Origin of the sequence: Streptococcus oralis (assembly GCF_023109315.1) — a bacterium.
GTDB classification, from domain to species: Bacteria; Bacillota; Bacilli; order Lactobacillales; family Streptococcaceae; genus Streptococcus; species Streptococcus oralis_BS.
In genome coordinates, this window is the sequence record NZ_JALDUF010000001.1 from 229531 (window position 1) to 287201 (window position 57671).

The following is a 57671-nucleotide window of genomic DNA, read 5'->3' on the forward strand; positions in this document are numbered from 1 at the left end:
ATCTCCTTTGTGTTAGATTTTATAACATGATTCTACACCAAAAGATTTGTCTTGTCAAATAATATCAGAAAAAAGTTAGTAAAATTTTTGTACAAAGCAATCTGAATAGAGAAAATGCCTAAATCATGTTATAATGAAACGATAGAATTCTTAGAAAGAGTGGATGTTTTTTTGATAACTCCTACTTATGAATGGCAGTTTGCCCCGCAGGTAGAAGATGCGGATTTTACAAAGATAGCCAAGAAGGCTGGGCTGGGTCCTGAAGTGGCTCGGTTATTATTTGAAAGAGGGATTCAGGATGAAGAAAGTCTAAAGAAGTTTTTAGAACCTTCTTTAGAGGACTTGCATGACCCCTATCTGCTCCATGATATGGATAAGGCAGTGGAACGGATTCGTCAGGCCATTGAAGAAGGGGAAAACATTCTCATCTATGGAGACTACGATGCGGATGGTATGACTTCAGCTTCGATTGTGAAGGAAAGTTTGGAACAGCTTGGCGCGGAGTGCCGAGTTTATCTGCCAAATCGTTTTACCGATGGCTATGGTCCCAATGCCAGTGTCTATAAATACTTTATCGAGCAAGAGGGTATTTCCTTGATTGTGACAGTGGATAATGGGGTTGCAGGTCACGAAGCCATTGAATTGGCCCAGTCTATGGGAGTAGATGTCATTGTGACCGATCACCATTCCATGCCTGAAACCCTTCCTGATGCCTATGCGATTGTTCACCCTGAGCATCCAGATGCGGACTATCCTTTCAAACAGTTGGCCGGATGCGGAGTGGCTTTCAAGCTAGCTTGTGCTCTTTTAGAAGAAGTGCAAGTGGAATTGCTTGATTTGGTCGCTATCGGTACCATTGCGGATATGGTAAGTTTGACGGATGAAAACCGTATTTTGGTTCAATATGGTCTGGAAATGCTGGGGCATACTCAGCGCATCGGCCTGCAAGAAATGCTAGACATGGCTGGGATTGCTGCGAATGAAGTGACAGAAGAAACGGTTGGCTTTCAGATTGCCCCTCGTTTAAATGCCTTGGGGCGCTTGGATGATCCCAACCCTGCCATTGATTTGCTGACTGGGTTTGACGATGAGGAAGCACATGAGATTGCCCTCATGATTCATCAGAAAAACGAAGAGCGCAAGGAAATCGTTCAGTCAATCTATGAAGAAGCTAAGACCATGGTGGATCCTGAGAAGAAGGTTCAGGTTTTGGCCAAGGAAGGCTGGAATCCTGGCGTTCTGGGTATCGTTGCTGGTCGTTTGCTGGAAGAACTAGGGCAGACAGTCATCGTTCTTAATATAGAGGAGGGTCGTGCTAAGGGTAGCGCTCGTAGTGTGGAAGCAGTCGATATTTTTGAAGCCCTAGACCCCCATCGCGACCTCTTCATAGCCTTTGGTGGCCATGCTGGTGCGGCGGGTATGACGCTGGAAGTTGAGAAACTTTCAGATTTATCTCAGGTTTTGGAAGACTATGTCCGTGAAAAAGGCGCAGATGCTAGTGGCAAGAACAAGTTAAATCTAGATGAAGAGTTAGATTTGGAGACTCTTAGCTTGGAAACGGTTAAAAGCTTTGAACGCTTGGCACCTTTTGGAATGGACAATCAGAAACCTGTCTTTTATATCAAGGATTTTCATGTCGAAAGTGCCCGTACTATGGGGGCAGGCAATGCCCACCTCAAACTAAAAATTTCCAAGGGTGAGGCGAGCTTTGAAGTGGTGGCCTTTGGACAAGGTAGATGGGCAACAGAGTTTGCTCAAACAAAAAACCTAGAATTGGCAGTCACCCTGTCTGTCAATCAATGGAATGGCCAAACTGCTCTCCAGTTGATGATGGTGGATGCGCGTGTGGAAGGTGTTCAACTCTTTAACATTCGTGGGAAGAATGCAGTCTTGCCAGAGGGAATTCCAGTCTTGGATTTCTCTGGAGAGGTGCCAGATCTAGCGACCAGTGATGCTGTGGTTGTAAAAACCATTCCTGAGGATATTACCTTGCTGAAGACCATTTTTCAGGAACAGCATTTCTCTGCTGTCTATTTCAAAAATGACATCGATAAGGCCTACTATCTGACAGGTTACGGGACTAGGGAACAGTTTGCCAAATTGTACAAGACTATTTACCAGTTCCCAGAGTTTGATATTCGCTACAAGCTCAAAGATTTGGCGACTTATCTCAATATCCAACAAATCTTGCTGGTCAAGATGATCCAAGTATTTGAGGAGCTGGGCTTTGTGACGATCAAAGATGGTGTCATGACAGTCAATAAAGAAGCGCCGAAAAAGGAAATTGCTGAAAGTCAGATTTACCAAAATCTCAAACAGACCGTTAAAGACCAAGAAATGATGGCGCTGGGTACCGTGCAAGAAATATATGACTTTTTAATGGAGAAATAGTAGAAGTTAGGAAAGAGTTGGGTAACCAGCTCTTTTTTGAAAACAAATCTTCGTTTTGAAAATCATCAAAAAAATGGTATAATGGTAGGAAAAGATTCGGCTGAAAGTTTTAGAACTTTTAGAATAAGAGGGTAAACCTACCCTATAATCAAGATAATTAAGTTTCGGAGGAAAAATGAGTAATATTAGTTTAACAACACTAGGTGGTGTACGAGAAAATGGGAAAAATATGTACATCGCTGAGATTGACAATTCAATTTTTGTTTTGGATGCAGGGCTTAAATACCCTGAAAATGAGCAACTAGGGGTTGATGTCGTCATTCCAAATATGGACTACCTTTTTGAAAATAGCGATCGTATCGCAGGGGTCTTTTTGACCCACGGACATGCGGATGCCATTGGTGCCCTGCCTTATCTCTTAGCAGAGGCTAAGGTTCCTGTGTTTGGCTCTGAGTTGACCATCGAGTTGGCCAAACTCTTTGTCAAAGGAAATGATACGGTTAAGAAATTCAATGACTTCCATGTGATTGATGAAGATACGGAGATTGACTTTGGAGGGACTGTGGTTTCCTTCTTCCGTACAACTCACTCTATCCCAGAAAGTCTGGGAGTTGTGTTAAAAACACCAAAAGGGAACATTGTTTACACAGGCGACTTCAAATTTGACCAGACGGCTAGTGAATCCTATGCGACGGATTTTGCGCGTTTAGCCGAAATCGGTCGTGACGGTGTCTTAGCACTTCTCAGTGATTCTGCAAATGCAGACAGCAATATTCAGGTGGCGAGCGAGAGTGAAGTTGGGGATGAAATTACCCAAACCATCGCTGACTGGGACGGTCGTATCATCGTTGCAGCAGTTGCCAGCAACCTTTCTCGTATCCAGCAGGTTTTTGATGCAGCTGCGGAGACTGGCCGCCGAGTCGTTTTGACTGGATTTGATGTTGAAAATATCGTCCGTACAGCGATTCGTCTCAAAAAATTATCTCTAGCTAATGAAAGTCTCTTGATCAAACCAAAAGAAATGTCTCGTTTCGAAGACCATGAGTTGATTATCTTAGAGACTGGTCGTATGGGTGAACCCATCAATGGACTTCGCAAGATGTCCGTTGGGCGCCACCGTTATGTAGAAATCAAGGATGGAGACTTGGTTTATATTGTAACAACTCCATCCACCGCTAAAGAAGCAGTTGTGGCTCGCGTTGAAAATATGATTTACCAAGCTGGTGGTGTGGTAAAACTCATTACCCAGAGTTTGCGAGTATCAGGACACGGAAATGCGCGTGATTTGCAGTTGATGATCAATCTTTTGCAACCGAAATATCTTTTCCCTGTCCAAGGGGAGTACCGTGAGTTGGATGCGCATGCCAAGGCTGCCATGGCAGTTGGAATGTTGCCAGAGCGCATTTTCATCCCTAAAAAGGGAACGATCATGTCCTATGAACATGGAGACTTCGTCCCAGCTGGAGCAGTTTCTGCAGGCGATGTCATGATTGATGGGAATGCCATTGGTGATGTTGGGAATGTCGTTCTTCGCGACCGTAAGGTCTTGTCAGAGGATGGAATCTTTATCGTGGCTATCACTGTTAACCGTCGTGAGAAGAAGATTGTGGCTAAGGCTCGTGTTCATACGCGTGGATTTATCTACCTTAAGAAAAGTCGCGACATTCTCCGTGAAAGTTCAGAATTGATTAACCAAACGGTAGAAGAGTATCTTCAAGGGGATGACTTTGACTGGGCAGATCTCAAAGGCAAAGTTCGTGACAATTTGACCAAGTACCTCTTTGATCAAACCAAGCGTCGCCCAGCAATTTTGCCAGTCGTGATGGAAGCTAAATAATAAGCAGAATACCTACGGAAAAAGTCGATATTCGGCTTTTTCTTATAGAATAGTAAAAGGAGAAAATCATGGCAGTTATGAATATTGAGTATTACTCGGAAGTTTTGGATATGGAGTGGGGTGTTACCGTACTCTATCCGGATGCTAGTCGGGTGACTGAACCGGATTGCGCAGATATTCCCGTTCTTTACCTTTTGCACGGAATGTCAGGAAATCAAAATAGCTGGCTCAAACGTACCAATGTCGAGCGCTTGTTGCGTGGAACCAATCTCATTGTTATCATGCCCAATACAAATAATGGCTGGTACACAGATACTCAGTATGGCTATAACTACTATACTGCTCTAGCAGAAGAACTCCCCCAAGTCATGAAACGTTTCTTCCCCAATATGACCAGCAAGCGAGAAAAGACTTTTATAGCAGGCCTCTCCATGGGAGGTTATGGTTCCTTCAAACTCGCTCTATCGACGAATCGTTTTTCTCATGCGGCTAGTTTTTCTGGTGCGCTCAGTTTTCAGGATTTTTCTCCTGAAAGTCAGGATCTGGGATCTCTTGCCTACTGGCGAGGAGTTTTTGGAGAGATTAAAGACTGGACAGCTAGCCCTCATTCGCTTGAAAGTATGGCTGCAAAATCCGATAAAAAGACCAAACTATGGGCTTGGTGTGGGGAACAAGACTATCTTTACTCTGCCAATAATCTCGCAGTGAAAAACCTCAAAAATCTTGGTTTTGAGGTGAACTATAGTCATAGTTCAGGTAAGCACGAGTGGTACTACTGGGAAAAACAATTGGAACGTTTTTTGGCTACTCTACCAATTGACTTTGTCTTGGAAGAACGCTTATCTTAGTTTTAGGTTTCTTTCAGCTTTCTTCAGTAAAATAGAGAATCTATCTTGATCAAGGAAAATGTGATTTCAAGATAGATTCTTATTTTTATGAAAGGTGGAGTGTCATGTTCTGGATTATTCGATTATTCTTCCGATTTCTGTTGGGAATTTGGCGTTTCTTCTGGCGTCTGGTTTGGACCGTGGTCATTCTACTGCTCATTGCCTTTGGAGTGGTTTGGTATCTGACTGGTGATTTTCGTTCTGCAGTCAATCAGGTTGAAAAAATGAGCAAGATTGGTCAAGGTGGCTGGAATCAATGGAAGGAGACGGGAACGCTGGAAGTCTTGTCTCAGACAGACAGTCACCAACATGCAGAAGGCAAGTGGGATCAGGCCTCAGCTCGCATCTATATTGAGCCTCAAATGGATGAGACCTTCCAAGGTGCCTATGCAGAAGCCATAAAAAACTGGAATCAAACGGGAGCCTTTACCTTTGAGGTGGTTGCGGATCCTAGCCAGGCAGATATTGTGGCAAGTGAGATGAATGATGGATCGACTGCTGTAGCTGGTCAAGCCGAGAGTCAAACCAATTTGTTAACCAAACAATTTATATCTGTAACGGTTCGCCTGAATCACTATTATCTATCCAATCCAAACTATGGTTACTCTTATGAACGAATCGTGCACACGGCGGAGCACGAGCTGGGACATGCCATCGGATTGGATCATACCAACGAAACTTCTGTCATGCAGCCGGCAGGTTCCTACTATGGGATTCAGCCTCGGGATGTGACGGCTGTTCAAGAACTCTATACCAGTAGCGACTAGATGAAGTCGGTGCAATCCGAAAAGAAATTAAAGCTCCTCCATTAAGCGGTTGGTGGGGCTTTTTGTTCGTCCTGTTACGGCCTTTTTGCTATAATGGAACTATGAACAACTTGATCAAATCAAAACTAGAGCTCTTACCAACCAGCCCTGGTTGTTACATTCACAAGGATAAAAATGGCACTATTATCTATGTAGGAAAGGCTAAAAATCTGCGCAACCGCGTGCGGTCCTATTTCCGTGGCAGTCATGATACCAAGACGGAGGCTCTGGTGTCTGAAATTGTGGATTTTGAATTTATCGTCACTGAGTCCAATATTGAGGCACTTCTCCTAGAAATCAACCTGATCAAGGAAAACAAGCCCAAGTACAATATCATGCTCAAGGATGATAAGTCCTATCCCTTCATCAAAATCACCAATGAGCGTTATCCTCGTTTGATTATCACCCGTCAGGTCAAGAAGGACGGAGGACTCTACTTTGGCCCTTATCCAGATGTAGGGGCAGCCAATGAAATCAAGCGACTGCTGGATCGGATTTTTCCTTTTCGCAAGTGTACCAACCCGCCGTCTAAAGTTTGTTTTTATTACCATATCGGCCAATGTATGGCCCACACCATCTGTAAGAAAGATGAGGCCTATTTCCAGTCCATGGCTCAGGAGGTTTCTGATTTCCTAAAAGGACAGGATGACAAAATTATCGATGACCTCAAGGGGAAGATGGCAAAGGCAGCCCAGACTATGGAGTTTGAACGTGCGGCTGAATACCGTGACCTGATTCAGGCCATTGGAACACTTCGGACCAAGCAACGGGTTATGGCAAAGGATCTCCAAAATCGGGATGTATTTGGCTACTATGTGGACAAGGGTTGGATGTGTGTCCAGGTTTTCTTTGTTCGTCAGGGAAAACTCATCGAGCGGGACGTCAATCTCTTCCCCTACTACAATGATCCGGATGAGGACTTCTTGACCTATGTGGGGCAATTTTATCAAGAAAAATCCCACCTGGTTCCCAATGAAGTGCTGATTCCGCAGGATATTGATGAAGAAGCCGTTAAGGCCTTGGTGGATACCAAGATTCTCAAACCTCAGCGTGGAGAGAAAAAACAACTGGTCAATTTGGCTATAAAGAATGCCCGTGTTAGTCTGGAGCAGAAGTTCAATCTGCTAGAAAAATCTGTCGAAAAGACCCAAGGGGCTATTGAAAATCTAGGACGCTTGCTCCAAATCCCGACTCCGGTTCGCATCGAGTCCTTCGATAACTCTAATATCATGGGAACCAGTCCTGTTTCAGCTATGGTGGTCTTTGTCAATGGCAAACCGAGTAAAAAAGACTACCGTAAGTACAAGATAAAAACGGTTGTTGGTCCAGACGATTATGCCAGTATGCGTGAAGTCATTCGCAGACGTTATGGTCGAGTACAACGAGAAGGTTTAACCCCGCCAGATTTGATTGTCATTGATGGGGGACAAGGTCAAGTCAATATCGCAAAGCAAGTCATCCAAGAAGAGCTAGGTTTGGATATCCCAATTGCAGGTCTGCAAAAGAATGACAAGCACCAAACCCATGAGCTACTCTTTGGAGATCCGCTTGAGGTGGTGGAGTTATCACGAAATTCTCAGGAATTTTTCCTCCTCCAACGCATCCAAGATGAGGTGCACCGCTTTGCTATCACTTTCCACCGGCAACTGCGCTCAAAAAATTCCTTTTCATCTCAATTGGATGGGATTGACGGTCTAGGACCCAAACGCAAGCAGAATCTTATGAAGCATTTTAAATCTCTCACTAAAATCAAGGAAGCCAGTGTGGATGAGATTGTCGAAGTTGGTGTTCCAAGGGCAGTCGCAGAAGCTGTTCAGAGAAAGTTGAACCCGCAGGAAGAAGTGGAGTTGGCTCAAGTAGCGGAACCATTAAAAGAATTAGAATAAGTATCTAGATAGAAAGTAGAAGAAATGAATAGGATTGAGATTGACAGAGATATACTCCTTTTTTTACGATTTGCTTACTTTGGGAATACAAAAGATTTATTTTTGGCTGCAACTACTCGAGCCTATCTGGATTTTAATCGAACCTTGCGATTTCATGTTATGCCAGATGAACAGCGCTTGGAGATGAGAAATCGGGCCTCTAAGTGTATCAAAGAAGCGATTTTAAATCTCTTGAATCGGGACAAGCTGTGTCAAACTGATTTTGATAGTTGGCATCATAGGACTTGTGATGTTCTGATAGATTGCTATCGTTCAAATGGGATTCGATTTACTTATGGTCATGCTCAAAAGTGGATTAATATGACTTTCAAGTATCTGTATATGCTTGAAGCTGTAACCCTAGACTCCGTTTTTCCTTTTTTACACGTACCGATAGATAACATCGTGTTAGAGAGGGCGAACAAACAGTTGTGTATCCCAAAACCTTCTCAAGTGTGGAGTAGTTGGGGAGATTACGCTTTCTATCTTCAATATCAAGGTTATTTGAGACAAAGAATAGGCAAGGAAAATCCTCTTCGTTGGGAGTTTCACAATTGGCTAGATGAAATAGAAAAAGGAAAATCATTATGAACCATAAAATCGCAATTTTATCAGATATTCATGGCAATGTGACTGCACTAGAAGCAGTGATTGCAGATGCTAAAACTCAAGGAGTCAGTGAATATTGGCTTCTGGGAGATATTTTTCTACCTGGTCCAGGTGCAAATGGTCTGGTTGCTCTGCTAAAGGATCTGCCTATCACAGCGACTGTCCGCGGAAACTGGGATGATTGTGTCCTTGAGGCTTTAGATGGGCAATATGGCTTAGAAGACCCACAGGAAATCCAGCTCATGCGATTGACCCAGTTTTTGATGGAGCGAATGGATCCTGAAACGATTGTCTGGCTACGAAGCTTACCTATGCTAGAAAAGAAAGAAGTTGATGGACTGCGCTTTTCTCTTTCTCATAATTTACCTGAAAAAAACTATGGTGGGGACCTGTCTGTTGGGAATAACACAGATAAATTTGACCAACTCCTAGACGAGGAAACGGATGTGGCAGTCTATGGTCATGTCCACAAGCAGTTGCTTCGTTATGGAAGTCAAGGGCAACAAATCATCAATCCAGGTACGATTGGTATGCCTTATTTTGATTGGGAGGCGTTAAAAAATCACCGTGCCCAGTATGCCGTGATAGAAGTAGAAGATGGGGAATTGGTAAATATTCTATTCCGAAAAGTTTCTTATGATTATGAAGCGGAGTTAGAATTGGCCAAGTCCAAGGGGCTTCCCTTTATCGAAATGTATGAAGAACTACGCCGAGATGACAACTATCGGGGGCACAATCTGGAACTCTTAGCTAGTTTAATTGAAAAGCATGGGTATGTGGAGGATGTGAAGGATTATTTTGATTTCCTGCAAAGTTAGAAACAAAATGGACGCTCTTATTTGGAAGTGAGGCTTGTAGTCGAATTATTTAGAAAAAATGGTTTAGCTAAAGTTTGACATTGAAATTATTTTGTTATAAAATGGACTCAATTCTTAATAAAAAGGAGAACGTTATGAAGAAAATTATTACAGCCAGTATGGCTCTTTTATCTGTTGTTGTTTTAGCAGCATGTTCAGGGAAAACAACGTCTGATTCTTCGACTAAAAATTCAAGTTCTGTAGAGCAAACTTCTTCTTCAGAGACCTCATCAACAACGTCTAGTTCAAAGACAGAAAATAATGAGGTTGTTTTAATCACCGATGAAGAAATTGATAATGCTAAAACTGTTGGAGATGTGAAGAAAGTTTTTGGTAAACTAGTTGACAATTATAAAAAGCATGCAGTTGAAATTGGAGAAAAAATTCCAGAGAGTGGAAAAGAAGCATATAACGCCCAAGTTGAACCAGCGCTTAAGTCTATGGAGACTGTAAGAGAGTCATTTAACGAAAGCCTTTCAAGTATTGGTTCTGATGATACAGTAGTGCCAGAACAAACGCGTACTCTATTTGTTCAACAGTTGAAAACTGGACGTGACACAATGAAGAAAGCGCTGGAGTCAGCGTATAAAGCAGTTGCTCCATACACATCTGGTCAATAATATGAGAAAGTAGGTGTTTGATCACCTGCTTTTTGCTTGCTCAAATCTAAAGCGATACCTACTTAAATAGCTCCAAATTAATAGCAGAGAGTTTGAAAGAAGTACTAACTCTATGAAAAATCTCTGCAAGCTCTTTCAAAATATGGTAGAATGGAAGCAGTAGAATTAGAAAAGGAAATCGATTATGAAATTTCTTGAATTAAATAAAAAACGTCATGCAACCAAGCATTTCACTGATAAGCCGGTGGATCCCAAAGATGTACGTACGGCTATTGAAATCGCAACCTTAGCCCCAAGTGCCCATAACAGCCAGCCATGGAAGTTTGTAGTCGTTCGTGAGAAAAATGCTGAATTGGCAAAATTGGCATACGGTTCGAACTTTGAGCAGGTGTCATCAGCACCTGTAACCATTGCCTTGTTTACAGATACAGACCTTGCTAAACGTGCCCGCAAGATTGCCCGTGTTGGTGGCGCAAAGAATTTCTCAGAAGAGCAACTTCAATATTTTATGAAGAATTTGCCTGCCGAGTTTGCGCGTTACAGTGAACAACAAGTCAGCGACTACCTAGCCCTCAATGCAGGTTTGGTTGCCATGAACTTGGTTCTTGCTTTGACTGACCAAGGAATCGGCTCTAACATTATCCTTGGTTTTGATAAATCAAAAGCCAACGAAGTCTTGGAAATTGAAGAACGCTTCCGTCCTGAGCTTTTGATCACAGTGGGTTATACAGACGAAAAATTGGAACCAAGCTACCGCTTGCCAGTAGATGAAATCATCGAGAAAAGATAGAAGGAAGAAAAAATGACAGCAATTGATTTTACAGCAGAAGTAGAAAAACGCAAAGAAGACCTCTTGGCTGACTTGTTTAGCCTTTTGGAAATCAACTCAGAACGTGATGATAGCAAAGCCGATGCTGAGCATCCATTTGGACCTGGGCCGGTAAAAGCCTTGGAAAAATTCCTTGAAATTGCAGACCGTGACGGCTATCCAACTAAGAATGTCGATAACTACGCAGGACATTTTGAGTTTGGTGAAGGAGAAGAAGTTCTCGGAATCTTTGCTCACATGGACGTGGTGCCAGCTGGTAGTGGTTGGGACACAGATCCTTACACACCAACTATCAAAGACGGTCGTCTTTATGCGCGTGGGGCTTCAGACGATAAGGGGCCTACAACAGCTTGTTACTATGGTTTGAAAATCATCAAAGAATTGGGCCTTCCAACTTCTAAGAAAGTTCGTTTTATTGTCGGAACAGACGAAGAATCAGGCTGGGCAGACATGGACTACTACTTTGAACATGTAGGAGTAGCGAAACCAGACTTTGGCTTCTCTCCAGACGCTGAATTCCCTATCATTAATGGTGAAAAAGGAAATATCACAGAATACCTTCGCTTTGCAGGTGAAAATACAGGTGTTGCCCATCTTCACAGCTTCACAGGTGGTTTACGTGAAAACATGGTACCTGAATCAGCGACAGCAGTCGTTTCAGGTGACTTGGCTGACTTGCAAGCTAAACTAGATGCCTTTGTTGCAGAGCACAAACTTAGAGGAGAACTCCAAGAAGAAAACGGTCAGTACAAGGTGACCATCATTGGTAAATCAGCCCATGGTGCTATGCCGGCTTCAGGTGTCAATGGTGCGACTTACCTTGCCCTCTTCCTTAGCCAATTTGCTTTTGAAGGACCTGCAAAAGACTACCTCGACATCGCTGGTAAGATTCTCTTGAATGACCATGAGGGTACAAATCTCAAGGTTGCTCATGTGGATGAAAAGATGGGTGCCCTTTCTATGAATGCGGGTGTCTTCCGCTTTGACGAAACAAGTGCTGACAATACCATTGCCCTCAACTTCCGTTATCCAAAAGGAACAAGTCCAGAGCAAATCAAATCAGTTCTTGAAAACTTGCCAGTTGCTTCTGTTAGTCTTTCTGAACACGGTCACACCCCTCACTATGTGCCAATGGAAGATCCACTCGTTCAAACCTTGTTGAATGTCTATGAAAAACAAACTGGTCTTAAAGGTCACGAGCAAGTCATTGGTGGTGGAACCTTCGGCCGTTTGCTAGAACGTGGTGTTGCCTACGGTGCTATGTTCCCAGATTCTATTGATACCATGCACCAAGCCAATGAATTCATCGCCTTAGACGATCTCTTCCGAGCAGCAGCAATCTATGCAGAAGCTATCTATGAATTAATCAAATAAAACGATAGAAGTCTGAGATTTTATGCTTAGACTTCTTTTTGGAGGAAAACAGATGTCTCAAATCGAAAGAATCAAGCAAGCCATTATGGCGGATCCACAGAATACCAGCTATACAGAACGCGGAATCGAACCTCTCTTTGCAGCGCCAACAACTGCTCGTATCAATATTGTCGGTCAAGCTCCGGGCTTTAAAACGCAAGAAGCTGGAATTTATTGGAAGGATAAGAGTGGTGATCGTCTGCGTGAGTGGCTAGGTGTTGATGAAGATACCTTTTACAATTCGGGTTTGTTTGCAGTTATTCCCATGGACTTTTATTTCCCAGGACATGGAAAATCAGGCGATCTTCCACCCCGTAAAGGCTTCGCAGAAAAATGGCACCCACAACTCCTCAAGGAATGTCCAAATATTGAATTGACACTTTTGATTGGGCAATATGCCCAAGCCTATTATTTACATGAGAAAATTAGTGGCAAGGTAACAGAAAGGGTAAAACATTACCAGAACTACTTGCCGACCTATTTTCCACTAGTTCATCCCTCACCACGAAATCAAATCTGGATGGCTAAAAATCCTTGGTTTGAGTCAGAAGTGGTGCCAGATTTGAAAAAAAGAATAAAAACGATTTTATAGTCAATGAAAATCAAAGAGCAAACCAGGAAGCTAGCCGCAGGCTGCTCAAAGTACAGCTTTGAGGTTGCAGATAAAACTGATGAAGTCAGCTCAAAACACTGTTTTGAGGTTGTGGATAGAACTGACGAAGTCAGTAACCATACCTACGGTAAGGCGACGCTGACGTGGTTTGAAGAGATTTTCGAAGAGTATTAGGAGAAAAAGAATGAAAGAAATAGCCTTCGATGAATTTTACCAGCTCTATCAGAAAGAGTCCCTTTCAGTCTTAGACGTGAGAGAAGTAGAAGAGTTCGAGACGCTTCATTTAGAAAGTGCCCACAACTTACCGCTTAGTCAATTGGCTGATACTTATGATCAGTTGGACAAGGACCTCTTGCATTATGTCATTTGTAAATCTGGGATGAGGTCAGCGCGTGCTTGTCAATTTCTAGCTGAAAAGGGTTATGACGTTATCAATGTCCAAGGTGGAATGACTGCCTTTGAAAATCTTTAAACCTATATGGCGATAGATCCTAGTTTTCCCTTGCTCGGCTCCAACTGAGTAAGGGATTTTGTTTTTAGATAATTCTTATTTTTAAAAATATTGAAAACATTCAATATTTATTTCGTGATGCTTTTTTCATACTCTTATTCGTGATATACTAGGTCAGTATTTTAGAAATATGAAGGAGATTCTTTATGGCTAAAAAAGGTGCCCTAACAGGTTTGCTCCTGTTTGGAATATTTTTTGGTGCGGGGAACTTGATTTTTCCGCCTTCTCTAGGTGCCCTATCTGGAGAACATTTTCTTCCTGCCATTGCAGGTTTTGTCTTTTCAGGCGTCGGTATCGCCGTTTTGACTCTCATTATTGGAACACTAAACCCGAAAGGATACATTCACGAGATTTCTAAGAAAATCTCACCTTGGTTTGCGACGCTTTATCTTGCAGTCCTCTATCTATCAATTGGTCCCTTCTTTGCCATTCCACGTACAGCCACAACAGCTTACGAAGTTGGGATTAGCCCCCTTTTATCAGATGCGAATAAAGGACTTGGATTGATTGTCTTTACTATACTGTATTTTGCAGCAGCCTATCTGATTTCGCTTAATCCATCAAAAATCTTGGATCGAATCGGACGTGTTTTAACGCCAGTCTTTGCTTTGTTGATCGTTATCTTGGTTGTACTAGGTGCCTTCAAGTATGGTGGAACAAGTCCTCAAGCGGCCTCAGAAGCCTATCAATCCTCTGCTTTTGGGACAGGTTTCCTAGAAGGGTATAATACCTTGGATGCTCTTGCCTCAGTGGCTTTCAGTGTCATTGCTGTTCAAACCTTGAAACAACTTGGATTCTCAAGTAAGAAAGAGTACATTTCAACTATTTGGGTGGTTGGTATCGTTGTAGCTCTTGCCTTTAGCGCTCTTTACATCGGTTTAGGATTCCTTGGAAATCACTTCCCGGTACCAGCAGAAGCAATGAAGGGTGGAACACCAGGTGTTTATATCTTGTCGCAAGCTACTCAGGAAATCTTTGGTTCAACGGCTCAACTCTTCCTTGCTGTTATGGTAACTGTAACCTGTTTCACAACGACGGTTGGCTTGATTGTGTCGACAGCAGAGTTCTTTAATGGACGTTTCCCACAAATCAGCTACAAGGTCTATGCAACTGCCTTTACCTTGATTGGATTTGCCATTGCAAACCTTGGTCTTGATGCCATTATTAAGTATTCAGTTCCAGTACTGGTAATCTTGTACCCAATCACCATCGCCATTGTGATGATTGTGATTGTTAATAAGTTTGTCGCCCTATCAAAACCAGGTATGCAGTTAACTATTGGGCTTGTTACAGCGATTGCTCTTACAAGCGTCCTTGGAAGTTCCTTTAAGATTGAGTTTCTTGAAAATCTGATTAATGCCCTTCCGTTTGCGTCAGCCTCTCTTCCATGGCTAGTGCCAGCTATTATCGGAATCTTGCTTTCATTGGTTCTACCAAACAAACAAGAGAGTGACGTTTTTGAGATGGAATAAAAAATAGAAGTCACTTTTGTAAGTCAACTTTACAGGAGTGATTTTTCTTTTTTCCTCTCTACTGAAATATGCTATAATAGGTAGCAAAAGAGGTGAAGAAATGAATCAGACTATCAACTATATCAAAGAACTAACCGCTATTGCATCGCCAACGGGTTTCACTCGTGAGATTTCAGACTACTTGGTCCATACTTTAGAAGAGCTTGGCTACCAGCCAGTCCGTACAGCCAAGGGTGGTGTTAATGTTACTATTAAAGGTCAAAATGATGAGCAACACCGCTATGTGACTGCCCATGTGGATACGCTGGGTGCTATTGTTCGTGCTGTCAAACCTGACGGCCGTCTCAAATTGGACCGTATCGGTGGTTTCCCTTGGAACATGATTGAAGGTGAGAATTGTACGGTTCATGTGGCTAGCACAGGTCAAACGGTATCAGGAACTATCCTCATCCACCAAACTTCTTGCCATGTCTACAAAGATGCAGGAACTGCTGAACGTACGCAGGACAATATGGAAGTGCGTTTGGATGCAAAAGTAACCAATGAAAAAGAAACCCGCGCCTTGGGCATCGAGGTCGGCGATTTTATCAGTTTTGACCCGCGAACTGTCGTGACAGAGACTGGTTTTATCAAGTCACGTCACTTGGATGACAAAGTCAGCGCAGCGATTTTGCTCAATCTTCTTCGTGTTTATAAGGAAGAGGGGCTTGAATTACCAGTAACAACTCATTTTGCTTTTTCAGTCTTTGAAGAGGTGGGCCACGGCGCCAACTCCAATATTCCAGCTCAGGTAGTAGAATATCTGGCTGTCGATATGGGTGCAATGGGAGATGACCAACAGACAGACGAATATACAGTGTCTATCTGTGTCAAGGACGCTTCAGGTCCTTATCACTACGACTTCCGTCAACATTTAGTGACTTTGGCAAAGGAGCAAGATATTCCATTTAAGCTCGACATTTATCCATTTTACGGTTCGGATGCTTCGGCAGCTATGTCAGCAGGAGCCGAGGTCAAACATGCACTCCTTGGAGCTGGTATTGAATCCAGTCACTCTTACGAACGAACACACATTGATTCGGTCATGGCGACTGAGCGTATGGTAGACGCCTATCTCAAGAGTGCATTGGTAGACTAATATGTGCTTGATTTGTCAAAGAATTGAATGGATCAAGGCAGGGAAGAATCCCTACTTTGTAAAAGAACTAGAAACAGGCTATGTTGTTATTGGAGACCATCAATACTTTAAGGGCTATACCTTATTTCTAGCAAAGGAGCATGTCACAGAACTCCACCATATGGAGACTTCTGTAAAACTTCGTTTTCTAGAGGAAATGAGTTTGGTCCAAGAAGCCGTTGCCAAAGCGTTTAAAGCTGAAAAGATGAACATCGAACTGTTAGGAAATGGAGATGCCCACGCCCACTGGCACCTCTTTCCAAGGCGATCAGGTGATATGAGGGGTCATGGACTTAATGGCCGTGGTCCAGTCTGGTGGGTGCCCTGGGAAGAAATGGCGGCAGAAGATTGCCAAGTGAAATCCCATGAGTTGGAACAAATGATTAAAGCCTTATCCGATGAATTAGAGAAGCACGTGGCCTAAGAGAGGAAGCAAAAAATGAAAAAAAGATACATCGTTTTATCCGGTTTGCTAGCAGTAACCCTAGCAGCATGTTCTCAAGAAACACCTAAAAATGAAGAAAATACTCAAAAAACGGAACAAACTAGTCAACCTGAGGGTACTGTAGGGAGCAAATCTCAAGCTTCTAGTCAGAAGAAGGCAGAAGTTGTCAATAAGGGAGATCACTATAGTATACAAGGAAAATACGATGAAATCGTCGTGGCTAATAAGCACTATCCTTTGTCAAAAGACTACAATCCAGGAGAAAATCCAACAGCCAAGGCAGAGTTGGTCAAACTCATCAAAGCTATGCAAGAGGCAGGATTCCCAATCAGCGATCATTACAGTGGTTTTAGAAGTTATGAAACTCAAACCAAACTTTATCAAGACTATGTAAATCAAGATGGTAAGGAAGAGGCAGATCGCTACTCAGCCCGCCCTGGATACAGTGAACACCAAACAGGTCTTGCTTTTGATTTGATTGGGACTAATGGAGAATTGGTGACAGAGGGGAAGGCAGCCCAGTGGCTCCTAGATCATGCAGCTGACTATGGATTTGTTGTTCGCTATCTCAAAGGCAAGGAAAAAGAGACTGGCTACATGGCGGAAGAATGGCATCTTCGCTACGTTGGAAAAGAAGCCAAAGAAATTGCTGCAAGTGGCCTTAGTTTGGAAGAATACTATGGCTTTGAAGGCGGAGATTACGTCGATTAAAAAAGAAATTTTTCTCTTGCATTTTTAGATAAATAGTGTATAATAGATGGGTATGTGTAAAGCATACTTGTGGGAGGTAAAAATCTTTAATTACCGCCAAAACCACAAAGGAGGATTTAAAAATGGCTAAAAAAGTCGAAAAACTTGTAAAATTGCAAATCCCTGCTGGTAAAGCTACACCAGCTCCACCGGTTGGACCTGCTCTTGGTCAAGCTGGTATCAACATCATGGGATTCACAAAAGAGTTCAACGCTCGTACAGCTGACCAAGCTGGTATGATCATTCCAGTTGTTATCTCAGTATACGAAGACAAATCATTTACTTTCGTTACAAAAACACCACCAGCTGCTGTTCTTTTGAAAAAAGCTGCAGGTGTTGAAAAAGGATCAGGTACACCTAACAAAACTAAAGTTGCTACAGTTACTCGTGCACAAGTACAAGAAATTGCAGAAACTAAGATGCCAGATTTGAACGCAGCAAACATTGAGTCTGCAATGCGTATGATCGAAGGTACTGCTCGTTCTATGGGATTCACTGTTGTTGACTAATCAATAACACAGTAGAAAATCTCACAGCAGTCTATTAGTTGCTTTTCATACTAGGCCAGTGGCTGATGCTTGTACTTAGGTACAGTAAAGGAACTGAACGAAGTAGGAAAAGGAAATAATAGGCTGAAAACCCGCAAGACTTCATCATTTCGAGAAGTGACGTGGGAGATGAAAATCGATTGAACCACTTACAAGGAGAATAGAAAATGGCTAAAAAAAGCAAACAACTTCGTGCTGCTCTTGAGAAAATTGACAGCACAAAAGCATACAGTGTAGAAGAAGCTGTAGCACTTGCAAAAGAAACTAACTTTGCAAAATTTGACGCAACTGTAGAAGTTGCTTACAACTTGAACATCGACGTTAAAAAAGCTGACCAACAAATCCGTGGAGCAATGGTATTGCCAAACGGAACTGGTAAAACTTCACGCGTTCTTGTTTTCGCACGTGGTGCAAAAGCTGAAGAAGCAAAAGCTGCAGGTGCAGACTTCGTTGGTGAAGACGATCTTGTTGCGAAAATCAACGACGGTTGGTTGGACTTCGATGTAGTTATCGCTACACCTGACATGATGGCTCTTGTTGGACGTCTTGGACGTGTCCTTGGACCACGTAACTTGATGCCAAACCCTAAAACTGGTACTGTAACAATGGATGTTGCTAAAGCAGTTGAAGAGTCTAAAGGTGGTAAAATCACTTACCGTGCTGACCGTGCAGGTAACGTTCAAGCAATCATCGGTAAAGTATCATTTGAAGCTGAAAAATTGGTTGAAAACTTCAAAGCTTTCAACGAAACAATCCAAAAATCAAAACCAGCTACAGCTAAAGGAACTTACGTAACAAACTTGACAATCACAACTACTCAAGGTGTTGGTATCAAAGTTGACGTAAACTCACTTTAATCAGTAGTTTATAAAAGAGAAGACGAGTACGAAAGTGCTCGTTTTTTTTGATGAGTATTACCTTTTAGAAAAATCAGTTCATTGATCAGCTTTGTAGCAATAGTGCGTTTCCTCTTCTTCTTTCACAGAAAATATGGTATAATAGAGAGTAAAAAACTTTGAAAGAAAGAAAAAGATGAATTTAAAAGATTATATCGCAACGATTGAAAATTATCCTAAGGAAGGCATTACCTTCCGTGATATCAGCCCTTTGATGGCAGATGGAAATGCTTATAGCTACGCTGTTCGTGAAATTGTTCAGTATGCAACAGACAAAAAAATTGACATGATTGTGGGCCCAGAGGCTCGTGGATTTATTGTCGGATGCCCAGTTGCTTTCGAGTTGGGAATTGGCTTTGCACCTGTTCGTAAGCCAGGAAAATTGCCACGTGAAGTGATTTCTGCTGACTATGAGAAAGAGTACGGTATTGATACCTTGACTATGCATGCTGATGCGATCAAGCCAGGCCAACGTGTTCTCATCGTAGATGATCTTTTGGCAACAGGTGGAACTGTCAAGGCAACGATTGAGATGATTGAAAGACTTGGTGGTGTTGTAGCCGGTTGTGCTTTCTTGATTGAGTTGGATGAGCTTAAAGGCCGTGAAAAAATCGGAGATTACGATTACAAGGTACTTATGCATTATTAATGAAAAACAGTCCTTGGGGCTGTTTTCTCTTCATCTGCTATATAAACAAACTATAGCTAGTTAGAGAAAAACTATAATTGAAAACTATATCTTCTTGCAGTATAATAAAAGGACTAAGTGTTTGAGATTTGACTTCAAACACATTCAATTATTTCTAAAAGAGTACAGTTAGGAGAAGGTTATGCCGATTAGAATTGATAAAAAATTGCCAGCAGTTGAGATTTTACGGACAGAGAATATCTTTGTCATGGATGATCAACGTGCGGCCCACCAAGATATCCGTCCCTTGAAAATTTTGATTTTAAACCTAATGCCCCAAAAGATGGTAACAGAAACGCAACTTTTGCGGCATTTGGCTAATACACCGTTGCAATTAGATATTGATTTCTTATATATGGAAACGCATCATTCAAAGACAACCCGTGCCGAACATATGGAAACTTTCTATAAGACCTTTCCAGAGGTCAAGGATGACTTCTTTGATGGAATGATTATCACGGGAGCGCCAGTGGAGCATTTGCCTTTTGAGGAGGTGGATTACTGGGAAGAATTCAAGCAGGTCATCGAATGGTCCAAGACGCATGTTTTTTCAACTCTGCATATCTGTTGGGGAGCACAAGCAGGTCTTTATGTTCGCTATGGTGTTGAAAAGCACCAGATGGATCGGAAGCTATCAGGTATTTACCCACAGGATACCTTGAAAGAAGGGCACCTTCTTTTTAGAGGTTTTGATGATTGCTATGTAGCTCCCCATTCTCGCCATACTGAGATTTTGAAAGAAGAAATCTTAAATAAGACCAATCTGGAGATTCTGTCGGAAGGTCCTGAGGTTGGGGTTTCCATCCTAGCTAGTCGGGATTTGCGTGAGATTTATAGTTTTGGTCATTTGGAGTACGATCGTGACACTTTGGCAAGGGAGTATTTTCGTGATTATGAGGCGGGGCTCGACCCTCATATCCCAGAGAACTACTTTAAAAATGATGATGTGAATGAGACACCGTGTCTCTGTTGGTCTTCATCAGCTGCCCTCTTTTTCAGCAATTGGGTGAACTATGCAGTTTATCAGGAAACCCCTTTTGTCTGGAGGAAGGTAGAGGATGATGCGGCTGCATTTGGATATTTATAAGAGGAATTATGACATATTTTGACGCTTTTAAATCAGGGAACTTGGTTTTGCCAAGTGCCCTGCTCTTGCATTTTAAGGAACTCTTTCCTTCCAGCGAAGATTTTCTCGTCTGGCAATTTTTCTATTTACAAAATACCACAGCCTTAGGAGATGTTTCGCCTAGCCAAATAGCTGAAATCATTGGGAAAGAGGTGGCAGATGTCAACCAATCCATTTCGAATTTGACTGAAAATGGTTTGCTACAATATCGAACTATTGAACTAAATGGGGAAATTGAGCTGATTTTTGATGCTAGTCTGGCTTTTGAACGCTTGGATAGCTTGCTAGATAGCCAAACTCCAGCTACAACTGCCCCAAACTCCAAAAATCAATTGAAGGATCTGGTTGAAACTTTTCAGCAGGAATTGGGGCGCTTGTTAACACCATTTGAAATCGAAGATCTTTCCAAGACTGTCAAAGAAGATGGAATCAAGGCGGATTTGATCAAGGAAGCTCTCCGAGAGGCGGTTTTTAATGGCAAACCAAACTGGAAGTACATTCAGGCAATCCTTCGTAACTGGCGCCATGAAGGTATCCAGTCTGTGGCTCAGGTGGAGGCCAAACGAGCAGAGCGAGAAGCGAACAATCCCAAACAAGTTCAGGCTTCAGCTGATTTCCTCGATGCTATGAATTTGTGGCAAGATTAGTTGCTTGAAAAATCTTGAAAATTAGAGTAAGGTTTGCAAGCTCCTTATAAATATGATAGAATAATAGTGAATAAAATGAAAAAAGAGGTATGTGAAATGTCACGTAAACCATTTATCGCTGGTAACTGGAAAATGAACAAAAATCCAGAAGAAGCAAAAGCATTCGTTGAAGCCGTTGCATCAAAACTTCCTTCATCAGACCTTGTTGAAGCAGGTATCGCAGCTCCTGCAGTTGATTTGACAGCTGTTCTTGCTGCTGCTAAAGGTTCAAACCTTAAAGTTGCTGCTCAAAACTGCTACTTTGAAAATGCAGGTGCGTTCACTGGTGAAACTAGCCCACAAGTTTTGAAAGAAATCGGTACAGACTACGTTGTGATCGGTCACTCAGAACGTCGTGACTACTTCCATGAAACTGACGAAGATATCAACAAAAAAGCAAAAGCAATCTTTGCAAACGGTATGCTTCCAATCATCTGTTGTGGTGAGTCACTTGAAACTTACGAAGCTGGTAAAGCGGCTGAATTCGTAGGTGCTCAAGTATCTGCTGCATTGGCTGGCTTGACAGCTGAACAAGTTGCTTCAACAGTTATCGCTTACGAGCCAATCTGGGCTATCGGTACTGGTAAATCAGCTTCACAAGACGATGCACAAAAAATGTGTAAAGTTGTTCGTGACGTTGTAGCTGCCGACTTCGGTCAAGAAGTTGCGGACAAAGTTCGTGTTCAATACGGTGGTTCTGTTAAACCTGAAAACGTTGCTTCATACATGGCTTGCCCAGACGTTGACGGTGCCCTTGTTGGTGGTGCGTCACTTGAAGCTGAAAGCTTCTTGGCATTGCTTGATTTTGTAAAATAATCTAGCTTATTCCAGACAGACAGTTAAAAGTACTGAGTGACTTTGACTGCCTGTCTTGTTTTTACTTGGAGCATTCTTGTGAAAGAGGGATTTTTCTAGACTAGGAAAGTTCCTTAGGGAAAGAAAGGCGTGCAGATGCGCGCTCTTTTCTATATCAAAAAGTTATGAAAGGGGGAGTTATGCTCTATATTTGGTCTTATTTGAAAAAATACCCCAAGTGGTTATTCTTGGATTTCTTTGGAGCGGTTTTCTTTGTTGTCGTCAATCTTGGACTGCCAACTGTTCTGGCTCGGATGATTGATGAAGGTGTGAATAAAGGGAATGAACAGCAATTGTATGTTTGGGCTGCAATTATGCTGGTGATTATCCTATGTGGAACCTTGGGGCGTATAGTCTTAGCCTACGCTGCTAGTAAGCTGACGACCAATATGGTCAAGGATATGAGGGATGATCTCTATGCCAAATTACAAGAGTATTCTCATCATGAATATGAAAAGATTGGAGTGTCTTCACTGGTTACTCGCATTACCAGTGATGCCTTTGTTCTCATGCAATTTGCAGAACAGACCTTAAAATTGGGTGTCATCACCCCCATGATGATGCTGTCTAGTATCTTAATGATCTTCCTGACAAGTCCGTCATTAGCCTGGATAGTGGCCTTTGCAGTACCTTTCTTAGCCGTGGTGGTCATTTATGTAGCGGTCAAGACTCGACCATTATCAGAGAAACAGCAGGCTACCTTAGATAAGATAAACCAATATGCCAGGGAAAATCTAATGGGACTCCGTGTCATTCGTGCCTTTGCCCGTGAGGAGTTTCAAGAGGAACGTTTTGCAGGACAAAATGCAGTCTATGCAGCCAATTCCAATCGTCTGTTTAAACTAACCGGTTTGACGGAACCCTTGTTTGTTCAGATTATCATTGCCATGATTGTAGCCATTGTCTGGTTTGCTCTGGACCCTATCAAACAAGGAAGCTTGCAAATTGGGGACCTAGTAGCCTTTATCGAATATAGTTTCCACGCCCTCTTGTCCTTCCTTTTTCTATCCAATCTCTTCACCATGTATCCTCGTACAGCCGTTTCGAGTGAACGTTTGAAAGAAGTCATGGATATGCCGATTTCTATTGATTCCAATGAAGGAGGAGTCAGAGAGACAGCAACCCACGGATATTTGGAATTTGAAAATGTCACCTTTGCCTATCCTGGCGAGACGGAAAATCCTGTTTTGCATAACATTTCTTTCAGCGCTAAACCAGGTGAAACCATTGCCTTTATCGGATCAACCGGGTCGGGCAAGTCCTCTCTTGTACAATTGATTCCTCGTTTTTACGATGTCACGCTTGGGAAAATCAAGGTTGATGGTGTCGATGTGAGGGATTACCGCCTCAAGTCTCTTCGTCAAAAGATTGGTTTTATCCCGCAGAAGGCCTTGCTCTTTACAGGAACTATCGCTGAAAATATCCGCTATGGGAAGGAAGATGCTAGTCACAAAGACCTATATCAGGCAGCGGATGTGGCGCAAGCCAAAGATTTTATCGAAAGCCGAGACGAAGGATTTGAGACCCATCTAGCTGAAGGAGGAAGCAATCTTTCTGGTGGACAGAAACAGCGTCTTTCAATTGCAAGAGCTGTTATAAAGAATCCTGATATCTATATTTTTGACGATTCTTTCTCAGCCTTGGATTATCGTACGGATGCCATTTTGCGCCGTCGTCTCAAGGAAGTCACTCAAAATGCTACAGTCTTAATCGTTGCCCAACGTGTTGGGACCATTATGGATGCGGACCAAATTATCGTTCTTGATAAGGGAGAAATCGTGGGTCGCGGTCGACATGAGGAATTGATGGAGACCAATGATATCTATCGTGAAATTGCTGAGTCGCAGTTGAAAAATGCATCTCTAACAGAAGAATAGGAGGAAATATGAAAACACAATCTAGTTTGGCTCGTTTGTGGAGCTATTTAAAAGCCTACCGTTTTTCTGTCTTCTTTGCAGTCTTTCTAAAAGTTTTGAGTGTGGTCATGAGTGTCTTAGAACCTTTTGTCTTGGGGCTAGCCATTACGGAGTTGACAAAAAATCTCTTAGATATGGCTAATGGACTGGCAGGTGCTGGTATCAATACTGGTTACATCGGAACTGTTTTAATCATTTACCTCTTTAGAGGTCTCTTGTATGAACTTGGTTCTTATTATTCCAACTATTTCATGACTAATGCGGTCCAGTCCATGACCCAGGATCTGCGAAATGAAATGACTGAAAAGATTAATCGTATCCCTGTGTCTTTCTTTGATAAACACCAGTTTGGTGATTTATTGGGACGCTTTACCAGTGATGTTGAGACGGTTTCCAATGCCCTTCAGCAGTCTTTTCTTCAAATTGTCAATGCCTTTTTGACGATTGTCCTTGTCATGGGAATGGTATTATACTTGAACTTTCAGCTGGCTATAGTGGTGATTCTATCCATTCCAGTGACCTATTTTGGTGCTAGAAGCATCCTGAAACGTTCTCAGCCTTATTTTAAAGAGCAGGCGGCTATTTTAGGACGGATGAATGGTTATGTGCAGGAAAATCTCACAGGTTTTAATGTCTTGAAACTCTACGGTCGTGAGGAAACTTCTCATAAAGAATTTTCTAAGATTACAGACGACCTCCAACGTGTTGGTTTTAAAGCCAGCTTTATCTCTGGGCTCATGATGCCAGCTCTTCATGCTGTATCGGACTTGACCTATCTGATCGTTGCAGTTCTCGGTGGTTTACAGGTTATCGCGGGCCGTTTGACAGTAGGGAATATGCAGGCCTTTGTTCAGTATGTTTGGCAGGTCAGCCAGCCTATCCAAAACATCACACAACTTGCGGGTCAAATGCAAAGTGCTAAGTCTTCGCTAGACCGCATCTTCGACATCTTGGATGAGACAGAGGAAGTCAAGGGAGAAGAACTCGAAATCCTTGAACCCTTAACAGGTCAGGTGACCTTCCAACATGTTGACTTCCAGTATGTTGAAAACAAACCATTGATTCGAGACTTTAATCTGGAAGTTCAACCGGGAGAGATGGTGGCGATTGTTGGTCCTACTGGAGCTGGTAAGACGACCTTGATCAATCTGCTTATGCGCTTTTACGATGTCACAGCAGGCGCAATCTTGGTTGATGGGCAGGATATTCGCCAGTTGTCACGTCAAGACTACCGCCGTCAGTTTGGGATGGTCTTGCAGGATGCTTGGCTTTATGAAGGTACGATCAAAGAAAACCTACGTTTTGGAAATCTTGACGCCAGTGACGAGGAAATAATAGAAGCTGCCAAAGCAGCAAATGTAGACCACTTTATCCGAACTCTTCCTGGCGGTTACAACATGGAGATGAACCAAGAGTCCAGCAATATTTCCCTCGGGCAAAAACAACTGTTGACCATCGCGCGTGCTCTCCTAGCCAATCCTAAAATTCTTATTCTGGATGAAGCGACTTCCTCTGTTGACACCCGTTTGGAACTCTTGATTCAAAAAGCCATGAAACGCTTGATGAAGGGAAGAACCAGCTTTGTCATCGCCCACCGTCTCTCTACCATTCAAGAAGCGGATAAGATTCTCGTTCTTAAGGATGGACAGATTATTGAGCAGGGAAATCATGAAAGCTTGCTCCAAGAAAAAGGCTTTTATTATGATCTGTACCAAAGCCAATTTTCGAGCAAATCTGATCAAGTCAGCTAATAAAATAAAGCTAAATTTTTCTTAAATTATCAGTCAATTACAACTTTTTTAATATGGGTTAATTTTCTTGCTTTTGTCTACTTGGAGTGGTATACTGAGGTAGTAATCAATAATATGGTTACAAAAATAATTTTACGAGGTGAAAAGAATGGTTGAATTGAAAAAAGATGCATTAAAAGACGTAACAACATTATCTAAATCAGCGCCTGAAGCGCTAGCAAAAACAAAGGAAGTGCTTAACCAAGCAGTAGCAGACTTGTATGTGGCTCACATTGCCCTTCACCAAGTACACTGGTATATGCGTGGTCGTGGTTTCCAAGTATGGCATCCTAAGATGGATGAATACATGGATAGCCTAGATGGTTACCTTGATGAAGTCAGCGAACGCTTGATTACACTTGGTGGCAAACCTTACTCAACTTTGACAGAGTTCCTTCAACACAGTGAAATTGAAGAAGAAGAAGGAGAATTCCGTAACGTTGAAGAAAGCTTGGAACGTGTTCTAGCTATTTATCGCTACCTCATCACTCTTTTCCAAAAAGCTTTGGATGTGACTGATGAAGAAGGCGATGATGTTACAAACGATATCTTTGTTGGTGCTAAGGCTGAACTTGAGAAAACAGTTTGGATGCTTGCAGCAGAACTTGGACAAGCTCCTGGTTTGTAAGATATAGTTGCTATCCCTTTTATCATGAGGCGTTTGATAAGTGCCCATGATCAATCATCTTTTAAAAGTCATGTAACTGTAAAAGTTGCATGACTTTTTTGTCTGCTAGACTTAGGACACATTGTCAAAAGTAGGATTTTACGGTATAATAGTTGCTGTTCGAGAAATTTTGATTTTCAAAGAATAGTGAAATGTTATAAGGAGAACCCATGAACAATTTACCAAATTGCCCAAAATGTAATTCAGAATATGTCTACGAAGATGGAAATCTCTTGGTCTGCCCAGAGTGTGCCTATGAATGGAATCCTGCTGAAGTTGCAGAAGTAGAAGAAGGTGTTGTCGCTATCGATGCTAACGGAAATAAATTGGCTGACGGTGATACTGTAACTCTTATCAAGGATTTGAAAGTAAAAGGTGCGCCAAAGGATTTAAAACAAGGAACTCGTGTTAAAAATATCCGTATCGTAGAAGGTGACCACAACATTGATTGTAAGATTGATGGTTTTGGGGCTATGAAATTGAAGTCAGAGTTTGTTAAGAAAATCTAGCCATGAAACTGAATTATAAATTTATCTTTTATAGTCGTGTACTTTTGTTCTTAGCGGCATTTACAGGAGTTTATTTGGAGATTACCAAGCACGGTGGCTTTGGTATGCTCCTTTACTATACAGTGTTGTCCAATCTTTTGGTAACGATTTTCACGGGTTATCTGCTCCGTGTGATGAGCCGTTCAGGTGAAAGTTGGCAAAGTCCGACCTTGCTTCGTCTCAAGGGTGGTGTTACCATGAGTATCATGATTACTTGTGTGATTTATCATTTTATGTTAGCGCCGATTGCGACAGACTTTTACCGAGTGGAAAATTTCCTTTGCCACTATATCGTTCCACTCTGGTTTTTAGCCGATACCCTCTTCTTTGATAAACGGGGTCAATACAAGATCTGGGATCCAGTCTTGTGGACCATCTTGCCCTTGGTTTATATGATTTTTGCCTTGTTTAACGGCCTGGTCTTAAAACTCAATATTCCGAATTCCAAGGACAATCCCTTCCCATATTTCTTTTTAAATGTGAACAAGGGTTGGGATGTGGTTATCAAATGGTGTTTGATCATTTTTGCGGCGTATATGGTTGCAGGCTTCATCTTCTATCTGATTAAGCAAATCAAGCGAAAATAGTCTTCCTATTAGGAAAGTTAGGACGGAGTCTCTAGTTCAATCGGGCTCCTTCTTTTCTTGCCATCTTCCTTTTAAAAGGATAAACAGTGAGAAATATATAGAAAGAAAATTCATGAAACAATATTTAGAACGGGCTAGTATTTTGGCCCTCTCCCTCGTTTTGATTACCTCCTTCTCCATCTCAAGTGCTCTGCCAGCCATGTTTGACTACTATCAAGGCTATCCCAAAGAACAAATCGAGCTCCTGGTCAGTCTTCCTTCTTTTGGAATCATGATTATGCTGGTTTTAAATGGGTTTTTGGAGCGATTGTTTCCTGAGCGACTTCAGATTAGTCTAGGACTTATCATCCTTTCTATCGGTGGAACAGCCCCTTTCTGGTATCAGGAGTACAACTTTGTCTTTGCGATGCGGATTTTATTTGGTTTGGGTGTGGGGATGATCAATGCCAAGGCTATTTCCATCATCAGCGAACGCTATCATGGAAAGACACGGATTCAGATGCTGGGTCTCCGCGGATCAGCAGAAGTTGTCGGGGCGTCGATTTTGACTCTAGTGGTAGGTCAACTCTTATCCTTGGGATGGACAGTGACCTTCTTGGCCTACAGTGCGGGATTTTTAGTATTGATTCTTTATCTGCTCTTTGTCCCTTATGGGAAAGAAAAGAAAGAAACAAAGAGAAAAGAGGCCGAGACAACTCGTTTGACAGGTCAGATGAAAGGCCTAATTTTTCTATTGGCTGTCGAAGCAGCAGTTGTTGTCTGCACCAATACAGCTATCACCATTCGTATTCCTAGTCTGATGGTGGAAAGAGGTCTAGGGGATGCCCAGTTATCGAGCTTGGTTTTAAGTATCATGCAGTTGATTGGTATCTTGGCAGGTGTGAGTTTTTCTTTCTTTATCTCTCTGTTTAAAGAAAGGTTGCTCCTTTGGTCAGGTATCACCTTTGGATTGGGGCAGATTGTGATTGCCTTGTCTCCGTCATTGGGTGTGATGGTAGTTGGAAGTGTTGTGGCAGGTTTTTCTTACAGTGTGGCCTTGACCACTGTCTTTCATCTTCTTTCCGAAAGAATCCCAGCCAAGCTCCTTAATCAGGCAACATCTTTTGCAGTGCTAGGATGCAGCTTTGGAGCCTTTACGACACCTTTCATTCTTGGGGCGATTGGCTTGGTGACTCAAAACGGTATGTTGGTCTTCACCATTTTAGGATGTTGGTTGATTGTCACTTCTATCTTTGTTATGTACGCACTTCAAAAGAGAGCTTAGGATTAATTTCCTAAGTTTTTCTTTCTGGGAATTTTGTACCCAGACAATTATTGGTTTTTAAACTTGTTTACACTTTTATTTCCTGATAAAATAGAAGTTATGACAAGATATAAAGCAATCATTTCCTATGATGGTTATGGCTTTGCCGGTTTTCAGCGCCAGCCTCATGCGAGGAGCGTTCAAGAGGAAATTGAGAAAACCTTAACGAGACTCAATAAGGGGCAAGCCATCACTGTTCACGGTGCTGGTAGGACGGATAGTGGGGTTCATGCTCTTGGTCAGGTTATTCATTTTGACCTGCTCTATCAGATGGATGAGGAAAAACTCCGTTTTGCTCTGGATACCCAGTCTCCAGAAGATATTGATGTGATTTCAATTGAGATTGTGGCAGATGATTTTCATTGCCGTTATGCCAAGCACAGCAAGACCTATGAGTTTATCGTGGATAGAGGACGTCCCAAAAATCCTATGCGTCGTCACTACGCTACTCACTTTCCCTATCCGCTCGACGTGGAGCGGATGCAGATGGCAATCAAAAAGCTAGAGGGAACTCATGATTTTACCGGGTTTACAGCATCTGGAACCAGTGTAGAGGACAAGGTTCGAACCATTACAGAAGCCAGTCTTAGTGTTGATGAGACAGGGCAGTTTTTGACCTTTACCTTTTCAGGGAATGGTTTCTTGTATAAGCAGATTCGCAATATGGTGGGGACACTGCTCAAAATCGGAAATAATCGAATGCCAGTTGAGCAGATTGACTTGATCTTAGAAAAAAAAGATAGACAGCTAGCAGGTCCAACGGCTGCACCGAATGGCTTGTATTTAAAGGAGATTCGTTATGAAGAATAATCGTATTTTAGCCCTTTCTGGGAATGATATTTTTAGTGGTGGTGGTTTGTCAGCTGATTTGGCTACCTATACCTTGAACGGCTTGCATGGCTTTGTAGCAGTGACTTGTTTGACGGCCTTGACTGAAAAGGGCTTTGAAGTCTTTCCAACTGACGATGCCATTTTTCAACATGAATTGGATAGCTTGCGTGATGTGGAATTTGCAGGGATTAAGATTGGTCTTCTCCCTACTGTCAGTGTGGCTGAGAAAGCCTTGAACTTTATCAAGCAACGTCCAGGAGTGCCTGTTGTATTGGATCCCGTCTTGGTCTGCAAGGAAACGCACGATGTGGCTGTCAGTGAACTCTGTAAAGAGTTGATTCTCTTTTTCCCTCATGTCAGTGTGATTACACCAAATCTTCCTGAAGCAGAATTGTTGGCGGGTCAGGAAATCAAAACTTTGGAAGATATGAAAGCTGCAGCGCAGAAATTGCATGATTTAGGAGCGCCAGCAGTCATTATCAAGGGAGGCAATCGCCTTAGTCAGTCCAAGGCTGTAGATGTCTTTTATGATGGACAAAGTTTTACTGTCCTAGAAAATCCTGTTATCCAAGGACAAAATGCTGGTGCAGGTTGTACCTTTGCCTCAAGCATCGCCAGTCACTTGGTTAAAGGGGATGAACTTTTACCAGCAGTAGAAAGCTCTAAGGCTTTCGTTTACCGTGCTATTGCACAAGCAGATCAATATGGAGTAAGACAATATGAAGCAAACCAAAACAACTAAAATCGCCCTTGTATCCCTCTTAACCGCCCTTTCTGTGGTTCTAGGTTATTTCTTAAAGATTCCAACACCAACAGGCATTCTAACTCTCTTAGATGCGGGTATCTTCTTTGCAGCCTTCTACTTTGGTAGTCGTGAAGGGGCTGTAGTCGGAGGTCTAGCAGGTTTCTTGATTGACCTCTTATCAGGCTATCCACAGTGGATGTTCTTTAGCTTGATCAACCATGGCTTGCAGGGATTTTTCGCAGGATTTAAAGGAAGATGGCAATGGCTAGGCCTTATCTTAGCTACTATTGCGATGGTAGGAGGCTACGCCTTGGGTTCAACTTTGATGAATGGCTGGGCAGCAGCCCTACCAGAAATCCTACCAAACTTCCTGCAAAATATCGTGGGAATGGTTGTAGGGTTTGTGCTTAGTCAAAGTATTAAGAAAATTAAGTAAAGCGGCTGGAGAAAAGTTCTAAAAATCAGAAAAACGCATAATATCAAGTGTTGAAAAACCTTGATACTATGCGTTTTATTGTGGGAAGATTTTATACTCTTCGAAAATCAAATTTAAACCGCGTCAACGTCGCCTTGCCGTACTCAAGTACAGCCTGCGGCTAGTTTCCTAGTTTGTTCTTTGATTTTCATTGAGTATTAGATGAATATTAATCAAAATAAAGCAAGTCTTTGCTGGTGCTTGTAAAGAGGTCAAAGCCATCCTTGGTAACAACACCACAGTCTTCGATACGAACGCCGACTTTACCAGGGATATAGATACCTGGTTCAACAGAGAAGCACATGCCTTCTTCAATGACCATGTCATTTCCTTCCATGATAGATGGGAATTCGTGGACATCCATACCGATACCGTGACCGAGACGGTGGTTAAAGTACTCACCGTAACCAGCTTTTTCGATGACTTCACGGGCAGCGCGGTCTACTTCATGAGCAGTCACACCAGGTTTGATAAAGTCAAGAGCAGCTTGTTGGGCTTCAAGGGTCAAGTTGTAAATATCTTTCTTGAATTGGTCTGGTTTGCCGACAGCGACTGTACGAGTCATATCTGATGCGTAGCCATTGACCATAACACCCAGGTCAAAGAGGAGAAGGGCGTCTTTTTCGACCTTGTTTGCACCAGGAATTCCGTGTGGATTTGCAGCATTATCACCAGTCAATACCATGGTATCAAAACTCATTTCATAGCCTTCACGTTTTAAGGCGAAGTCGATTTGGGCAATGATATCTGTCTCTGTTTTATCAAGAGAGATATTGTCAAAACCAACTTTTACAGCCTTATCAGCATAGAGCCCTGCAACCATCATTTTTTGCACTTCATCAGTTGATTTGATGAGGCGCATGCGTTGGATGCGAGGAGTGAGGTTTTCAAACTCAGCAGTTTCAAAAACTGTTTTCAAACCATGGTATTTTGTCAAGATGAGATTGTCAAACTCAACAGCGACACGTTTGAAGTCGTGCTGTGTCAAGGCATTTTTGATTTTTTGCCATGGATTTTCAGAATCCACATAGCCCACTACTGGGAAAGAAACAGTGCTGCTTGCACGCTCCACTTCAAGGGCTGGGACAAAAAGGAGAGGTTCCCGGTCCGCTAGGACAAAGAGGAACATTTGGCGTTCATGGGGATCACTGTAAAAACCAGTGAGGTAATTAATAGTGACGGGGTCAGATACGACAGCGACGTCTAGTTTTTCTGATTCAAGATATGTTACGATTTGTTGTAATTTAGACATATGCTACCTTCTTTCTACCTCTCTATTTTGGCAAAAAAAGAGAGAAAATGCAAGAGAGAAGGGTAAAAGAACAGGCAAAAAGAACTCCGACAAGATAGTGGAGTTCTTTTATCTAATTTTCCTTAGTTTAAGAAAAGTCAGCCTTGCTTTTCACGTCGCTGTATTCTTCAGCGATTTCTTGACTGAGAATATCCTCATAGGCAGGGAGTTGGATGTCCTGACCGTATTTTTTCTTGAGAGCAGTAGTGACTAAGCGATAAGCTAGATTGGCATTACGAGAGAGGATAGGCCCGTGGAAGTAAGAACCAAAGACATTCTTATAATGAACCCCTTCGCCGACCTTTTCTTCGTTATTTCCATTTCCATAGACTACCTGTCCCAGTGGTTTTTGGTCATCTGAGAGGAAGGTACGGCCCTGATGATTTTCAAATCCATAGTAGGTTTCATCGAATTCGTCATTGTGAATCTTGATGTCGCCGATAAAGCGGTTATTGGTCTGGTTGAGGGTGTAGTGACCCATGACTCCTAGACCTTGGATGCGCTTGCCTGAGGCTTCAACATAATATTGCCCCAATAGTTGGAAACCACCGCAGATAGCCAGAACTACACCGTCGTTTTGAATGTAGTTGTCAATGCTCTCTTTTTTAGCAGGTAGGTCTCCTGCGATAATACTTTGTTCAAAGTCTTGACCGCCACCGAAAAAGGCGATATCGTAGTGATTTTCGTCAAAGTCATCATGGAGAGAAACGATGTCAACCGTTACATGAGCCCCCAGCTTTTCAGCCACATACTTGAGCATAAGGATGTTTCCATTGTCTCCATAGGTATTCATGAGGTTCCCATAGAGGTGGGCGATGTTGAGCTGATAAGGGTAGTTGCCAGCTTTTGAGGAAAGTGAAGTATAAACCATTAGTTCATCTCCTTTCTAACAATCTGACGACTAGCCAGCAGTTCGCGGAATTCCAGCATGGCAGTATAGGTAGCCAGGATATAAGCATGCTTGCAGTCTTGGTTCTCAATGGTCTTGAGAACTTGCTCCAGATTACTTGTCTCAGTGATTTTATCAGCTGGATAGCCAGTCACCCGAAGACGACGAGCAATTTCAGAATGCCGAACACCGCCAGCGTTGATTTCAGGGATATCCATGTCAGTGATTTGTTCAAAGTCCGCATCCCAGATCCAGCTAGTGTCAATTCCATCTGCATAGTTGGCATTAAGGAGGACAGATAGGCTAAATGGGTAAGGAGCTAGTTTGATCATCTCGATAGCCTGAGTTGCACCGACTGGATTTTTAATCAAGACAAGGGTGCATTCCTTATCACCGATATGGAAGGTTTCCTGGCGTCCAAAGACAGCACGGCTTTTGTCAAATCCCTGCTTGATGAGTTGTGAATCGGCACCGAGGAAACGGGCAATAGCGACCGCAGCAAGGGCATTGTAGATATTGTAGAGTCCACCGATTTGGATTCCGTATTCTTGTCCGTCAATGACAAAGCGAGAGTGATTGTTAGTCAATTCAACCAATTCTGTCAGACGGTAGTCCAAGTCAGGACGTTTGCAACCACAATTTTCACAGATATAGGCCCCCAAGTTGGCATAGGTATTGAGTTCATATTTGAGGATGCCTTGACAGTCAGGGCAGAGAATACCTTCGGTATTGTAGTGAGCCCGTTGGGCTGGCCCTTTTTCCAAGTCAAAACCAAAATATTGTACAGGATTTGGAATAGCTGGCTTGTAGAAAAGCGGACTGTCACCATTGAGGAGAACTGTAGCCGTAGGCACTTTACGGATGGCATCCAAAATCATGTTATAAGTCGTGTAAATCTCACCATAGCGGTCCATCTGGTCACGGAAAATATTAGTGATGACAAAAAGGCTAGGGTGGATGTAGTCACAGATACGAGATAGACTGGCCTCGTCAATTTCTAGGACTGCAATGTTTTTTCCAGTTTTAGACGATTTGGCAGTCAAGAAGGTCGTTGCGATTCCTGTAATCATGTTGGCACCGCTTGGGTTAGTAAGAACCTGACCATAAACTTCTTTTAAAATGCCGACAGTCAGGGCGGTTGTCAGGGTTTTCCCATTGGTTCCAGTGACCACGACAATCTCGTAGTTCTTAGCTAGGTTTTGTAAAATATCTTTATCAAATTGGAGGGCAAGTTTTCCTGGGAGCGTACTTCCGCGGCCAAGACGGCTTAAAACGAAGTGAGAAGAACGCCCAGCTAGGAGGCCCAAAGTAGTTTTTAATTTCATGTTTCTATTATATCATAAAAGAAAGAAAAGACAGATTTGAGATTTCGCAGAAACAAAAACAGCCCGATGAGGGCTGTGAGATAAGATAAGACTTCAACTTAAATCGCAAACAAGTCATTCAAGTTCTCAGCCAAGGTTGGGTGAGTGAAGATTTGTTTTGTGAAGTAAGTGTAAGGGATCTTGTTGTCCATAGCAACAGTGATGATGTTGATGATTTCTTGAGAACCTTCTGAGAAGATAGTTGCACCGAGAATCTCTTTTGTTTCAGTATTGACAACAGCTTTGAAGGCTCCGCGAAGGTCTCCATTTACGTGACCACGAGGCATAGTAGCAACAGGGATTTCCTTAACAGCGTAAGGGAGTTTCAAATCAGCTGCTTGGCTTTCCGTCAAGCCAACTTGAGAAAGAGCTGGTGTGATGAACATGGTGTTTGGTACATTGAGACGGTCTTCAAGTGTGTAGCTGCCATCTCCAGCAAGGTAGCTGTAGACAACACGGAAGTCATCAAGTGAAATGTAGGTGAATTGAAGTCCACCATTGACGTCTCCAACTGCAAAGACACCAGGAACGTTTGTTTGGCAGTGTTTGTCGACCTTGATAGCACCACGCTCCGTTAGTTCAATATCTGTATTTTCAAGTTGAAGTGGTTCTACATTCGGTTTACGTCCAGTTGCGTAGAGAAGGGCATCGAAACGGTAAGTTTCCTTTTCAGTTACGACGAGGACTTGATCACCGTCGTTTTTGATTTCAGTAGTATGGATGTTTTGAAGCAATTCAATACCGTCTTCTTCCATGTATTGTTTAGCAAGAGCTGCGATGGAAGGTTCTGCACGAGGAAGGAATGTATCCAAGGCATCTAGGACTGTGACTTTGCTACCAAGTTTGTTGTAGAGTCCAGCAAATTCAAGACCGATGTTTCCACCACCAAGGACTCCAAGTTTTTCAGGCAATTTGTCCAAGTTTTGGATACCTGTTGAGTCAAAGACATTTTTACTTGTAGCAAGTCCAGGAATTGGCAAGACGTTTGAAACAGCGCCAGTGTTGATGACGATTGTTTCAGCAGTCATTTCTTTTTTTTCGTCACCAGCCTGGATCTCGATCACCTTATTTGACACGAAATGTGCCTCTGCATCAATGACATCAACGCCATTATCGGCCAACATTTTATAATTTTTAGCGTTAAGACGACCAGTCACCGCACCACGCTCTTTCATGGTATCGTCAAATGACCAGCCCTTTTCAGCCGCTACAATCATAGTCTTGGTTGGGATACAAGCAATATTAATGCAAGTACCACCATACATCGCTTTACTGCGCTCGATGACAGCAACTTTTTTTCCAGCCGCATTCATCTTAGCAGCCAAAGTCTTACCGGCTTTACCAAATCCAATGACAATTAAATCGTATGTTAACATTTTTAAATCCTCCTATTTGATTTAATTCTAGCACAAGAAAAAAACTTTTGCACAAATCTGCTACGGGAAATGAAGTACGTTTGAAATGGTCCCTTCAAATCCTTTGATAAACAAGTTTCAGGCTACTTTACAGCTAGAAAATCGTTTACATGTTTTAATCAAGTGGTTAGACTATCTTTTGCCCCGCTCTTGTGTTATACTAGATAGGTTGCAAAGAAACTCGTACTTTTCTTTCGTGGAAAAGAAGCAACACGGTATCTCGTTTTTTAAGAAGATACATCATGAAAAGAAAAGTATAAACTAAAGCCCTATAGGGTGGCTTCGCACCACCTTTAGAAAGAAGAATAACGTGAAATTTAATGAATTTGACTTGTCTGCTGAATTGCTAGCAGAGATTGAAAAAGCTGGATTTGTAGAAGCCAGTCCCATCCAAGAACAGACCATTCCCTTGGCTCTCGAAGGAAAAGACGTTATCGGTCAAGCTCAGACTGGTACAGGAAAAACTGCAGCCTTTGGCTTGCCAACTCTTGAAAAAATCCGTACAGAAGAAGCGACCATCCAAGCCTTGGTTATCGCTCCAACTCGTGAACTTGCTGTTCAAAGCCAAGAGGAATTGTTCCGCTTTGGCCGTAGTAAGGGGGTGAAAGTTCGCTCAGTTTACGGTGGTTCAAGCATTGAAAAACAAATCAAGGCACTTAAATCTGGTGCCCACATCGTGGTAGGAACACCAGGCCGTCTCTTGGACTTGATTAAACGCAAGGCCTTGAAATTACAAGACATTGAAACCCTGATCCTTGATGAAGCGGATGAAATGCTCAACATGGGCTTCCTTGAAGACATCGAAGCTATTATCTCTCGTGTCCCTGACAGTCGTCAAACCTTGCTCTTCTCAGCAACCATGCCAGACGCTATCAAACGTATTGGCGTTCAGTTTATGAAAGAACCTGAACATGTCAAGATTGCTGCCAAGGAATTGACAACAGAGCTGGTTGATCAGTACTATATCCGTGTCAAGGAACAAGAGAAATTTGATACCATGACACGTCTTATGGATGTGGAACAACCAGAACTTGCTATCGTATTTGGTCGTACCAAACGCCGTGTAGATGAATTGACTCGTGGACTGAAAATTCGTGGCTTCCGTGCAGAAGGAATTCATGGTGATTTGGACCAAAATAAACGCCTTCGTGTCCTTCGTGATTTTAAAAATGGGAATCTTGATGTTCTAGTTGCGACAGACGTGGCAGCACGTGGTTTGGATATCTCAGGTGTGACCCATGTCTACAACTACGATATTCCACAAGATCCTGAAAGTTATGTTCACCGTATCGGTCGTACAGGTCGTGCTGGTAAGTCAGGTCAGTCTATTACTTTCGTAGCTCCAAACGAAATGGGCTACCTTCAAATCATCGAAAACTTGACTAAGAAACGCATGAAAGGTCTCAAACCTGCAAGTGCAGAAGAAGCCTTCCAAGCAAAAAAACACGTAGCTCTCAAGAAAATCGAACGCGATTTTGCGGATGAAACTATTCGTGGGAATTTTGAGAAATTTGCTAAAGATGCTCGTAAGTTAGCTGCTGAATTTAGTCCAGAAGAATTGGCTATGTATATCTTGAGTCTGACAGTCCAAGATCCAGACAGCCTTCCTGAAGTGGAGATTGCGCGTGAAAAACCACTGCCGTTCAAACCGTCAGGAAATGGACGTTCTGGAGGTAATCGTGGACGCGACAATCGTCGAGGAGATAACCGTCGTGGTGGTCGCCGTGATGACTTCAAGAAAGGCAACCGCGGGAACGATCGTTTTGATAAAGACAGACGTTATCGTAATAAAGACAATAAAAAACCTCACAACACTTCAAGCGAAAAGAAAACCGGCTTTGTTATTCGTAACAAAGGAGACAAATAGAAAAAAGCGATTCACAGTGTGAATCGCTTTTATATATAAGGAGACCGATAGTAAAAGAAGATGGTGATAGTAAAGGATAGGTGAAACGGAAAGGGATTTATCATGTCATCTTCTTATAATATTATAATATCAAAAATAAAATAGGATGTCAATAAAAAAATCGCTTTTTTCTAAAATATTTTTGCTGTTCAAAATTGCAATTAAATAAGCAATTTTCAGATAATAATTGAAAATTCACGCTCTTTATGTTATAATGGTAGCGATTAAATGCGAGGTAAAAAATGGCACACTTATTAGAAAAAACAAGAAAAATTACTTCTATTTTGAAACGCTCAGAGGAGCAACTTCAAGATGAACTTCCTTACAATGCGATTACACGCCAGTTGGCAGATATTATTGATTGTAACGCTTGTATTGTGAATAGCAAGGGACGCCTTTTAGGCTACTTCATGCGTTATAAAACGAATACAGATCGTGTAGAGCAGTTTTTTCAAACTAAGATTTTTCCAGATGATTATATTCAAGGTGCAAACATGATCTATGATACGGAAGCCAACCTTCCTGTTGAACATGATTTGACCATTTTCCCTGTAGAGAGCCGTGCAGATTTTCCAGATGGTTTGACGACCATTGCTCCGATTCATGTATCAGGGATTCGCCTAGGTTCGTTGATCATTTGGCGCAATGATAAGAAATTTGAAGATGAAGATTTGATTCTTGTTGAGATTGCGAGCACGGTGGTAGGGATTCAACTGCTGAACTTCCAACGTGAAGAGGATGAGAAAAATATTCGCCGTCGTACTGCTGTTACCATGGCGGTTAATACCCTTTCCTATTCAGAACTTCGTGCCGTATCAGCTATTTTAGCTGAGTTGGATGGAAATGAAGGGCAGCTGACTGCATCAGTTATTGCAGATCGTATTGGCATTACGCGCTCAGTGATTGTCAATGCGCTTCGTAAATTGGAGTCGGCGGGAATTATTGAGAGTCGTTCATTAGGAATGAAGGGGACTTATCTCAAAGTTCTAATTGGTGATATTTTTGAGGAAGTGAAAAAGAGGGACTACTAATGACAAAGGCTTTAATCTCGATTGACTATACAGAGGATTTCGTAGCAGACCATGGAAAGCTAACTGCTGGAGCACCTGCTCAAGCAATATCAAAAGCCATTGATCAGGTAACCAGATTAGCTTTTGAGCGTGGGGACTATGTCTTTTTTACCATTGATGCTCATGAGGAGAAGGATACATTCCACCCAGAAAGCAAGCTTTTTCCACCGCACAACATCATCGGAACTAGTGGGCGTAACCTTTATGGCCCCCTAGCTGATTTTTATGCTGAGCATGAGGCGGATAGTCGTGTCTTTTGGATGGACAAGCGTCACTATTCAGCATTTTCAGGAACGGACTTAGATATCCGTTTGCGGGAACGTCGGGTTGATACTGTTATCTTAACAGGTGTTTTGACGGATATTTGTGTTCTTCATACGGCTATTGATGCCTATAATTTAGGTTATCAAATCGAGATTGTCAAGCCTGCAGTTGCCTCTATTTGGCCAGAAAATCATCAGTTTGCTCTTGGTCATTTTAAGAATACTCTGGGAGCCAAATTGCTAGATGAAAATCTGTCTGAAATGAAAGAATGATTCCCTTGGAAAAATGAAAAAAATCTGAAAAAAGTGTTGACAAAGATTTTGAAAGTTGATATACTAGTAAAGTAATCGACGCGGGGATGGCGGAATTGGCAGACGCGCAGGACTAAGGATCCTGTGACCGCTTTAGGTCGTGAGGGTTCAAGTCCCTCTCTCCGCATAGGGTAAGAGTTAGCTTTGGCTAGCTCTTTTTGTTTTTACAAAGAAGACTAGAGGCTACGTTTCGTATATCGAAAAATATTGGCATCAAGAACAGTCATTGTATCAGAAAATTTAAACTGAGTTTTCCATTTCATCCTATCAAGAATTTTCTCAGACACAAGTCAGAAAATGAAGAACTTAGGAAATGGAAAATGCTAAGCTGAAAGACGGTGCCAGCATTTATAAAATGGAGTATATTTTTGATTGATAAAACGTATTCCATATGAGAAAAGTTAGTGTTCGCTAGCTTTTTTGTTTTTTTCAAAAAAATTTTTTGATTTCATAAACATTTCATATTTGGATTTTATAATAGTCTTACAAATATGGAGGTGACAAATGGATCCAATCCAAAGAGCTTGGGCTTATGTCAGCAGAAAACGACTGAGAAGTTTTATTTTATTTCTGATTTTATTTGTTCTTTTAGCAGGAATTTCAGCCTGTTTGACTCTGATGAAGTCCAACAAAACAGTAGAAACGAATCTTTACAAATCACTCAATACCTCTTTTTCTATTAAGAAGATAGAAAATGGTCAGACTTTTAAGTTGTCGGACTTATCATCCGTGAGCAAGATTAAGGGACTGGAAAATGTCTCTCCTGAACTCGAGACGGTCGCAAAACTGAAAGACAAGGAAGCGGTGAGTGGTGAGCAGAGCGTCGAACGTGATGACTTGTCAGCTGCGGACAAGAATTTGGTTAGCTTAACGGCTCTGGAGGATTCATCCAAGGATGTTACCTTTACTAGTTCGGCTTTCAATCTAAAAGAAGGCCGACACCTTCAAAAAGGGGATTCCAAGAAAATCCTGATCCACGAAGAGTTGGCTAAGAAGAACGGTCTTTCGCTTCATGACAAGATTGGCTTGGATGCTGGTCAGTCAGAATCTGGAAAAGGACAGACAGTTGAGTTTGAAATTGTCGGCATCTTTTCTGGTAAAAAACAAGAGAAATTTACAGGCTTGTCTTCTGACTTCAGTGAAAACCAAGTCTTTACAGACTATGAAAGTAGCCAAACTCTTTTAGGAAATAGTGAACCTCAAGTCAGTGCAGCGCGCTTCTATGTAGAAAATCCTAAGGAAATGGACGGACTCATGAAGCAAGTGGAAAGCTTGGCTTTAGAAAGTCAAGGCTATCAAGTAGAGAAGGAAAACAAAGCCTTTGAACAGATCAAGGACTCAGTAGCAACCTTCCAAACCTTCCTCACCATCTTCCTTTATGGGATGTTGATAGCAGGAGCTGGAGCCTTAATTTTGGTCTTGTCTCTCTGGTTGAGAGAAAGGGTCTACGAAGTGGGGATTTTACTGGCACTTGGAAAAGGCAAGAGCTCAATCTTCCTACAGTTCTGTTTAGAGGTGGTGTTGGTATCTCTTGGAGCTTTGCTTCCATCCTTTATTGCTGGTAAGGCCATTACATCCTATCTGCTCCAAACTGTCCTAGCCAGTGGAGATCAAGCAACCTTACAAGACACACTAGCCAAAGCAAGCAGTCTATCAACCAGTCTCCTATCCTTTGCAGAATCCTATGTCTTTCTGCTCTTGATTGGTTGCTTGTCTGTAGCCCTTTGTTTCCTATTCTTATTTAGAAAATCACCGAAAGAAATTTTATCATCTATTAGTTAAGAAGGAGAAATCATGACTTTATTACAATTGCAAGATGTTACCTACCGTTATAAGAACACTGCTGAAGCAGTTTTATATCAGATCAAGTATAATTTTGAACCTGGAAAATTTTATAGTATCATTGGTGAGTCAGGAGCAGGAAAATCCACTCTCTTGTCCCTACTGGCTGGTCTAGATAGCCCTGTTGAAGGTTCTATCCTTTTCCAAGGAGAGGACATTCGGAATAAGGGGTATTCTTACCATCGCATGCACCATATTTCCCTGGTCTTTCAAAATTATAACTTGATAGATTATCTTTCTCCGCTGGAAAATATCCGCTTGGTCAACAAAAAGGCAAGCAAGGATACACTTCTTGAGCTTGGTTTGGATGAAAGTCAGATCAAGCGGAATGTTCTCCAGTTATCAGGTGGTCAACAGCAACGTGTAGCCATCGCTCGCAGTTTAGTCTCAGAAGCTCCAGTTATTCTAGCTGATGAGCCAACAGGAAATCTGGACCCTAAAACTGCTGGAGATATTATCGAACTGCTCAAATCACTTGCCGAGAAAACAGGTAAATGTGTAATCGTCGTCACCCACAGTAAAGAAGTGGCACAAGCGTCAGATATTACACTTGAATTGAAGGATAAGAAACTAACTGAAACTCGCAATACTACAAAATAAGATGAGTTTGTTTTGATAGAATGATAAAAACGAATCAAATCTAGAAAGGGAACCTATGTTACACAACGCATTTGCCTATGTTACAAGGAAGTTTTTCAAATCGATTGTTATCTTCCTGATTATTCTCCTCATGGCGAGCTTAAGTTTGGTCGGCTTGTCGATCAAGGGAGCTACTGCCAAGGCTTCTCAGGAGACATTTAAAAATATTACCAATAGCTTCTCCATGCAAATCAATCGTCGCGTCAATCAAGGAACGCCACGTGGTTCTGGGAATATCAAGGGTGAGGATATCAAAAAAATCACCGAAAACAAGGCCATCGAGTCTTATGTTAAACGCATCAACGCCATCGGAGATTTGACTGGATACGATCTCATCGAAACACCAGAAACCAAGAAAAATCTCACTGCTGACCGTGCCAAACGGTTTGGAAGCAGCTTGATGATTACAGGTGTCAATGACTCCTCTAAAGAAGATAAGTTTGTCTCTGGTTCATATAAGCTGGTCGAAGGTGAGCACTTAACCAACGACGACAAGGACAAGATTCTCATGCACAAGGACTTGGCAGCCAAACACGGTTGGAAAGTCGGAGATAAGATCAAATTGGACTCCAATATTTACGATGCAGACAATGAAAAAGGTGCCAAGGAAACAGTCGAAGTGACAATCAAGGGACTCTTTGATGGTCACAATAAGTCAGCAGTAACCTACTCACAAGAGCTCTATGAAAACACAGCTATCACAGACATTCACACTGCTGCAAAACTTTATGGATACACAGAAGACACAGCTATTTATGGGGACGCAACCTTCTTTGTAACAGCAGACAAGAACTTGGATGACGTCATGAAAGAGTTGAATGGTATCAGTGGTATCAACTGGAAGAGCTACACACTTGTGAAGAGCTCCTCTAACTACCCAGCTCTAGAGCAATCCATCTCTGGTATGTACAAGATGGCCAACCTCCTCTTCTGGGGTAGCTTGAGCTTCTCAGTCCTTCTCCTTGCACTCTTGCTCAGCCTTTGGATCAACGCCCGTCGCAAGGAAGTGGGAATCCTCCTCTCTATCGGTCTCAAGCAGGCAAGTATCTTGGGGCAATTCATCACCGAATCTATCCTGATTGCCATCCCTGCTCTCGTTTCGGCTTACTTCCTAGCCAACTACACAGCTCGAGCAATCGGAAATACTGTTCTTGCCAATGTCACTTCAGGTGTTGCCAAGCAAGCCAGCAAGGCTGCTCAAGCCTCTAACCTTGGTGGTGGTGCAGAAGTAGATGGCTTTAGTAAGACCTTGTCGAGCCTAGACATTTCCATTCAGACATCAGACTTTATCATCGTCTTTGTTCTTGCTTTGGTTCTAGTGGTTCTCGTTATGGCGCTTGCTTCAAGCAATCTCCTTAGAAAACAACCAAAAGAACTCTTGCTCGATAGCGAATAAAAAACTTGCTACCTATTCTCTCCTAAATGGGGTATAATATAGGTAGCATTTTTATCTATTTCATCTTGATGGGAAGAGGTTTTATCAGGATGAAACTGAGATAATTTACAAGAAATTTAAAGGAATGTGAAAAATTTTTTCTATGAAAATTTTAATTGTAGAAGATGAAGAGATGATCCGTGAGGGGATCAGTGACTATTTGACGGATTGTGGTTATGAAACCATTGAAGCAGCAGATGGACAAGAAGCTTTGGAAAAATTTTCCAGCTATGAAGTTGCTCTAGTACTACTGGATATCCAGATGCCCAAGCTTAATGGCCTAGAAGTCCTAGCTGAGATTCGTAAGACCAGTCAGGTTCCTGTCTTGATGCTGACCGCCTTTCAGGATGAGGAATACAAGATGAGTGCTTTTGCTTCTCTAGCAGACGGTTATCTGGAAAAACCCTTCTCCCTGTCTCTCTTAAAAGTGAGGGTGGACGCGATTTTCAAGCGCTACTACGATACAGGACGAATCTTCTCTTATAAGGATACCAAGGTAGACTTTGAAAGCTATAGTGCAAGCCTCGCAGGTCAAGAAGTGGCCATCAATGCCAAAGAGTTGGAAATTCTGGACTATCTGGTGAAAAATGAGGGACGGGCCTTGACTCGTTCTCAGATAATTGATGCGGTCTGGAAGGTGACAGATGAGGTTCCCTTTGACCGTGTCATTGATGTCTATATCAAGGAACTGCGGAAAAAGCTAGACTTGGATTGTATACTCACTGTGCGCAATGTTGGTTATAAATTGGAGCGAAAATGAAACGAACAGGTCTATTTACTAAAATATTTATCTATACCTTCTCGATTTTTAGTGTTCTGGTTATTTGTCTTCATTTAGCTATTTATTTTCTCTTTCCATCGACTTATCTGAGCCACCGTCAGGAAACCATTGGTCAGAAAGCGACAGCTATTGCCCAGTCCCTAGAAGGAAAGGATAGGCAAAGTATCGAGCAAGTGTTAGATTTGTATTCCCAGACCAGTGATATCAAAGGGTCCGTTAAGGGTGAGATGACTGAGGACAAGTTAGAGGTTAAGGATAATTTTCCACTAGATACAGCTCGCCAGACAACTTCACTCTTCATTGAGGAACGCGAGGTAAAAACGCAAGATGGTAGCACTATGACTCTTCAGTTTCTAGCTTCCATGGATTTGCAAAAAGAATCAGAGCAGATCAGTCTCCAGTTTCTTCCCTATACCTTGCTGGCATCCTTTCTGATTTCCCTCTTGGTGGCCTACATCTATGCTCGGACCATTGTTGCACCGATTTTGGAAATCAAGCGAGTGACCCGTCGGATGATGGATTTGGATGCCCAAGTGCGATTGCGTGTAGATTCTAAGGATGAGATTGGTGATCTCAAGGAACAAATCAATAGCCTTTACCAGCATCTTTTGACTGTTATTGCGGACTTGCATGACAAGAATGAAGCTATTCTCCAGCTGGAGAAGATGAAGGTTGAGTTTCTACGAGGGGCTTCTCATGAATTGAAAACACCTCTGGCCAGTTTGAAAATCCTGATTGAGAATATGAAAGAAAATATCGGTCGCTATAGAGATAGAGACCACTATCTGGGAGTTGCCTTGGGGATTGTGGATGACCTCAGTCATCACGTTCTCCAGATATTGTCTCTTTCTTCTGTTCAGGAATTGCGAGAGGAGAAAGAAAAGGTTGACCTCCTTCAGATGACGCAAAGTCTAGTCAAGAATTATGCTTTACTAGCCAAGGAGAGAGAACTTCAGGTAGACATTAACCTAACCCATCAGCAGGCATACATAAACCCATCTGTCATGAAACTAATCCTATCGAATCTCATCAGTAATGCTATCAAGCACTCCACTCCAGGTGGCCTGGTCTACATTGGCGAGAGAGAAGGAGAACTCTTTATCGAGAATAGCTGTAGTCCTGAAGAACAAGAACAATTGGCCCAATCTTTTTCTGGCAATGCTAGTCGCAAGGCAAAGGGGTCAGGAATGGGACTCTTTGTGGTCAAAAGTTTATTAGAACATGAGAAATTGCCTTATCGTTTTGAAAGGCAGGATGATCGCTTGACTTTCTTTATACGCTTTCCTAGAGTTAGCCAAGATTAAAAAAAGAAAGGGTTTACATTGGTCGGATTAGAAGAAATTCAATCTAAAGTATGGGAAAAACTAGCTTTTTTTGTCAAAAAGTGATAAAATGAACAATGTAAATGGGATGTCCCAAAAAATATATAGGAGGCCTGACAAATGGCAATCGTTTCAGCAGAAAAATTTGTCCAAGCAGCTCGTGACAACGGTTATGCAGTTGGTGGATTTAACACAAACAACCTTGAGTGGACTCAAGCTATCTTGCGCGCAGCAGAAGCTAAAAAAGCTCCAGTTTTGATCCAAACTTCTATGGGTGCTGCGAAATACATGGGTGGTTACAAAGTATGTAAACTTCTCATCGAAAACCTTGTAGAATCAATGGGAATTACTGTACCAGTTGCTATTCACCTTGACCATGGTCATTATGAAGATGCACTTGAATGTATCCGAGTTGGTTATACTTCAGTTATGTTTGACGGTTCACACCTTCCAGTTGAAGAAAACCTTGAAAAAGCTCGTAAAGTTGTAGAATTTGCTCATGCAAACGGCGTATCAGTAGAAGCTGAAGTTGGTACTATCGGTGGTGAAGAAGACGGAATCATTGGTGATGGCGAATTGGCTCCAATTGAAGATGCTAAAGCAATGGTTGCAACTGGCATTGACTTCTTGGCAGCTGGTATCGGTAACATCCACGGTCCTTACCCAGCAAACTGGAAAGGTCTTCACCTTGATCACTTGCAAAAATTGACAGAAGCAGTTCCAGGCTTCCCAATCGTGTTGCATGGTGGTTCAGGTATTCCTGATGACCAAATCCAAGCAGCTATCAAACTTGGTGTTGCGAAAGTTAACGTTAACACTGAATGCCAAATCGCATTTGCTAACGCAACTCGTAAATTTGTTGCTGAATACGAAGCAAACGAAGCAGAATACGATAAGAAGAAACTCTTTGACCCACGTAAATTCTTGAAACCAGGTTTCGAAGCAATTACAGAAGCTGTTGAAGAACGTATCGACGTATTCGGTTCAGAAGGTAAAGCATAATCTAGCTGAACAATACAGAAAGAACCTGCCCATTAGGGCAGGTTTTTTGTGGTTTAAGGAAACTACTAAACCAGAATTTTTGATTAAAACTATTATTTTAAGAGTGAAATCTCTAATTTCATAACTCACAGGCAAACGCTTGCATTCCATTTTTTATTGGACTATAATAGGTTGGTATAAAGCCTTCTGTAATGATAAAATGTAGAAGGTGTAAAAAGTAAGGATTTAGAATATTTGTAGTCAAAAATACAATGTTGCTATTCCTTGCGACAGGGAGATAGATATGGCAATGATAGAAGTGGAACATCTTCAGAAGAATTTTGTGAAGACAGTAAAGGAGCCGGGGTTAAAGGGGGCTTTGCGCTCCTTTATTCATCCTGAAAAGCAGACCTTTGAAGCAGTCAAGGATTTAACCTTTGAGGTGCCCAAGGGGCAGATCTTAGGCTTTATCGGGGCCAATGGTGCTGGGAAGTCGACAACCATCAAAATGCTGACAGGGATTTTGAAACCGACGTCTGGTTTTTGTCGGATTAACGGCAAAATTCCGCAAGACAATCGCCAAGATTATGTCAAGGATATTGGGGTTGTCTTTGGACAACGCACCCAGCTATGGTGGGATTTGGCTCTGCAAGAGACCTATACGGTCTTGAAAGAGATTTACGATGTGCCAGATTCGCTTTTTCAGAAGCGCATGGATTTTTTGAATGAAGTCTTGGACTTGAAGGAATTTATCAAGGACCCCGTGCGAACTCTTTCACTGGGACAACGGATGCGGGCGGACATTGCGGCTTCCTTGCTTCACAATCCCAAGGTTCTCTTTTTAGATGAGCCGACTATTGGTCTGGATGTTTCTGTCAAGGATAACATTCGTCGAGCCATTACCCAGATTAATCAGGAGGAAGAAACAACCATCCTCTTGACCACTCATGACTTGAGTGATATTGAGCAACTTTGTGATCGGATTTTCATGATTGACAAGGGGCAGGAGATTTTTGATGGAACGGTGAGTCAACTCAAGGAAACCTTTGGCAAGATGAAGACTCTTTCCTTTGAATTGGTGCCAGGGCAAAGTCATCTCCTTTCTCACTATGAAGGCTTTCCTGATATGACTATTGATAGACAAGGAAACAACCTGACTATTGAATTTGATAGTTCCCGCTACCAGTCAGCTGATATTATCAAGCAAACCTTATCTGATTTTGAAGTCCGTGATTTGAAGATGGTAGATACGAATATTGAAGATATTATCCGTCGCTTCTACCGAAAGGAGCTCTAAGATGGTCAAATTGTGGAGACGTTATAAACCCTTTATCAATGCGGGGGTTCAGGAGTTGATTACCTATCGAGTCAACTTTATTCTCTATCGGATTGGCGATGTCATGGGGGCTTTTGTAGCTTTTTATCTCTGGAAGGCTGTCTTTGATTCTTCGCAGGAGTCTTTGATTCAAGGCTTTAGTATGGCAGATATCACCCTCTACATCATTATGAGTTTTGTGACCAATCTTCTGACCAGGTCAGATTCGTCCTTTATGATTGGGGAGGAGGTCAAGGATGGTTCCATTATCATGCGCTTGTTGAGACCAGTGCATTTTGCGGCCTCTTACCTCTTTACGGAGCTTGGTTCTAAGTGGTTGATTTTTGTCAGTGTTGGACTTCCTTTCTTGAGTGTGATTGTCTTGATGAAAATCTTATCTGGGCAAGGGATGGTAGAAGTGCTGGGATTAACTGTCCTTTATCTTTTTAGCTTAACTCTGGCTTATCTGATTAACTTTTTCTTTAATATCTGCTTTGGGTTTTCAGCTTTTGTTTTTAAAAATTTATGGGGCTCTAATCTGCTTAAGAATTCTCTGATTGACTTTATGTCTGGGAGTTTGATTCCTTTAGCTTTCTTTCCAAAGATCGTTTCAGATATTCTGTCCTTCTTGCCGTTTTCATCCTTGATCTACACTCCGGTCATGATTATTGTTGGGAAATACGATGCCAGTCAGATTCTTCAGGCGCTTTTGCTACAGTTCTTCTGGCTCTTGGTGATGCTTGGCTTATCTCAGTTGATCTGGAAACGAGTCCAGTCATTCATCACTATTCAGGGAGGTTAGTATGAAAAAATATCAACGCATGCATCTGATTTTTATCAGACAATACATCAAACAAATCATGGAATACAAGGTGGATTTTGTGGTTGGTGTCTTGGGAGTCTTTCTGACTCAAGGCTTGAGTCTCTTGTTTCTCAATGTACTCTTTCAACACATCCCATCGCTAGAAGGCTGGTCCTTTCAAGAGATTGCCTTTATCTACGGTTTTTCCTTAATTCCCAAGGGATTGGACCATCTCTTTTTTGACAATCTTTGGGCTCTAGGTCAGCGCCTAGTCCGAAAAGGGGAGTTTGACAAATACCTGACACGTCCTATCAATCCTCTATTTCACATCCTAGTTGAAACCTTTCAGATTGATGCCTTGGGCGAACTCTTGGTCGGTGGCATTCTACTGGGAACAACAGTGACTAGCATTGCTTGGACACTTCCCAAATTCCTGCTTTTCCTAGTCTGTATTCCTTTTGCGACATTGATTTATACTTCCTTGAAAATCGCGACAGCCAGCATCGCTTTTTGGACCAAGCAGTCAGGTGCTATGATTTACATTTTTTATATGTTTAATGACTTTGCCAAGTATCCGATTTCCATTTACAATTCGCTCCTTCGTTGGTTGATTAGTTTTATCGTGCCTTTCGCCTTTACAGCCTACTATCCTGCCAGCTATTTCTTGCAGGACAAGGATGGACTCTTTAATATCGGTGGTTTGATTTTGATTTCCCTTATTTTCTTTGTCATTTCTTTGAAACTCTGGGATAGGGGCTTGGATGCCTACGAAAGTGCGGGTTCGTAAATAATAGAATATCAAAGCCTTGTCTTAGGACAGGCTTTTTCTAATGGAGATAAAAATTTCTTGACATCTATTCTCAGAGTGCTATACTAAAAGGGTAATCGCCGATTTAGCTCAGTTGGTAGAGCAACGCACTCGTAACGCGTAGGTCACAGGTTCAAGCCCTGCAATCGGCAGAATCAAGAAGTCCAAACGGGCTTCTTTTTTTGTAAATATAGGAAAGGTGGAACGTTTGAGATAGGTTCTATTTAACGTCTGAAACTCCTGCTTATAAATAAAAACTAAAATTTATATTTTGTGGTATAATATATTTTAATAAGCACTTGTTTTCGTTCCGTTTTAGAGGACTATAGGCTGTTAATCATTCTAGAATTTTTTGCATAGGTTTTCTAAAAATTATAAAAATCCGTGGATAATAACGAATGAAGTCTCGCAAGCTTGGCTGAATATAAATCAAAAAGGAGAAATTATGAATAAGAAAGAACGAGAAAAACAATTTGAAGAGGTCAATGGACGTAAGCGGTCTGAATCAAAGTCGGCTCCGAATAAAAATATAAAAATCTATATTGGCCTAGCACTCGCTGCTTCAGTCACTCTCATCTTGGTAAGTATTTTCTCGCATTCTTTGATTGGAAAGAAAGAGTCAAATCAAGCATCGTCTGCCGTTTCAACTACAGAGTCAACAAGTCAATCGTCTACAAACCAAGGAAAAATAGATGAGACTGATAAGGATAAACAAGAGGAAATTCAAAAACTCAAGAATCAACTGACTGCTTTAGATACCAAAATTACGGAAGCAGAAGCACTTGTTAGCAAGTTGAAGAAAGAAACTACCGTTCCAAAACTAGATATTGAAGCAATCAAGAACAATGATCTGTCTAGTTTAGAAGGTACTTGGCGTAGTCAATCTGGTAATGAATACATTATTAATGATTCTGGAGAAGTACGTGCGGCTTGGTTTACAAATGATCAAAAGTACGAATCTGTAGTTGGATTAAAGGTATCAAAAGGTCAAGATAGTCGTAACCCTGAGACAGCGTCTATCAGTGCATGGGTAAAAGATTCTGTTGCTGGAGGATTTGTAGTAGTTGCTGTTCCAAGTGGGGTTGTTATGCAGCCTGGCGATGATGGAAAGATTACGGATAAAAGCAATCATGCTGAAGAAAGACTACTTTCGGGTCAAGATTACGGGTCTATGTTAATGAAACCAGAAGATGTTTATTACCGTGTGAAATCAGATACCAGTAAACTTGAGGAAGAAGAAAAGAATTTAGCTCAACTGCAAGCTGATCGAGAAGCAATCAAAGCTTCTCTAGAATCTAAGGAAAAGAAAAACTAGATGGTATTCGTTCAAAAATACTGTTACAATCGGCAGAATCAAGAAGCCCATTTGGGCTTCTTTTCTTTTATCACCACTATTCAACCACTTAGACTGAGATAGAGACCAGATAGACAAAAGGGCTTGTTCTTGAAAAAATCCTCTGCTATAATGTTTTTGGTAAGGGACGTGAGGGGTCAGTATCAGACAACTCAAGAACCAAAAAAAGAAAATGGAGACAAAAAAATGAAAAAATTATTGGGACTTGTATTTTTAGTAGCAGCAGCGCTAGTATTGTATTTCGGTTCTGTTGGGTGGCCAAGTTTGGATGTCAACCTCTGGTCACTCATTCCGGTAGGATTGTTCCTCTATTTCACGCTAGAAAACGTTTTGAAAAAAGATTACAAAGCCAGTCTCATGTGCTTAATCATTTCCTTTATCATTGCAAATGCTATTTTTGATCTGTTGCCAATTTCAAGTGGTTTGGTGATTGGTGCCGGTGTGCTAGCTTGTGTAGGACTTGGCTACCTCTTTCCTGATAAAGATAAAAAAGAAGGCAAATAAAAAGTCTCGAGATTTCTCAAGACTTTTTTACTGACCAGCATAATATTTTTGGATCCCCTTTACGATGCCTGCGACCAGTTTATCTTGGTAGTGGCTATCTCTGATTTGTTGGTTTTCGGAGAAATTATCCATATAACCAAGCTCTAGGAGAACGGCTGGTTTTGCTGTTTCGCGTAGGACGGCATAGCTACTCTCCAACAGGCCAGCATCCTTAGCTCCTGTTTCTGCTAGAAGAGAGGAGTGGATGGCAGCGGCGAGGCGTTTGCTTTCACTCATACGATCAGGGTGATTGTGCCAGTATTGATTAATCTTACTTGGATAATCAGGTTCATCTCTATAGGAGTAGGTTTGAATACCGCTCGCTTTTGAGTAGGTATTACCAGTAGCGTTGAAGTGAATACTGATAAAAATATCAGAGTTGGTTTTATTAACCATACGAGAACGTTCGGTAACAAAGTCAACGTCAATATCACTATCACGAGAGGTGAGGACCTTGTAGCCCAGTTCCTCTAACTTAGCACGAAGCTTACGGTAAATCTGCATGTTGAGATCTTTTTCAGCGACATTGTAGTAAAAGGCACCTGAATCTCGACCACCATGCCCAGGATCTAGGAAGATAGTATTGCTGTATTGACCTTTTGTAAATCCACCTTCTGTTGAAACTTCAGAAATCCATTGGCCATATTTTTGGAACAAGTGCTCCTTGCCGTCTATCTTGTAAGTTCCTGAAACATAATGTCCACTATCGTCCAGATAGTAACGAGCCTTGTAATAGTCGTCGTAAATCCACTCATTCTTGGCCATATAACCGCCAGACTTGAGGTAGTATGCCCCAATCCACTCCTGATTTGCATAACGGCCATCCGCTTTTAGATAGAACCAGCTATTGTAGGATTTATCAAAAATCCACTCTTTTTCCGCCATGGCTCCACTGGCTTTGAGGTAGTAGCTTCCTTTCCATTTATTGGAAAGCATGACTCCATTTTGTTCAAAAGCATACCAAGAACCATTGATTTTCTCCCATTTGTCTTGGCTATATTTCCCATATGCATTAGCGTAATACCAATTTTCATTGATTCTCACCCAAGAGTTTTCTGCCATGGCTCCGCTACTGTCAAGCAGGTAGGCATCAATGGTTGTCGCACTCAGCATTCCACCGTCTTTGTCAAAGTAATACCAAGAACCGTTGATTTTCTCCCATTTATCCTGTGAAATCTTTCCAGAAGGAGCGACATAGTACCAAATTTGGTCTAATTTAATCCAACCCTTTTCCGCCATAGCTCCGCTTTTTGTGAGAAGATAGCCGTCAACGGAGGTGTTACTGAGCATACTTCCAGTTTGATCAAAATAGTACCAAGAGCCGTTAATTTTTTTCCAACTGTTCTGAGCTAGTCGTCCAGAAGAATCAGCATAGTACCATTGATTGTCCAGTTTGGTCCAGCTATTTTCTATCATGACACCATCTTGGTCAAAGGCATAACCTTTGTAGACAGTAGAATGAAGACGATTACCATCTTGATCGAAGTAGTACCATTTGCCTTGGATTTGTTTCCAGTTCAAAGCAGGTTTATCATCTTGGTAAAAACGCCAGTGGTGATTTTCTTGGTACCACCCTTCTTTTTTTGGCTTGTTTTCTTGCACATCTATTTTCGGAAGCACCTCTGATTTAGAGTTTTCCTCAACACTCGACTCTTTCTTTTCTTCTTTGGCAATTGCTTCCTTGACAGCAGATGTGGATTGTGTTGTGTTTTCTTCTCCTAAGACGGATGCGGGTGCTAATCCTGCGATTGAAAGGATTAAAGCACTAGTCAGTAGTATCTTTTTCACTTTCTATTTCCTAACTTTTTCTTTTTCCTATTAATTATCGAATTGAACTTCTTCTAGTAAGTATTCGATAAAGCGTTCGCCCATCTTAGATAGGCTAGTTTTTTCATGCTGGATATAGACCAGTTCAATCGGGTCGTCAATGTCCAGTGGAATGGAAACGATATTGTCTCCGTTGAGGTTACTGTTCAAAATCCCTGTTGCAATGGTGTAACCATCCAAACCAATCAAAAGGTTAAAGAGGGTGGCACGGTCACTGACTACGATGGATTTCTTGTGGTGCTCTTGTGAAAGAATCTCCTCTGAAAAGTAGAAGGAGTTGTGCGTCCCCTGGTCATAACTGAGGTACGGGAAGTCTTCCAAATCAGCCAGTTTGACCTTGTCTTTTTTAGCTAGAGGGTTGGTCTTGCTGACAAAGATATGGGGTTGAGCGGTAAAGAGGTGGTGGGCTAGCAGGTGATTGTCATCCAGCATTTTCGTTAAAACATCGCGGTTGTAGCTGTTTAAAAAGAGGACACCGACCTCGCTACGGAAGTTCTTGACGTCATCGATAATCTCCCAAGTCCGAGTTTCACGAAGGAAGAGCTCGTATTTTTCCATATCACTTTTCTTGAGCAGAGAGACAAAGGCATTAACTACAAAAGCATAGTGCTGAGAGGAAACGCTGAAAAGTTCGCGGTGGGCGATAGGATTTTTATAGCGTTCCTCCAGAAGCTGAGTTTGCTCAACGACCTGACGGGCATAGGAGAGAAACTCCATCCCATCACGGGTTAAGGTAATGCCCTTGGGATTGCGGATAAAGATTTCAATGCCCATTTCATTTTCCAAGTCTCGAACGGCATTTGAAAGACTGGGTTGGGTGATAAAGAGTTGCTTGGCTGCTTCATTCATAGAGCCAGTTTCGACGATTTTGATAATATAGTGTAGTTGTTGAATTCTCATGTTTTTATTGTACCACACTTGCGGAAGAATGGACAATGAAGACGAAGAAAATAGGGGGAAAGAGCCGGTCCAGTATTGAAAAAAAGTCTAAAATCTGTTAGAATGGAAGCTATGAAAACATTCTATGATGTGCAACAATTTCTCAAACAGTTTGGCATTATTGTTTACATGGGGAAGCGCTTGTATGATATTGAACTGATGAAGCTTGAACTCTCTCGGATCTATGATGCCGGTCTGATGGACAAGCTAGATTACCTAGAAGCGGAAGCTGTTCTCCGCAGGGAGCACAAGATAGAATTAGACTACATAGAGAAAAATGGAGATAAGAACTTATGACAATTTGGATTGTTTGGGGAATCGTATTGGCAATGGTGGCATGGATGGGTTATAACTACCTTCGTATTCGTCGTGCGGCTAAGATTGTGGACAATGCAGAGTTTGAAGCCTTGATTCGGAAAGGACAGTTGATTGATGTCCGTGATGCAGCAGAATTTCACAGAAAACACATTCTTGGTGCGCGCAATATTCCTTCAAGTCAATTGAAGTCAAGCCTTGCAGCCCTTCGTAAGGATAAACCTGTCCTTCTCTACGAAAACCAACGTGGACAACGAGTGACCAATGCAGCCCTCTATCTGAAAAAGCAAGGTTTCTCTGAAATTTACATCCTATCCTATGGATTGGATTCTTGGAAAGGGAAGGTCAAGACGAGCTAACATTCTGTAAAAAACTGTCGAATGATAGATAAAGCTAGCATTTTATGGTATCATCATTTATATTAAATTTAAGGAGATTTTATAATATGAATTCACAACAAAAGAAAAAACCTTCACTTATTTTAGGTATCTTATCTATTGTGCTCGGTTTGCTATCTCCAATAGTAGGTCTGATTTTGGGGATCATAGGATTGGTCTTGGCTTTTTCATACCAAAAAGAATCTGGACTGGACTATAAAACAGAAAAAATTCTCAATATCGTAGGACTTGTAGTTTCTGTTCTTAACTGGATTCTAGCAATCGCAATATTTTTTAGATAAGCAAAAACAAAAAAGCTTTAAATTTAAAGCTTTTTTATTTTATCGACTCATCTCTAAGTAGTTTTTTATGATTTCCAATTTCTCTGGATTCAAGGGACGGTATTGCCCTTCTGCAAGTTCTGAATCTAACGTAAAATCACCGAACTGAACTCGTTTGAGAGAGGTCACCTTGACACCAACTGAGAGGAACATTTTTTTAACCTGATGAAATTTGCCTTCTGAGATGGTGATGGAGGCACGGCTCTCTGTTGGGCTTGCGGACAGAATATCTAGTTTTGCAGGTTTACAAGTGGTCCCATCTAAAAAGACAATCCCCTCTTTGAAGTACTGAATATGGTCTGGTGTGAGCAGTCCGTTGACCACCACTTGATAGGATTTATCGACATGGTACTGGGGATGAAGGAGTTGAAAACCAAGAGGTCCATTGTCTGTCAAAAGCAGTAGTCCCGTCGTATCGCGGTCTAGTCTGCCGACAGCATAGAGTTGGTCAGACTGGATGTCCGGAGGAAGGAGGTCCATGACGGTTGGTAGGCCCTTATCCTTGCTAGCTGTAACGCTTCCGTTTGGTTTATGAAGAATGAGGTAGGTGTGCTCGTATCCTTGAATCTGCCGTCCTTGAAAGACTAGTTTCTGCAATCCAGTGTCGACATTTTGAGCGAGAGAGCGAGCTGGACAATCGTCCACTAGGATTTCTTTTTTCAGAAGTGCCTGTTTCATAGCCTTGCGACTGATCATTTCTTGGGCTAATAATCTATCTAAACGCATACCAGCTTATCTTATCATAAGTCTCTGACTTTGAAAAGAGTTGCCTTGACTAGAAAAGCAGAGTGAAAACATTTACACTTAGCTGAACTGTGATTTTTGAATGAGACTGTGGTATAATTGTTCAGTTAGAAATAAAAATTTAAATATTAGAGGAAATCATGACAAAATTAAGAGAAGATATCCGTAACATTGCGATTATCGCCCACGTTGACCACGGTAAAACAACCCTCGTTGATGAATTGTTGAAACAATCTGAAACTCTTGATGCACGTACTGAATTGGCAGAGCGCGCTATGGACTCAAATGATATCGAGAAAGAGCGTGGAATTACCATCCTTGCTAAAAATACAGCCGTTGCCTACAACGGAACTCGTATTAATATCATGGACACACCAGGACACGCGGACTTCGGTGGAGAAGTTGAGCGTATCATGAAAATGGTTGATGGTGTTGTCTTAGTCGTAGATGCCTACGAAGGAACCATGCCACAGACTCGTTTCGTATTGAAAAAAGCCTTGGAACAAGACCTTGTCCCAATCGTGGTTGTCAACAAAATCGACAAACCATCAGCTCGTCCAGCAGAAGTAGTGGACGAAGTCTTGGAACTCTTCATCGAGCTTGGTGCAGATGATGACCAGCTTGATTTCCCAGTTGTTTATGCTTCAGCGATTAACGGAACATCTTCCTTATCAGATGATCCAGCTGATCAAGAAAAAACAATGGCGCCAATCTTTGACACCATTATCGATCATATCCCAGCTCCAGTAGACAACTCAGATGAGCCTTTGCAGTTCCAAGTGTCACTTTTGGACTACAATGACTTCGTTGGCCGTATCGGTATCGGTCGTGTCTTCCGTGGTAGTGTGAAAGTTGGGGACCAAGTTACCCTTTCTAAACTAGATGGAACAACGAAAAACTTCCGTGTTACAAAACTCTTCGGTTTCTTTGGCTTGGAACGTCGTGAAATCCAAGAAGCCAAAGCAGGTGACTTGATTGCTGTATCCGGTATGGAAGATATCTTTGTCGGTGAAACCATCACTCCGACAGACGCAGTTGAAGCTCTTCCAATCCTACACATCGATGAACCAACCCTTCAAATGACCTTCTTGGTAAATAATTCACCATTTGCAGGTCGTGAAGGGAAATGGGTAACTTCTCGTAAGGTAGAAGAGCGCCTTCAAGCTGAGTTGCAAACAGACGTTTCCCTTCGTGTTGATCCAACTGATTCACCAGATAAATGGACGGTTTCAGGACGTGGAGAATTGCACTTGTCAATCCTTATCGAAACGATGCGTCGTGAGGGTTATGAACTTCAAGTATCTCGTCCAGAAGTTATCGTAAAAGAAATCGATGGTGTTAAATGTGAGCCATTTGAACGCGTTCAAATCGATACTCCAGAAGAATACCAAGGTTCTGTTATCCAAAGCCTTTCTGAACGTAAGGGTGAAATGTTGGATATGATTTCAACTGGTAATGGTCAAACTCGTTTGGTCTTCCTTGTTCCAGCGCGTGGTTTGATCGGATACTCAACTGAGTTCTTGTCAATGACTCGTGGTTACGGTATCATGAACCATACCTTCGACCAATACTTGCCATTGATCCCAGGGGAAATTGGGGGACGTCACCGTGGTGCCCTTGTTTCCATCGATGCTGGTAAGGCTACAACTTACTCAATCATGTCTATCGAAGAACGCGGAACCATCTTTGTCAATCCAGGTACTGAGGTTTACGAAGGAATGATCATTGGTGAAAACTCTCGTGAGAATGACTTGACAGTTAACATCACCAAGGCTAAACAAATGACCAACGTCCGTTCAGCTACCAAGGACCAAACAGCGGTTATCAAGACACCTCGTATCTTAACCCTTGAAGAGTCTCTTGAGTTCTTGAATGACGATGAGTACATGGAAGTAACACCTGAGTCTATCCGTTTGCGTAAGCAAATCCTCAACAAGGCAGAGCGTGAGAAAGCCAACAAAAAGAAAAAATCAGCTGAGTAACAGCTAGGAAA

At 42.0% G+C, this 57671-nt stretch carries 57 protein-coding genes and 2 tRNA genes; 52 read left to right on the plus strand and 7 right to left on the minus strand.

The window, feature by feature from the left end; translation table 11 throughout:
- Window positions 1-171: 171 nt before the first annotated feature.
- From recJ to M1F74_RS01190, 32 genes are all read left to right on the plus strand, one after another.
- Window positions 172-2391, plus strand: a complete 2220-nt coding sequence (gene recJ, locus M1F74_RS01035) for a single-stranded-DNA-specific exonuclease RecJ (protein ID WP_247946212.1) — start codon at window positions 172-174, stop codon at window positions 2389-2391.
- A 175-nt stretch (window positions 2392-2566) separates the two neighbouring features.
- Complete coding sequence (locus tag M1F74_RS01040) at window positions 2567-4228, plus strand: ribonuclease J (protein ID WP_247946051.1); 1662 nt, start codon at window positions 2567-2569, stop codon at window positions 4226-4228.
- Between the two features lie 68 nt (window positions 4229-4296).
- Window positions 4297-5076 (plus strand): alpha/beta hydrolase, encoded by a 780-nt coding sequence (locus M1F74_RS01045; protein ID WP_000290043.1) that lies wholly within the window; start codon window positions 4297-4299, stop codon window positions 5074-5076.
- Between the two features lie 104 nt (window positions 5077-5180).
- A complete protein-coding gene (locus M1F74_RS01050) occupies window positions 5181-5882 on the plus strand; it encodes a M57 family metalloprotease (protein WP_247946052.1) in 702 nt (233 codons plus the stop codon).
- 101 nt (window positions 5883-5983) lie between these two features.
- On the plus strand, window positions 5984-7807 hold the full coding sequence (gene uvrC / locus M1F74_RS01055) for an excinuclease ABC subunit UvrC (RefSeq protein ID WP_247946053.1): 1824 nt from the start codon (window positions 5984-5986) through the stop codon (window positions 7805-7807).
- A gap of 24 nt (window positions 7808-7831) precedes the next feature.
- Complete coding sequence (locus M1F74_RS01060) at window positions 7832-8437, plus strand: hypothetical protein (protein ID WP_247946054.1); 606 nt, start codon at window positions 7832-7834, stop codon at window positions 8435-8437.
- Window positions 8434-9273 carry a metallophosphoesterase family protein gene (locus tag M1F74_RS01065; RefSeq protein ID WP_247946055.1) on the plus strand — a complete coding sequence of 280 codons (840 nt, stop codon included), beginning with the start codon at window positions 8434-8436 and terminating at the stop codon, window positions 9271-9273. Before M1F74_RS01060 ends, M1F74_RS01065 begins: the two co-directional genes overlap by 4 nt.
- A gap of 134 nt (window positions 9274-9407) precedes the next feature.
- Window positions 9408-9932, plus strand: a complete 525-nt coding sequence (locus M1F74_RS01070) for a hypothetical protein (RefSeq protein WP_084932939.1) — start codon at window positions 9408-9410, stop codon at window positions 9930-9932.
- 184 nt (window positions 9933-10116) lie between these two features.
- Window positions 10117-10722, plus strand: a complete 606-nt coding sequence (locus tag M1F74_RS01075) for a nitroreductase family protein (protein ID WP_084877820.1) — start codon at window positions 10117-10119, stop codon at window positions 10720-10722.
- 12 nt (window positions 10723-10734) lie between these two features.
- Window positions 10735-12135, plus strand: a complete 1401-nt coding sequence (gene pepV, locus M1F74_RS01080; RefSeq protein WP_247946056.1) for a dipeptidase PepV — start codon at window positions 10735-10737, stop codon at window positions 12133-12135.
- Window positions 12136-12187: 52 nt separating this feature from the next.
- Window positions 12188-12766, plus strand: a complete 579-nt coding sequence (locus M1F74_RS01085; RefSeq protein ID WP_247946057.1) for a uracil-DNA glycosylase family protein — start codon at window positions 12188-12190, stop codon at window positions 12764-12766.
- Between the two features lie 3 nt (window positions 12767-12769).
- A complete protein-coding gene (locus M1F74_RS01090) occupies window positions 12770-12961 on the plus strand; it encodes a hypothetical protein (protein WP_101784476.1) in 192 nt (63 codons plus the stop codon).
- 10 nt (window positions 12962-12971) lie between these two features.
- Window positions 12972-13259, plus strand: a complete 288-nt coding sequence (locus M1F74_RS01095; RefSeq protein WP_057488636.1) for a rhodanese-like domain-containing protein — start codon at window positions 12972-12974, stop codon at window positions 13257-13259.
- Between the two features lie 185 nt (window positions 13260-13444).
- Complete coding sequence (gene brnQ / locus M1F74_RS01100; protein WP_247946058.1) at window positions 13445-14770, plus strand: branched-chain amino acid transport system II carrier protein; 1326 nt, start codon at window positions 13445-13447, stop codon at window positions 14768-14770.
- A 100-nt stretch (window positions 14771-14870) separates the two neighbouring features.
- On the plus strand, window positions 14871-15908 hold the full coding sequence (locus M1F74_RS01105; protein WP_247946059.1) for a M42 family metallopeptidase: 1038 nt from the start codon (window positions 14871-14873) through the stop codon (window positions 15906-15908).
- A gap of 1 nt (window position 15909) precedes the next feature.
- Window positions 15910-16371 (plus strand): HIT family protein, encoded by a 462-nt coding sequence (locus tag M1F74_RS01110; protein WP_247946060.1) that lies wholly within the window; start codon window positions 15910-15912, stop codon window positions 16369-16371.
- A gap of 15 nt (window positions 16372-16386) precedes the next feature.
- Window positions 16387-17103: an LD-carboxypeptidase LdcB/DacB gene (ldcB, locus tag M1F74_RS01115; RefSeq protein ID WP_247946061.1), complete on the plus strand. Its 717-nt coding sequence runs from the start codon at window positions 16387-16389 to the stop codon at window positions 17101-17103.
- A 122-nt stretch (window positions 17104-17225) separates the two neighbouring features.
- Window positions 17226-17651, plus strand: a complete 426-nt coding sequence (rplK, locus tag M1F74_RS01120; RefSeq protein WP_001085808.1) for a 50S ribosomal protein L11 — start codon at window positions 17226-17228, stop codon at window positions 17649-17651.
- A gap of 206 nt (window positions 17652-17857) precedes the next feature.
- Entirely contained in the window at window positions 17858-18547 is a 690-nt protein-coding gene (gene rplA / locus M1F74_RS01125; RefSeq protein ID WP_001085676.1) for a 50S ribosomal protein L1, read from the plus strand.
- Window positions 18548-18722: 175 nt separating this feature from the next.
- Window positions 18723-19235 carry an adenine phosphoribosyltransferase gene (locus M1F74_RS01130; protein ID WP_001049316.1) on the plus strand — a complete coding sequence of 171 codons (513 nt, stop codon included), beginning with the start codon at window positions 18723-18725 and terminating at the stop codon, window positions 19233-19235.
- 181 nt (window positions 19236-19416) lie between these two features.
- Complete coding sequence (gene metA / locus M1F74_RS01135; RefSeq protein ID WP_247946062.1) at window positions 19417-20361, plus strand: homoserine O-acetyltransferase MetA; 945 nt, start codon at window positions 19417-19419, stop codon at window positions 20359-20361.
- Window positions 20362-20369: 8 nt separating this feature from the next.
- Window positions 20370-21047, plus strand: a complete 678-nt coding sequence (locus M1F74_RS01140) for a DnaD domain-containing protein (RefSeq protein WP_084853724.1) — start codon at window positions 20370-20372, stop codon at window positions 21045-21047.
- A gap of 96 nt (window positions 21048-21143) precedes the next feature.
- Entirely contained in the window at window positions 21144-21902 is a 759-nt protein-coding gene (gene tpiA / locus M1F74_RS01145) for a triose-phosphate isomerase (protein WP_000087900.1), read from the plus strand.
- Between the two features lie 179 nt (window positions 21903-22081).
- Window positions 22082-23818, plus strand: coding sequence for an ABC transporter ATP-binding protein (locus M1F74_RS01150; protein WP_247946063.1), 1737 nt, complete (start codon window positions 22082-22084; stop codon window positions 23816-23818).
- 8 nt (window positions 23819-23826) lie between these two features.
- The gene (locus M1F74_RS01155; protein ID WP_247946064.1) at window positions 23827-25608 is read left to right on the plus strand and encodes an ABC transporter ATP-binding protein; all 1782 of its coding nucleotides are present in this window, start codon (window positions 23827-23829) and stop codon (window positions 25606-25608) included.
- Between the two features lie 148 nt (window positions 25609-25756).
- Entirely contained in the window at window positions 25757-26275 is a 519-nt protein-coding gene (locus tag M1F74_RS01160) for a Dps family protein (RefSeq protein ID WP_000229852.1), read from the plus strand.
- A gap of 209 nt (window positions 26276-26484) precedes the next feature.
- Entirely contained in the window at window positions 26485-26823 is a 339-nt protein-coding gene (locus M1F74_RS01165; protein WP_001061598.1) for a zinc ribbon domain-containing protein YjdM, read from the plus strand.
- 2 nt (window positions 26824-26825) lie between these two features.
- On the plus strand, window positions 26826-27449 hold the full coding sequence (locus tag M1F74_RS01170; protein ID WP_247946065.1) for a Pr6Pr family membrane protein: 624 nt from the start codon (window positions 26826-26828) through the stop codon (window positions 27447-27449).
- Window positions 27450-27561: 112 nt separating this feature from the next.
- Window positions 27562-28713 (plus strand): MFS transporter, encoded by a 1152-nt coding sequence (locus tag M1F74_RS01175; protein WP_247946066.1) that lies wholly within the window; start codon window positions 27562-27564, stop codon window positions 28711-28713.
- 99 nt (window positions 28714-28812) lie between these two features.
- A complete protein-coding gene (gene truA, locus M1F74_RS01180) occupies window positions 28813-29562 on the plus strand; it encodes a tRNA pseudouridine(38-40) synthase TruA (RefSeq protein ID WP_247946067.1) in 750 nt (249 codons plus the stop codon).
- A complete protein-coding gene (locus tag M1F74_RS01185) occupies window positions 29552-30325 on the plus strand; it encodes a bifunctional hydroxymethylpyrimidine kinase/phosphomethylpyrimidine kinase (protein ID WP_247946068.1) in 774 nt (257 codons plus the stop codon). The genes truA and M1F74_RS01185 overlap by 11 nt, the downstream gene beginning before the upstream one ends.
- Window positions 30303-30764: an ECF transporter S component gene (locus tag M1F74_RS01190; RefSeq protein WP_061588343.1), complete on the plus strand. Its 462-nt coding sequence runs from the start codon at window positions 30303-30305 to the stop codon at window positions 30762-30764. Before M1F74_RS01185 ends, M1F74_RS01190 begins: the two co-directional genes overlap by 23 nt.
- A gap of 208 nt (window positions 30765-30972) precedes the next feature.
- Here M1F74_RS01190 and M1F74_RS01195 read toward each other — a convergent pair whose 3' ends face one another.
- The 4 genes from M1F74_RS01195 to M1F74_RS01210 form a co-directional block, all read right to left on the minus strand.
- A complete protein-coding gene (locus M1F74_RS01195; protein ID WP_247946069.1) occupies window positions 30973-32055 on the minus strand; it encodes a M24 family metallopeptidase in 1083 nt (360 codons plus the stop codon).
- A 127-nt stretch (window positions 32056-32182) separates the two neighbouring features.
- The gene (gene gatD, locus M1F74_RS01200; protein ID WP_057488621.1) at window positions 32183-32965 is read right to left on the minus strand and encodes a lipid II isoglutaminyl synthase subunit GatD; all 783 of its coding nucleotides are present in this window, start codon (window positions 32963-32965) and stop codon (window positions 32183-32185) included.
- On the minus strand, window positions 32965-34308 hold the full coding sequence (gene murT, locus M1F74_RS01205; protein WP_247946070.1) for a lipid II isoglutaminyl synthase subunit MurT: 1344 nt from the start codon (window positions 34306-34308) through the stop codon (window positions 32965-32967). The genes gatD and murT overlap by 1 nt, the downstream gene beginning before the upstream one ends.
- A gap of 98 nt (window positions 34309-34406) precedes the next feature.
- Complete coding sequence (locus tag M1F74_RS01210; RefSeq protein WP_247946071.1) at window positions 34407-35723, minus strand: FAD-containing oxidoreductase; 1317 nt, start codon at window positions 35721-35723, stop codon at window positions 34407-34409.
- A 349-nt stretch (window positions 35724-36072) separates the two neighbouring features.
- On the opposite strand from M1F74_RS01210, the gene M1F74_RS01215 reads away from it, so the two are divergent.
- The 16 genes from M1F74_RS01215 (at window position 36073) to M1F74_RS01290 (ending at window position 51096) form a co-directional block, all read left to right on the plus strand.
- The gene (locus M1F74_RS01215; RefSeq protein WP_061588340.1) at window positions 36073-37629 is read left to right on the plus strand and encodes a DEAD/DEAH box helicase; all 1557 of its coding nucleotides are present in this window, start codon (window positions 36073-36075) and stop codon (window positions 37627-37629) included.
- Between the two features lie 281 nt (window positions 37630-37910).
- Entirely contained in the window at window positions 37911-38699 is a 789-nt protein-coding gene (codY, locus tag M1F74_RS01220) for a GTP-sensing pleiotropic transcriptional regulator CodY (protein ID WP_000940727.1), read from the plus strand.
- On the plus strand, window positions 38699-39274 hold the full coding sequence (locus tag M1F74_RS01225) for a cysteine hydrolase family protein (RefSeq protein ID WP_061588339.1): 576 nt from the start codon (window positions 38699-38701) through the stop codon (window positions 39272-39274). Before codY ends, M1F74_RS01225 begins: the two co-directional genes overlap by 1 nt.
- A gap of 80 nt (window positions 39275-39354) precedes the next feature.
- A tRNA-Leu gene (locus M1F74_RS01230) sits at window positions 39355-39440 on the plus strand.
- Between the two features lie 377 nt (window positions 39441-39817).
- Window positions 39818-41095, plus strand: a complete 1278-nt coding sequence (locus tag M1F74_RS01235; RefSeq protein WP_247946072.1) for an ABC transporter permease — start codon at window positions 39818-39820, stop codon at window positions 41093-41095.
- 12 nt (window positions 41096-41107) lie between these two features.
- Window positions 41108-41755, plus strand: coding sequence for an ABC transporter ATP-binding subunit Vex2 (gene vex2, locus M1F74_RS01240; RefSeq protein WP_000173735.1), 648 nt, complete (start codon window positions 41108-41110; stop codon window positions 41753-41755).
- 55 nt (window positions 41756-41810) lie between these two features.
- On the plus strand, window positions 41811-43190 hold the full coding sequence (gene vex3 / locus M1F74_RS01245) for an ABC transporter permease subunit Vex3 (protein WP_084940911.1): 1380 nt from the start codon (window positions 41811-41813) through the stop codon (window positions 43188-43190).
- A gap of 142 nt (window positions 43191-43332) precedes the next feature.
- Window positions 43333-43989: a response regulator transcription factor VncR gene (gene vncR / locus M1F74_RS01250; RefSeq protein WP_009729916.1), complete on the plus strand. Its 657-nt coding sequence runs from the start codon at window positions 43333-43335 to the stop codon at window positions 43987-43989.
- Window positions 43986-45314 (plus strand): sensor histidine kinase, encoded by a 1329-nt coding sequence (vncS, locus tag M1F74_RS01255; protein ID WP_247946073.1) that lies wholly within the window; start codon window positions 43986-43988, stop codon window positions 45312-45314. The genes vncR and vncS overlap by 4 nt, the downstream gene beginning before the upstream one ends.
- Window positions 45315-45452: 138 nt before the next feature.
- Window positions 45453-46334, plus strand: coding sequence for a class II fructose-bisphosphate aldolase (locus M1F74_RS01260; RefSeq protein ID WP_001019007.1), 882 nt, complete (start codon window positions 45453-45455; stop codon window positions 46332-46334).
- 283 nt (window positions 46335-46617) lie between these two features.
- On the plus strand, window positions 46618-47610 hold the full coding sequence (locus M1F74_RS01265; RefSeq protein WP_247946074.1) for an ABC transporter ATP-binding protein: 993 nt from the start codon (window positions 46618-46620) through the stop codon (window positions 47608-47610).
- A 1-nt stretch (window position 47611) separates the two neighbouring features.
- A complete protein-coding gene (locus M1F74_RS01270) occupies window positions 47612-48430 on the plus strand; it encodes an ABC transporter permease (protein WP_247946075.1) in 819 nt (272 codons plus the stop codon).
- A 1-nt stretch (window position 48431) separates the two neighbouring features.
- Complete coding sequence (locus M1F74_RS01275) at window positions 48432-49217, plus strand: ABC transporter permease (protein ID WP_247946076.1); 786 nt, start codon at window positions 48432-48434, stop codon at window positions 49215-49217.
- 100 nt (window positions 49218-49317) lie between these two features.
- Window positions 49318-49390, plus strand: a tRNA-Thr gene (locus M1F74_RS01280).
- A 293-nt stretch (window positions 49391-49683) separates the two neighbouring features.
- Window positions 49684-50553 carry a DUF6287 domain-containing protein gene (locus M1F74_RS01285; protein ID WP_247946077.1) on the plus strand — a complete coding sequence of 290 codons (870 nt, stop codon included), beginning with the start codon at window positions 49684-49686 and terminating at the stop codon, window positions 50551-50553.
- A gap of 225 nt (window positions 50554-50778) precedes the next feature.
- Entirely contained in the window at window positions 50779-51096 is a 318-nt protein-coding gene (locus tag M1F74_RS01290; protein WP_084854433.1) for a hypothetical protein, read from the plus strand.
- 27 nt (window positions 51097-51123) lie between these two features.
- On the opposite strand, the gene M1F74_RS01295 is transcribed toward M1F74_RS01290, so the two are convergent.
- Together M1F74_RS01295 and M1F74_RS01300 are read right to left on the minus strand one after the other, a co-directional pair.
- A complete protein-coding gene (locus M1F74_RS01295) occupies window positions 51124-52923 on the minus strand; it encodes an N-acetylmuramoyl-L-alanine amidase (RefSeq protein WP_084853786.1) in 1800 nt (599 codons plus the stop codon).
- A gap of 30 nt (window positions 52924-52953) precedes the next feature.
- Window positions 52954-53862 carry a LysR family transcriptional regulator gene (locus tag M1F74_RS01300; protein ID WP_001222578.1) on the minus strand — a complete coding sequence of 303 codons (909 nt, stop codon included), beginning with the start codon at window positions 53860-53862 and terminating at the stop codon, window positions 52954-52956.
- A gap of 102 nt (window positions 53863-53964) precedes the next feature.
- Here M1F74_RS01300 and M1F74_RS01305 point away from each other — a divergent pair, with 102 nt between their 5' ends.
- The 3 genes from M1F74_RS01305 to M1F74_RS01315 all read left to right on the plus strand — a co-directional run bounded on the left by M1F74_RS01305 (window position 53965) and on the right by M1F74_RS01315 (window position 54895).
- Entirely contained in the window at window positions 53965-54198 is a 234-nt protein-coding gene (locus tag M1F74_RS01305) for a YqgQ family protein (RefSeq protein WP_044135604.1), read from the plus strand.
- A complete protein-coding gene (locus M1F74_RS01310) occupies window positions 54195-54575 on the plus strand; it encodes a rhodanese-like domain-containing protein (protein ID WP_247946078.1) in 381 nt (126 codons plus the stop codon). Before M1F74_RS01305 ends, M1F74_RS01310 begins: the two co-directional genes overlap by 4 nt.
- Before the next feature lie 86 nt (window positions 54576-54661).
- A complete protein-coding gene (locus tag M1F74_RS01315) occupies window positions 54662-54895 on the plus strand; it encodes a hypothetical protein (protein ID WP_049504694.1) in 234 nt (77 codons plus the stop codon).
- A 39-nt stretch (window positions 54896-54934) separates the two neighbouring features.
- Here M1F74_RS01315 and M1F74_RS01320 read toward each other — a convergent pair whose 3' ends face one another.
- Window positions 54935-55660, minus strand: a complete 726-nt coding sequence (locus M1F74_RS01320; protein ID WP_247946079.1) for a 16S rRNA pseudouridine(516) synthase — start codon at window positions 55658-55660, stop codon at window positions 54935-54937.
- 158 nt (window positions 55661-55818) lie between these two features.
- On the opposite strand from M1F74_RS01320, the gene typA reads away from it, so the two are divergent.
- Window positions 55819-57660, plus strand: a complete 1842-nt coding sequence (gene typA, locus M1F74_RS01325) for a translational GTPase TypA (protein WP_061587725.1) — start codon at window positions 55819-55821, stop codon at window positions 57658-57660.
- The last annotated feature ends 11 nt before the right edge of the window (window positions 57661-57671 follow it).

Excerpts from the sequence above, each read along its gene's own strand:
- M1F74_RS01040 (WP_247946051.1), top strand. The coding sequence starts at position 2,567 with ATGAGTAATATTAGTTTAACAACACTAGGTGGTGTACGAGAAAATGGG.
- M1F74_RS01045 (WP_000290043.1), top strand. The coding sequence starts at position 4,297 with ATGGCAGTTATGAATATTGAGTATTACTCGGAAGTTTTGGATATGGAG.
- M1F74_RS01050 (WP_247946052.1), top strand. The coding sequence starts at position 5,181 with ATGTTCTGGATTATTCGATTATTCTTCCGATTTCTGTTGGGAATTTGG.
- uvrC (WP_247946053.1), top strand. The coding sequence starts at position 5,984 with ATGAACAACTTGATCAAATCAAAACTAGAGCTCTTACCAACCAGCCCT.
- M1F74_RS01060 (WP_247946054.1), top strand. The coding sequence starts at position 7,832 with ATGAATAGGATTGAGATTGACAGAGATATACTCCTTTTTTTACGATTT.
- M1F74_RS01065 (WP_247946055.1), top strand. The coding sequence starts at position 8,434 with ATGAACCATAAAATCGCAATTTTATCAGATATTCATGGCAATGTGACT.
- M1F74_RS01070 (WP_084932939.1), top strand. The coding sequence starts at position 9,408 with ATGAAGAAAATTATTACAGCCAGTATGGCTCTTTTATCTGTTGTTGTT.
- M1F74_RS01075 (WP_084877820.1), top strand. The coding sequence starts at position 10,117 with ATGAAATTTCTTGAATTAAATAAAAAACGTCATGCAACCAAGCATTTC.
- pepV (WP_247946056.1), top strand. The coding sequence starts at position 10,735 with ATGACAGCAATTGATTTTACAGCAGAAGTAGAAAAACGCAAAGAAGAC.
- M1F74_RS01085 (WP_247946057.1), top strand. The coding sequence starts at position 12,188 with ATGTCTCAAATCGAAAGAATCAAGCAAGCCATTATGGCGGATCCACAG.
- M1F74_RS01090 (WP_101784476.1), top strand. The coding sequence starts at position 12,770 with ATGAAAATCAAAGAGCAAACCAGGAAGCTAGCCGCAGGCTGCTCAAAG.
- M1F74_RS01095 (WP_057488636.1), top strand. The coding sequence starts at position 12,972 with ATGAAAGAAATAGCCTTCGATGAATTTTACCAGCTCTATCAGAAAGAG.
- brnQ (WP_247946058.1), top strand. The coding sequence starts at position 13,445 with ATGGCTAAAAAAGGTGCCCTAACAGGTTTGCTCCTGTTTGGAATATTT.
- M1F74_RS01105 (WP_247946059.1), top strand. The coding sequence starts at position 14,871 with ATGAATCAGACTATCAACTATATCAAAGAACTAACCGCTATTGCATCG.
- M1F74_RS01110 (WP_247946060.1), top strand. The coding sequence starts at position 15,910 with ATGTGCTTGATTTGTCAAAGAATTGAATGGATCAAGGCAGGGAAGAAT.
- ldcB (WP_247946061.1), top strand. The coding sequence starts at position 16,387 with ATGAAAAAAAGATACATCGTTTTATCCGGTTTGCTAGCAGTAACCCTA.
- rplK (WP_001085808.1), top strand. The coding sequence starts at position 17,226 with ATGGCTAAAAAAGTCGAAAAACTTGTAAAATTGCAAATCCCTGCTGGT.
- rplA (WP_001085676.1), top strand. The coding sequence starts at position 17,858 with ATGGCTAAAAAAAGCAAACAACTTCGTGCTGCTCTTGAGAAAATTGAC.
- M1F74_RS01130 (WP_001049316.1), top strand. The coding sequence starts at position 18,723 with ATGAATTTAAAAGATTATATCGCAACGATTGAAAATTATCCTAAGGAA.
- metA (WP_247946062.1), top strand. The coding sequence starts at position 19,417 with ATGCCGATTAGAATTGATAAAAAATTGCCAGCAGTTGAGATTTTACGG.
- M1F74_RS01140 (WP_084853724.1), top strand. The coding sequence starts at position 20,370 with ATGACATATTTTGACGCTTTTAAATCAGGGAACTTGGTTTTGCCAAGT.
- tpiA (WP_000087900.1), top strand. The coding sequence starts at position 21,144 with ATGTCACGTAAACCATTTATCGCTGGTAACTGGAAAATGAACAAAAAT.
- M1F74_RS01150 (WP_247946063.1), top strand. The coding sequence starts at position 22,082 with ATGCTCTATATTTGGTCTTATTTGAAAAAATACCCCAAGTGGTTATTC.
- M1F74_RS01155 (WP_247946064.1), top strand. The coding sequence starts at position 23,827 with ATGAAAACACAATCTAGTTTGGCTCGTTTGTGGAGCTATTTAAAAGCC.
- M1F74_RS01160 (WP_000229852.1), top strand. The coding sequence starts at position 25,757 with ATGGTTGAATTGAAAAAAGATGCATTAAAAGACGTAACAACATTATCT.
- M1F74_RS01165 (WP_001061598.1), top strand. The coding sequence starts at position 26,485 with ATGAACAATTTACCAAATTGCCCAAAATGTAATTCAGAATATGTCTAC.
- M1F74_RS01170 (WP_247946065.1), top strand. The coding sequence starts at position 26,826 with ATGAAACTGAATTATAAATTTATCTTTTATAGTCGTGTACTTTTGTTC.
- M1F74_RS01175 (WP_247946066.1), top strand. The coding sequence starts at position 27,562 with ATGAAACAATATTTAGAACGGGCTAGTATTTTGGCCCTCTCCCTCGTT.
- truA (WP_247946067.1), top strand. The coding sequence starts at position 28,813 with ATGACAAGATATAAAGCAATCATTTCCTATGATGGTTATGGCTTTGCC.
- M1F74_RS01185 (WP_247946068.1), top strand. The coding sequence starts at position 29,552 with ATGAAGAATAATCGTATTTTAGCCCTTTCTGGGAATGATATTTTTAGT.
- M1F74_RS01190 (WP_061588343.1), top strand. The coding sequence starts at position 30,303 with ATGAAGCAAACCAAAACAACTAAAATCGCCCTTGTATCCCTCTTAACC.
- M1F74_RS01195 (WP_247946069.1), bottom strand. The coding sequence starts at position 32,055 with ATGTCTAAATTACAACAAATCGTAACATATCTTGAATCAGAAAAACTA.
- gatD (WP_057488621.1), bottom strand. The coding sequence starts at position 32,965 with ATGGTTTATACTTCACTTTCCTCAAAAGCTGGCAACTACCCTTATCAG.
- murT (WP_247946070.1), bottom strand. The coding sequence starts at position 34,308 with ATGAAATTAAAAACTACTTTGGGCCTCCTAGCTGGGCGTTCTTCTCAC.
- M1F74_RS01210 (WP_247946071.1), bottom strand. The coding sequence starts at position 35,723 with ATGTTAACATACGATTTAATTGTCATTGGATTTGGTAAAGCCGGTAAG.
- codY (WP_000940727.1), top strand. The coding sequence starts at position 37,911 with ATGGCACACTTATTAGAAAAAACAAGAAAAATTACTTCTATTTTGAAA.
- M1F74_RS01225 (WP_061588339.1), top strand. The coding sequence starts at position 38,699 with ATGACAAAGGCTTTAATCTCGATTGACTATACAGAGGATTTCGTAGCA.
- M1F74_RS01235 (WP_247946072.1), top strand. The coding sequence starts at position 39,818 with ATGGATCCAATCCAAAGAGCTTGGGCTTATGTCAGCAGAAAACGACTG.
- vex2 (WP_000173735.1), top strand. The coding sequence starts at position 41,108 with ATGACTTTATTACAATTGCAAGATGTTACCTACCGTTATAAGAACACT.
- vex3 (WP_084940911.1), top strand. The coding sequence starts at position 41,811 with ATGTTACACAACGCATTTGCCTATGTTACAAGGAAGTTTTTCAAATCG.
- vncR (WP_009729916.1), top strand. The coding sequence starts at position 43,333 with ATGAAAATTTTAATTGTAGAAGATGAAGAGATGATCCGTGAGGGGATC.
- vncS (WP_247946073.1), top strand. The coding sequence starts at position 43,986 with ATGAAACGAACAGGTCTATTTACTAAAATATTTATCTATACCTTCTCG.
- M1F74_RS01260 (WP_001019007.1), top strand. The coding sequence starts at position 45,453 with ATGGCAATCGTTTCAGCAGAAAAATTTGTCCAAGCAGCTCGTGACAAC.
- M1F74_RS01265 (WP_247946074.1), top strand. The coding sequence starts at position 46,618 with ATGGCAATGATAGAAGTGGAACATCTTCAGAAGAATTTTGTGAAGACA.
- M1F74_RS01270 (WP_247946075.1), top strand. The coding sequence starts at position 47,612 with ATGGTCAAATTGTGGAGACGTTATAAACCCTTTATCAATGCGGGGGTT.
- M1F74_RS01275 (WP_247946076.1), top strand. The coding sequence starts at position 48,432 with ATGAAAAAATATCAACGCATGCATCTGATTTTTATCAGACAATACATC.
- M1F74_RS01285 (WP_247946077.1), top strand. The coding sequence starts at position 49,684 with ATGAATAAGAAAGAACGAGAAAAACAATTTGAAGAGGTCAATGGACGT.
- M1F74_RS01290 (WP_084854433.1), top strand. The coding sequence starts at position 50,779 with ATGAAAAAATTATTGGGACTTGTATTTTTAGTAGCAGCAGCGCTAGTA.
- M1F74_RS01300 (WP_001222578.1), bottom strand. The coding sequence starts at position 53,862 with ATGAGAATTCAACAACTACACTATATTATCAAAATCGTCGAAACTGGC.
- M1F74_RS01305 (WP_044135604.1), top strand. The coding sequence starts at position 53,965 with ATGGAAGCTATGAAAACATTCTATGATGTGCAACAATTTCTCAAACAG.
- M1F74_RS01310 (WP_247946078.1), top strand. The coding sequence starts at position 54,195 with ATGACAATTTGGATTGTTTGGGGAATCGTATTGGCAATGGTGGCATGG.
- M1F74_RS01315 (WP_049504694.1), top strand. The coding sequence starts at position 54,662 with ATGAATTCACAACAAAAGAAAAAACCTTCACTTATTTTAGGTATCTTA.
- M1F74_RS01320 (WP_247946079.1), bottom strand. The coding sequence starts at position 55,660 with ATGCGTTTAGATAGATTATTAGCCCAAGAAATGATCAGTCGCAAGGCT.
- typA (WP_061587725.1), top strand. The coding sequence starts at position 55,819 with ATGACAAAATTAAGAGAAGATATCCGTAACATTGCGATTATCGCCCAC.